Here is a 57,671-nt window from a genome sequence, read left to right on the forward strand (position 1 = left end):
TGTGATCCAAGTCATATTTCAGGAAATAGAATTTTGATCGAACCAGTGAGCCAAAAGGCATACGACCTTCAGATGAATGGTGTAATGATCGAAAGCCACATGGATCCTGACAATGCGTTGAGTGATGCAAAACAGCAGATTACTCCTAAAACATTGGAGAAAATATTGGATAGGTTGATTATCCGTAAACCGGAAACCAGTGATGTGGATTTCGAGTTGAGGTTGAAAGAACTGAGGCAAAAAATAGATAAGATTGACCATGATATATTAGAGGTAATGGGAGCCAGGATGCAGGTAGCTGAGGAGATTGCCTTGCATAAGAAAGAGCACAATATCACCATCCTTCAAAAAGGACGCTACGATCAAATTATGAATGACAGGATCGAGCAGGGTAAGAAATTTTTGCTCAAAGAAGAATTCGTGAAGGAGCTTTATGAAATGATACACGAAAACTCAATCAAGAGGCAAACAGAAGTAATGAACAAAAAGGCTGCTGAAAACGCAGGCTAATTAATTACCATTTTCATTCTATTAAAAGGAAGTATTCTACTCTTGATAAGAGTAGAATACTTCCTTTTTTTTATTGCTAAAGAATGATTCATTTATGACTGATTTTGTTTGTTTTATCTTTAACAATAAGTTCAACTGAAATAGTTGATACAAAAAAACAATATTCTTTTCCATCAAATTTTTGAATCTTTTTTAACTGAGTACTGTTTCCCTTGTTAGTTAAAATATTAATTTTGAATACTTTTAAGAATAAGCAGAATGACTATGACTCAGGAAAATGTAAAGGTTTTAATTATAGGTTCAGGGCCTGCCGGATATACAGCAGCGATATACGCTTCAAGAGCGGGATTGAACCCCGTATTATATACAGGAGGTGAGCCGGGTGGCCAACTGACCACAACCACCGATGTTGAAAACTTTCCGGGCTATGCGGAAGGCGTGAGTGGCCCTCAAATGATGATGGATTTGCAAAAACAGGCTGAAAGGTTTGGAACAGATATCCGTTTCGGGTTGGCTACTTCCGTAGATTTTTCTTCCTATCCACATAAAGTTATCATAGACGAAAAGCATGAAATCACGGCTGAGTCGGTGATTATATCCACTGGAGCCAGTGTGAAATACCTTGGTTTGGAGTCAGAGTCAAGATTGCTAAATAAGGGTGTGTCGGGATGTGCAGTATGTGATGGTTTTTTCTACAAAGGAAAGGTAGTGGCTGTAGTGGGAGGAGGAGATACAGCAGCAGAAGAGGCACTGTATCTGTCCAATATTTGTCCAAAGGTTTACCTGATTGTGCGCCGTGATGAGTTGAGAGCTTCTAAAATCATGCAAAAAAGGGTGATGGACAATGCCAACATTGAGATTCTTTGGAACAGTTCCACAGAAGAAGTGTTGGGAGTAGAAGAAGTAGAAGGGATGAGGATAGTCAACAATGTGACAGGAGAAAAAACAGAATATGATATTAATGGTTTTTTTGTGGCTATAGGACACAAACCCAATACAGATATCTTTAAGGATTATCTTGAAACAGATGAGACTGGCTATTTGATAGTTGAGCCCGGGTCTTCCAGAACAAAAATAGAAGGGGTGTTTGTAACTGGTGATGCTGCTGATAAAATCTACCGTCAGGCGGTAACTGCTGCTGGTAGTGGATGTATGGGGGCTTTGGATGCTGAAAGATTTCTCGCTGCGAAGGAAGCGGAAGCAGTATAGCTTCTTTAAAAAAAATTACTGCTTCGGGATAGGCGTGAGGGATAGAGGCATTGTTTGAGCCCGAAATAGAGATTGCGGTGGGTTGGCGTGCCGATAGCCTGGTCTCTTGAGACACGCTAAGGTCATTTTAAATAGTTTTTTTAATAGAGTATTTGATGTATTAATGCGATTAAGTAATTTTTTCATTGTCACCTTGATTTTAATGCTGACGATGACAAATGAATCTCTCAGCCAAAATAAGAAAAAACGGCTGGGAGATTTTTTTAAGTTTAAAAATAAGAAAATAGAGATTCCTGTTGTTGAACAGCAGTTATCGGTATTTGAGGTGAGTGATGATGCGTTTGCCATTGACACTTTGTACCTAGATAGTATGATGTATGCAGAAGAGGTAAACCTACAGCGTGAGCTAAGTTTGGTGCATGAAGATACCGCTCAAATACCGTTGTATTTCAATGTGCCGGTTCAGGTTTCAGAGCAATTAAAAATAGATTCTGTTTGGGTGACACTTAGGGAATATTATTCGATTTGGGATTCTAAAAAAGTGAATCCGTATGAATTAGACGGTGAAAAGTTTAAGGATACTTTAAATATTCCCCTGCATTATACCAATCCGGAATTGTCCTGGACAGTGCCTATAAGCAAAGGGCATATTACCTCACCGTTTGGGTTGCGCAGATGGCGGTGGCATTATGGCACTGATTTGAGATTGGATACTGGAGATTCCGTAAAAGTAGCATTTGATGGTATAGTGCGAGTTGCGCATTACGACCGCTATGGTTATGGTCATTACGTATTGGTGAGGCATTATAACGGACTTGAAACTCTTTACGGGCATTTTAAGAAGGGTCTGGTAAGGGTAGGTGATGAAGTGAAGGCTGGCGATGTGATTGGCTTAGGGGGGAGTACAGGTAGGAGTAGTGGGTCTCATTTGCATTTTGAGGTGCGTTATGAAGGCAATGCTATTGATCCTACTCAGGTATTCGATTTCGGAAATGACAGTATATTGGCAGATAGCCTTACAATTACCCCGGAAACATTTTCCTATCTAAAAGAAGCAAGAAAAATTCGTTACCATAAAGTACGTAGTGGCGATACACTTGGGCACATCAGCTATAGGTATGGCGTATCTATAAATCAGATTTGCCGTTTGAACGGAATAAGTCGAAATACAATTCTGAGGATAGGCCAAAGGCTCAGACTGACCTGATAAAGTAGCATGAAGAACTGTCGGTTTTTAAAGAAAGTTCTTTTATATTGAATAATTTTTTTAAGCCTTTGATTAATATTTTGTTAATATGAAATTAGATGTACTTGTATTTGCGGCACACCCTGATGATGCGGAGTTGTCTTGTGGAGGAACGATCCTTTCTTTGGTTGCTTCCGGCAAGAAAGTTGGGATTGTGGATTTGACTCGTGGAGAAATGGGCACAAGAGGAACTCCTGAAATCCGTTATCAGGAGGCTGTGACATCAGGACGAATACTAGGTCTTTCTGTAAGGGAAAATCTGGCATTTGATGACGTACATTTTACCAATGACCAAAAACATCAGTTGGAGGTGGTGAAAGCGATTCGCAAATACCAACCTGACATTATACTGTGCAATGCAATCAGAGATCGCCATCCAGATCATGCCAAAGCTTCGCAGTTGGTAGTACAAGCTAATTTTATGGCAGGATTGAAAAAGGTTGAGACAAAATCAAAAGGTGTGGTTCAGGATTTTTGGAGGGTAAAAAACTTATACCATTATATCCAGACAGATTGGATTCAACCAGATTTTGTGGTGGATGTGTCCGACCATTGGGAAAAACGTATGGAAGCTGTGCGAGCTTTTAAATCTCAGTTTTTTGATCCGGAGGGCGAACAATCAAATACTTTAATTTCTTCTCCCGAATTTATCAACATGCTGGATGCACGTGGAATAGAACTTGGCTTGTCTATCAGGGTAAAATATGGTGAGGGTTTTACAGTGGATAGAAATGTAGGGGTATCAGACTTGTCATCATTGCTATAATTGTCATCAATGATAAATGGTTGTGGACTAAAACAAAGTACAAATACTCCCAGAGAGATCCAGCCTAAAATTTTTCTTTTCAGATCAAGTGGTTCATCGTACAAAACAGGAGGGTGGTAAACTCCTAAAAACCGACCTAATACAAAGGCAAAAAGCAACCATCCACTATATCCTTCCACTTTTGGAAATATAAATACAGTTGTAAATTGGGCTGTGAAAATAATGGTAGCATACATGAGCCTGTTGCGCATATTTGGGGTGAATTTGTGAAAACAGTAATAGAGAAAGACAAAATAAAGTATCTCAGTCAATAAGTAGTCTGATAACACAAATGGATTGACAACTCCCAATCCGGCATAATAAAGGAATATAATAAACAATCCGGCTGATACTTTTTTGTGATTTTTTCCTCCAATGAGGCCATATAATATATGTCCTCCATCCAGTTGGCCTATTGGCAATAAATTGAGTGCCGTAAAAAACAACGCTAAATATCCAGCCAAAAGGTATGGATAGTGCAACATCTCATTGGGGTGAGGAATGAGTGAGGTGTCGGTTACTACAAAATTTTCGAACAGCCAGAACAGTACATTAGGCCCGAGTGTAATGCCCACCATGTCTTTATCCTGATAGGCATACAATGGGTAGTCACTACCCCATTGTTTATATTCGGGATGTATGTTGAATACATAGTCAAGAGGAGGAAGGTGGGTAAAACCATAGTGCAGGACAAGTACTGCAATCACAAATCCGGCAAGTGGGCCGGCTATTCCTATGTCAAAATATTTTTTTCGGCTATCAATGTGATCCTTGATTCGGATAACTGCACCCATTGTGCCTATAGAAGGGCCTCCGAGGAAACCCAACCAAAGTGGTATGTAGTAAGGCAGGGTCACTTTTACTTTGTGGTATTGAGCAGTGAAGTAATGTCCAAATTCATGAACTGTGAGTATTCCTAAAAACGGAATGGAAAATTGGAGTCCATTGAGGAGTTCGGCCAGGTTGATGGCAGGTGTAGTAAATATTAGTGATTTGCCGGTCATCCATTCAGCTCCGGCAATAGTGGTAGAAATTAGAGTCACTACAAACAATACCAGTTGAATGACTTTGGTCTTCTGCTCTTTATTTTTAAACATATTGTTTCAATTCTAATACCTGATCAGGACTACTGATGAGTTTTGTGTGGATGCCAACTTTTTTTGCTCCTTCTAAATTTTCTAACTTATCATCCATAAACAAAGCTTCTGAGGCTTTTGTTTTACTCTTTGTCAGTATTTCCCGATAAATTTCAATATCCGGTTTCCGCATGTTCAATTCATGAGAAAAAAACACATAGTCGGCAAAGAAAGACAATGAATCTTTACCAGATACCTTTTCAAGGATTTTATTGAATGCTTCAATGTGAATTTTGTTGGTATTGCTCAAGATGATGACCTTATATTTCTCTCTCAAAGCAGAAAGCAATTCTAGTCTTTGTGTTGTAATAGACAGCAGCATGGCATTCCAGCAGTAGTCAACCTGCTGGTTAGAGAGGTTACAATCAAATGTTTTATTGATCCCTTTTCTAAATGCTTTGTTACTTATCAACCCTTTTTCATAGTGCTGGAAAATGTCAGAATTATCAACCCTTTTCTGTATTTCTATTGGAGAGGTTGCTGTTATTTCTGAAAATGAATTAATTGTGGCTTGCTCGTCTAACCCGATGATTACTCCACCCAGATCAAAGATAAAAGTATTGATATTCAAATTAAATTTTGTTTGTGAATTTAGAGGCAAATATGTAACATTGCACTCCCAAATTCAAGGTGCTCTTAAAAGCAATTTGAAGGGCCTATAGCTCAGTTGGTTAGAGCACCTGACTCATAATCAGGTGGTCCATGGTTCGAGTCCATGTGGGCCCACATCCCAAAAAAGAGTTGCAGAAATGCAGCTCTTTTTTGTTTTCTACTTTTCGGATTTCGTTGGTGTAAGTGACCAATGCAAAGCTCACTAAATCCATTATACAATTGAAATGTTAGAAAATTTGTCCTGAGTCTGAGCAAAGGTTAATATTAGAGGATATAAATCCCGTTACATTTGCAGCTAAATCAATATGAATGGACAATACACAGAATAAAACAGATTCACCTCAGCTTACTCAGCAACAAATTGAGGACTGTATTTCTATTTTGAGCATCCTAAATGCGGACACCAATCAAATATTTGAAATTCCCAAAGAAAGGAGGTTGGCTCTTATTAGAGCAGCAGGCCAACTTTCCAGACCGAGTAGAGAGGAGTTTTCTATAAGAAAAAGAGATGCCAGAAAAGCGGCAAAAAGAAAATTGGTAGAGAGAGATAAAGGTGCTCGAAATGGCACTGGAATTCGAAGTGCCCGTGAAGCCTCTATATTCATTGCTCCAACAATGATTTCTCTTACCGGAGAAGAGTTTGAAAAGGAAGTAGAGCTGAAATCGCCAAGAAATTGCTACGTCTGCAAAGCAGTATTTAATCGACTCCATCATTTCTATGATACGATGTGCAAAGAGTGTGGAGACTTCAACTATGCCAAACGTTTTCAAACAGCTGATCTTACCAGTCAGGTTGCGTTGGTAACGGGTTCACGGCTGAAAATTGGTTACCATATTACGCTTATGATGCTGAGGGCTGGAGCAACAGTAATTGCAACAACAAGATTTCCTGTTGATGCCGCATTGCGGTACTCAAAGGAGCATGATTTTAATGAATGGGGAGAAAGATTAAAGATTCATGGACTGGATCTACGTCATATTCCCAGTGTTGAAATTTTCTGTAGCTTTATCGAGCAACAATATGATCGTCTGGATATTTTGATTAATAATGCTGCGCAAACCGTAAGGCGGCCTTCGGGATTTTACAAACACTTAATGTCCAATGAGGAGAAGGCCATAAATGATTTGCCACATTTTATGCAGCAACTTCTTGCCGATCACAATGCTTGTTTGAAGGAACTGAAATCACTCAGTGATAATTTTAACATAGTACAGGATAAAAACCTCCCGGTTAGTTGGCATGGAAAGCAATTAGGAGTTGGATTAAGTTCTTCTGCAAAATTATCACAGATTCCTTATAGCATAGACAACACACTTACAGTAGAAGAAGTGTTTCCAGATGGAAAACTGGATGCTGATTTACAACAAGTGGATTTGCGCAAGATCAACAGTTGGCGATTGAAATTGGGAGAAATACCCACTACTGAAATGCTGGAAGTTCAGCTCGTGAACTCCGTAGCTCCTTTTGTTTTGTGTAATAGATTAGTGAACCTGATGAAAAAGGAGAATACAGGAATGAAACATGTTATAAATGTATCGGCTATGGAGGGTAAGTTTCATCAGTTTCACAAAGAAGACAGACATCCCCATACCAATATGGCCAAGGCAGCCTTGAACATGATGACTTTAACTTCTGCTTCGGACTTTGCTAAATACGGTATTTACACCAATGCAGTAGATACAGGTTGGGTGACAGATGAAGACCCTGTTGAATTAGCAAGGAGGAAAGAAGAAGTTCATGACTTTCAACCTCCTTTGGATATTGTTGACGGTGCTGCCAGAGTGTTGGATCCTCTATTTGACGGAATAAATACCGGAAAACACTGGAATGGGAAGTTTTTAAAGGATTACATGCCTACTTCCTGGTAATTATATATTATGTGACTTTTGTTCAAGTTTCTCTTGAATTTTTGGATAATGAAATAAAACCCAAAGGGATGTTTTTATATAATGATTCATCACCTGATATTCATACTCATGAGAAGATTCAAGCAAATTAGCATTTGAACCAAGTTCTTGAAGCAAAATGGATTAGCTGTTATATTTGAACCTGTTAATTGATTGGTATTAAAAAAAAGCAAAAAAAAAAACCACCGTTAGGTGGCTTTTTATAAGTTGTGTTAAAGCAATAGATAATTAGTCTATTACTTTTACGTTTACTGCGTTCATACCTTTCTTACCTCTTTCCGTGTCGTACTCAACCTTGTCGTTTTCACGAATGTCATCAACAAGTCCTGATGAATGTACGAAAATGTCTTCACTTGAATCGTCTGGCTTAATGAATCCAAAACCTTTGGACTCATTAAAGAATTTTACTGTTCCTTGCATTGTAAATTTTTTAAAAAAATATTAATTATATTGTTTAAGCCCTTCGATCTAAATAATTGCCAGTAACTATTCTTTAAATTTTATTCCGGAAAGTGGAACGCAGAGTAACGAATTATCATGAAATTAAAAGGTGGGATTTTTCCCACAAAGACTTATAAACGCACAAATGTATGTAATCCATCTACGCTTTCCTAATGAAATGACAGATAGCTTTTTTGAAGTCGGTTTATTGGAACTTACAATGGTTTTTATTGAGCGTATTCTATGCCAAGATCATTGTTTCTGACTTCCAATAATTTGGATTTTAGTTTTTCTTTAAATTCATTTACTACCTTTTTATATTTTGGATTTGCTGCCAGGTTGGTATATTGTTTCGGGTCTTTTTTCATGTCAAACAATTCAATGCCTGATCCTGCATCTTCGTCATATTGGATATAAGCCCATTTGTCTGTTCTTAAAAGAAAGGTTTTTCCTCCCTGAGTAACGGAAAAGGCCATATCTCTTACTTTGTGTTTTGGGTTGTCAAGTGTTTTTGAGAGACTCTTTCCCTGTAAGTGCTCTGATGTTTTTAATCCTGCTATTTCTGCGATTGTAGGATACAAATCCAGCAACTCGGCAAATGAATGACAAACTGCTGGTTTTTTTCCTGGTATTTTTATAATCAGAGGAACTCTTGCAGATTCTTCATGCAAACTGACTTTCATCCAGAACCTGTGCTCACCCAGGTGAAATCCATGATCTGATGTAAATATCACGATGGTATTGTCAGATAAACCCTCTTCTTCCAGGGTGTTGAGTACTTTTCCTACCTGCTTATCCATATAGGCTACAGAGGCGTAATATGCTGCAACAGCTTTCTTTTCCTGTTCTTCATTCATTTTTCCATTCACACTGGTCACATAGTTGATGCCTCGTTTAGGGATGTCATCCCAGTCTCCTTCTACTTTTTCGGGTAGATTTACTTGATTATAGGGATAAGGTTCGAAATATGTTTTGGGTGCTACGAATGGTACATGAGGCCTTACGAAACCTACCGCCAGAAAGAAAGGTTCATCCTTATGCTCTCTGATCAGTTGAGAGGCTTTTTCTGCTGTTTTGCCATCAGAATGTACTAAATCATCTCCGTTGGCTTTTACTATTGTCATTACGTTTCCTCCTTTTTTAGGCAATGTGCCATCAGGGTTGCCTTGTACCAGTTCACTTTCTCCTTCCGCTTTCCATTCCGGTCCCTGGCTGTTGAAACGCTCTGTCCAAGAGGCTTCATCATCTGTGCCATTCGATCCTTTTTCAATATCTCCGGGTACGCCCATGTGAAAAATTTTACTTACCCGTGCGGTGTAGTATCCATTTTCTTTAAACAATTGAGACCATGTTTTTCTATCAGAACCAATATTTTCACGACCACTCACATAACCAAAAGTAGTTGTGGCACTTGGATAATAACCTGACATAAATGAAGCCCTGGATGGACCGCATACCGGATACTGGCAATAGGCTTTAGTGTAGCGTACACCCTCTGAAGCCAGTTTATCTATATTAGGTGTTTTACTTGCTTTATTTTCATAGGCAGATACTGCGGTGGCTGTCAGGTCGTCAGCAATGATGAACAATACATTCGGTTTTGTTTGCTGAGAATATCCGGTGGTGACAATCAATAGTAAGATGATTATTTTCAGGTATTTCATATTTCTGTGCAAATAGATTAAATAAAAAAAACAGGAACAGTGAATAGAAAGTGTAGTGAATGTGAATCTGAGTGGTGCATGTAAAAAGCTAAAGTATTGATATTTTTAGAAAATGAAAAGCATTTCTTAGGATCGATTTTGCTCTTTTACCTTAAAACCCGGGCAGTTAAGAAACCTTATACATTTAATTGTTAGATTTATCAAAATTTCGATTTACTATTCTATGTTATGATCATAAAAACATATTTTTTAAACCATACAACCATACTTCTATTTCTTGTGATTTTAATTGGTTCCTGTGCGTCACCGGAAAAGAAAAAGCCGATGAATATACTCGTGTTGCATACTGATCAGTGGAGGGCACAGGCAATGGGTTATCGGGGAGATCCCAATGTAAAAACGCCGAATATTGACCAGCTTGCCAGAGAGAGTGCCAATATAGTGAATGCGGTTTCGGGCATGCCGGTTTGCACGCCACACCGGGCATCTTTGCTGACAGGTCAGCGTCCGTTAACCCATGGTTTGTTTATGAACGATGTGCAGTTGGATACTGCTGCCGTTACCATTGCTGAAGTGCTGGCAAATGAGGGCTACCAGACAGGATACATAGGTAAATGGCATTTGGACGGCAGTGGCAGGAGTGCGTTTACTCCGCCCGGAGCACGCAGGCAGGGTTTTCAGTATTGGAAAGCACTGGAATGCTCACATGACTACAACAACTCAGCTTATTACTCAGGAGATTCTCCTGAAAAGAAATTTTGGGAAGGTTATGATGCTTTGGCACAAGCAAAGGATGCACAGGAATACATGGTAAAACACGCTAAAGATGAAAATCCATTTTTCCTCTTTCTGAGTTGGGCTACTCCTCATGCGCCATACCAAACTGCTCCTAAAGAGTACAATGACCTGTACGACCCGGAAGACATCATACTCCGTCCTAATGTACCGGAAGAAATACAAGACAAAGCGAAGAAAAGTCTGGCTGGATACTATGCCCATTGCACTGCCCTGGACGATATGGTGGCTGATATTTTGAAAACTTTGGATGATTTGGGAATTCGGGAAAATACGGTTGTTTTGTTTACCTCAGATCATGGTGATTTGCTTGGGTCTCACAATGCTTTTAAAAAGCAACAGCCGTATGAAGAATCCATTCGAATACCGATGCTAATTGATCATCCTGATATCAAATCGGGAGAATACAAAGCCCTGATTAACTCGTATGACATCATGCCCACATTGCTGGGGCTTACAGAGGTTGATATACCAAAATCAGTGGAAGGGTATGATTTTAGTAAATACCTAAAAGGACAATCTCCTTTGCCGGATACGGTGACATTAATCACTTGTGTGCAGCCGTTTGGTCAATGGAACAGGTTTGACCATAATGGCAGGGAATACCGGGGTTTAGTCAGCTTGCGCTACACCTATACCCGTGACCTCAATGGCCCATGGCAGTTGTTTGACAATATAAAAGATCCATATCAAATGAATAATTTGGTGGGTAATCCGTCATTTTCAGTTTTACAAAGTGATATGGATGTATTGTTGACTAAAAAGCTCAAAGAAACCGGAGATGAGTTTCTTCCGGGTATGGAATACGTCCGACAATGGGGTTATCCTGTCGATAAAAGGGAAACTGTGCCTTATAGGAATTAGACGATGGTGTGTGAAGGCACTAATTTATTAAAGTGTGTAAATTTGATTTGTCTGTTATATTTAACCATTAAATCGGCAGAGATAAGAAAATACAACCAATGAATTTAGATACCCAAAGTTTACAACCCATCATCAACGACAAATAGAACGACCTTATCAGCATAATTATTGGGCGCATCATGAAGGTCATAGCGCTTTAGGTAATGGGTTTCAGGAGGTTATTTATCAGCGTGCATTGGTCATTGAAATGTTGGACGAAGGATTAGCTTTAGCCGACACGAAATACCGATTTACTATAAAGAACAATACATTGTTACAAGAAGGTCTGATTTTTTGGTTGAAGGTAATGTGTCGGTAGAGTTAAAGACTTTAACTAAATTAGAAAACGTTCACCTAGGTCAGGCTATCAATTATTTAGAAGCATATGATTTGGAAGTAGGACTGTTGATTAATTTTGGCTCAAGAAGTTTAGAATTTAAAAGACTGATTAATAAACAGTTTAAGTAAAAAAATCAAGGTAATCCTGAAATCAAATAAATTAGAGTTCAAATAATAAATGAGAACAGCAGCAGCCATACAAGCGATTTTAAACTTGCTTCGTTCTCAAGGTATTGAGAATGAGGTGGTTGAATTTAAAGAGGCGAAAACGCAATATGATTTCAACAAAATTGGCAAGTACTTTTCTGCTTTGTGCAATGAAGCCAACCTCAAAAGGAAGCGTTCGGCTTGGTTGGTATTTGGTGTAAAAGACAATGACAAAAGTATTGTTGGCTCGCAATTCAGAACCAACCGTGCAGACCTTGATAGCCTCAAAGCGGAAGTAGCCAACCATACTACGGGCAGAGTCACTTTCATGGAAATCTATGAAGTCCATGAACCTGAAGGCAGAGTGGTTTTGTTTGAAATTCCTGCTGCTCCTAAAGGCATTCCTATTTCATGGAAAGGGCATTACTACGGCAGAGATGGAGAAGAACTCAACGCTTTGAATCTGGAAGAAGTAGAACGCATACGAGAACAAGCACGAGGTGAAGACTGGAGTGCTGCTATTATAGAAAGTGCTACTATCAATGATTTATCACCCGAAGCGATTCTCAAAGCACTTGAATCATTCAAAAGAAAAAATCAACATCTGCTTGAAGAAATTGACGAGTGGAGCGATGAAACCTTTTTGAACAAAGCAAAAGTTTGCATCAAAGGAAAAATAACCCGAACAGCTATTTTGCTGCTCGGTAAGTCTGAATCCGAGCATTTCATCAATCCTTCCACAGCAAAAGTATCTTGGATACTAAGAGACAAAGACAACATCGACAAGGACTATCAGCACTTCACTTGTCCGCTTTTGCTAAATACCGATGAGGTCTATAAGAAAATCAGAAACCTAAAATACCGATACATTTCAGATGGCACTTTGTTTCCCGAAGAAGTGGATCAATACGATCCTTACATCATACGAGAAGCGTTGAATAACTGCATTGCCCACCAAGACTATACATTAAGTGGAAAAATCAATGTGGTAGAGCATGAAGATGGCAAGCTGGTATTTGTCAATTCAGGTTCGTTCATCCCTTCTAGCATAGAAGAAGTGGTGATTACCGATGCTCCTGAGCCTACTTACCGAAATCCGTTTTTGGTAGAAGCCATGATCAACCTCAACATGATTGATGCTATAGGAAGTGGCATCAAGCGAATGTTTAACATTCAGTGGAAGAAATTCTTCCCCATGCCAGATTATGAATTTGTCAATGACAAGGTGAAGCTGACCATTACGGGAAAAGTGGTTGACATCAACTATGCGAGAAAAGTTGCTACAGTTCCAGACTTGAGCTTGTTAGATATTATTGCGTTGGATAAAGTCGCCAAATCGAAAAGGTTAAGTGCAGCCGAGATAAAAGATTTGAAAAGCAAAGGCTTGATTGAAGGTAGAAAACCGAATTTTCATATTTCCGTGTCTGTGGCAAAAGTAACTGGCGAACAAGCCGACTATATTAAGCAGAGAGGAATAGACGATGAATATTGCCAGAAGATTATTTTGGATTATCTAAATAAGTTTGGAAAGGGCGGACGAGAAGATTTTGAAAAAGTACTATTGGACAAACTCCCAGATGTGTTATCTGTAGATCAGAAGAAGCATAAAATCAAAAATATCCTGCAAAAAATGAAGCGGGAAAATAAGATAAGACTTGGTGATAGTAGGCAGTGGATTTTAGACGAGGTTTAGACGAGGTTTAGACGAAATACATACTTATAAATATGATTATCAATGAGTTATTGAATTTTTGTTTAGACGAGTTGAGACATTTTGAAATAGGAATATGAGCATCAACACTACTAAAAAAGGCTTGGAAAGTTATATCACCAATTATTTGGTAGATGTAAATGGTTCTGTTCAAAGGGAAAATAAAGACTACAATAGTGTAAGTTGTTTGGATGAAGAAATTCCATTTCAATTTCTGGAAGCTACACAACCTAAAGCCGTTGAGAAGCTTGATCTATTATTTTTTTCAGTCCAAATTCGCTTTTTCTTCTATCCAAAATAGCATTTAACTCTTTGGTATTTGAATTTTCAAGGATCCTATTGTCTATCTTTTGGATATCATCTTCATTGGTGCGGTTGTATTGAATGTGAGGTACACCGTCATTGCAGACAAAGATGTTGTTGCGGACAATGTTGGTGGTGGCTCTGTGAAACCGGAGAGGAGATTTGGCAATGTTGTAAACAATGTTGTTTTCCACTACTACACCAGTAACACCTTCATCCAGAAACATACCATTGCTTTCAGCCCTGCCTGCATTGACTGTTACATCGTGGATCAGGTTATTGGAAATAACACTTTCCGGTTGCAATCCCAAGGTATAAATTCCACCACCATCGCTTAGTTTATTCAATATATGGTGTATGTGGTTGCCAGTAATGGTGTTTTCACGGCATGGCGTTGGTTGGGGACTCCACATCCATCCGAGTGACACTCCGGTATAAGGCATGTTGCGTATTTCATTGCGCTCGATGGTGGTATTGGCTATGAGTCCACCCCAAATCCCGACTGCTCCATAAAACTGTTGTCCGCATTGCTCAATGAGAGAGTTCGATACCGTAAAGTTATGTGTCGCTTCTTCTGGTGTTACCTGCCACCAGAATTCTCCGTTTTTATCTGTTTTGCGTTTTTGTCCTTCACCTATATTTACACCATTGCCCGATACGTCATAAATATGGCTTTCGGTTAAAGTGCAGTTGTCAGTGTTTTCCCTAAACCAAATGGCTGATCCACCCACATGTCTGATCACGCAATTACTAAATTGACAGTTGGATGAAAGGTCTAACTCAATAGCGGCTGGTACCCAGTTCCAACTATTATTATCAGCTTGCCGGTTGTCGAACATACAAGCCTGGATGCCACAATATCCCTCCTTAGGGATTTGCCATGCTGTATATTCAAAGGTGATTCCTTGAAAAGTGATTTTGGATGCTTTTTGTCTGGTCTTGCTATTTCCGGAAATGGTCACCAATTGTGATGCAACAGGAATTACAGCTTTTATGTCTTCAGGAGCTTCATTCGGATTTGGGTAGTAAAATATTTTTCTTTCGGTCTGGTCATAATACCATTCACCGGGGGTGTCCAGAAACTCAATGGCATTTTCAAGAAAATACCTTGGTTGCTCTTCCCAATGAGTCAAATTAAAAAAATCCAGAACTTTGGTACCAATCCAATCGACAGTTGTCAGTTGATTATGATCCCAATCGATTGACTTTACAGAAATCCTGCTGATAGACCAATCATGCAATAGGATTAATTCTATACTTTCATGATTTTTTACCTTTGGAAAATCCCCTTCAGCAAAGAAGAAATTTGTTCGCTTGTCTTCTCCGGCTTTGGCTATTCTTAAATAGTTATTGTTTGGATGCCTCGCTCTAATGGCTCTTTGTTTGTTTATGAAAAGTTCTCGGATTTCATCTGGTGCATCTTTAGTGAGTTGAGCAGAATAAAGTCCGTTGGTTTCTTTAGTCCACTTGGAAATAACCATACCGCCGCTGATGACAGGTTTTTCATTGGGAACGGCACGAAAGTTCAGTAGGCTGTCAGATGTACCTAAAGTCAAGGGTTCTGTTATTCTATGGATTCCATTAGCCAGCCAGATATTAATTGGTTGATCCTTTTTTATGTTTCTGGACATTTTGATTGCCTGATGCAAACTGGCAATTGGCTTGTTGATAGAACCATCGTTGCTGTTGAGTCCACCTGAGGATACATATATATTGTAAGGATTTGGCGGGGCACTACAGCCGAAGGCTAATATCAGAAATAGTATGAAAATAAAATAGAAAGATCGAAGCATATGAGAATGGTTTTGAACGACCAATATACTAAAATGGTAACTGAATATTATAGAGAACAGATTTTACTCAGGGCATACGCATTTAAAAACAAACCCTCCTTACCGCACCTGTTGCGGTATCTTTTAAAATCACAGTCAAACCGAAGAGACCCCTGAACAGGTCAGGGGATAATAATATGTTTTAAATGTGTATGCCCTGGATTTTTACTGAGCTGATTTAAGAGTTAAAGTGAGGCTTTCTCTGTTTCTTTTTTGAGTTAAAATTGGTCTTTTATTTGACAAACAATCTGATTCTTATTCATCTTTAAAAAGTTAATGATTTTCATGAAATATAAAAGACAAATGACCCGTTTAGAAGAAATATAAAATATACTTTTGTCATTATTTTATTGGATTAATCTATTATAGTAAAAAATCTAAACATTTATTTTAAAATGAAATTAATTAACATGAAAAGTTTGTCAAGAAAGTTATTAACTGTTGTTGGAGTAGTAGGAATGCTGTTTTTGGCCAGTTGTGGTGAGGATGATCCAATAGTTGTTGATGGGCCATCTTTGGAAATTGCCTCTGATTTTTTCTCAACTACTAGTTTGCATTATGATGGCACTGTTGGTGATGAAATCAGCTTTACAATAACAGGGGATGTACCCGGGGGTTTTAACAACATAAAAGTGGAATACCTGATCGATGATGCCGATGCTGGAATTGATGATTGGACGGATCAAAGGCTATCAGGAACAACAGTGCTAACTTACACGGGAACACCTACCAGTTTTGTATTGCTTGAAGAGCATGTTGGCAAAGAAATTTCTTTTGTGATCACTGTGGTAGATGATAATAGCAAAACAGCCACCCTGACATTAACAGCAAGTGTGGCATCTGCTCCATTGGAAAGTGTAGTAGTTACATTGCTTGCGGCACCAACAGGAGACAAAACATCTAAGACTTTTTATTCAGTGCCTCTGGCAAGAAACGTAGCATCTAGCGAAGTGATCAGCAGTGAAGCAGGAACAGCTTCTTCTTCTGATATTGATTTTGGTTACTATTATACTGATTCAAAAGGAGCTTCAATTGCAGCCCCTTCCGATTATAATGCTGCAGTATATGATCTAGGTTCTAATGGACAGAATTGGTCAACATTGAATGCAACCACATTTAAGACTACTACATTGACACCTGCTCAGTTTATTGAGCAGACTACTTATGCTGATATTGAAACGGCTTATGCGGATGGTACTGATTCTGGAAATGGGGTTAATAATCTGGCTGTAGATCAGGTTATTGCTTTTGAAACTGTAACAAGAGATTCTAAAACAAGAAAAGGTCTTATTCGTATCACTGCCATTGCAGCAGGAACTGAATCTAATAAGAAAATCGATATTGAAGTTTTGGTTCAGAAGTAAATAGCGTCAGGGTAGAGTTACCTTAAAAATCCACAACCAAACGCATAGAAAAAGCCATCCAAAGTTAATTTGGGTGGCTTTTTTTGTGTTAGGATGTATTGAGTGTAAAATTCTTCTTTGTAATTTTTCTTGACTAATTGTTATATTTACAGCCAGATAAGGTTGATCTTAATGATAATTCGTTTAAAAGTTCTATCCAACCTTTGGAAGAATTTAATTAACGTAAGACGAACTGGTTTTACTTCTGATTCCAGGTTTTAATACATTGAGCGCAAAGACTTTCATGTCATTTTAGAATAAACAAGAAACGATTTTTCACTTTAATTACTGAAAAACAGAGTTTTGTTTGGAGACGGATGACGTTGGTTTTACAATTGTCAGTAATTCATATTTCGATAATTTACAACCAGAAGTGTAAAGAGTGAAGTTTTTGTTTATAAGTTTGAACCGATAGACTTTTTAATTTTTTTATAAAAATGGGTTTTACTAAAGCACATATCTCTGTTCCATCCGATAGTTCATTCAGTATTCGTAGAACTGAAATGACTCCAAATACCTATAAAATTCATTCACATGAAAATTATGAATTGAACTACATCATATCCGGATGGGGTACACGCTTTATTGGAGACAACATCCACAGTTTCTCCAGAGGAGATTTGGTTTTGATTGGTCCGGAACTTCCTCATTGTTGGGAAGTAAAAGGAGTGGCCTCCGGAAAAAAGCCTGAGTGTATCACCATTCACTTTCACGAAAATATAGATGGTGAGCAGTTTTTCCATTCACCAGAATTGCGACCCATTCTCAATTTGATGAGAGAGTCCAGGTCAGGGATTCAGTTTTACGGTAAGGAAACAAAACAAGTGAGGGACATACTGCTCAAAATGTCTGATGCAAACAGGTTGAGAAAGTTAATTTTCTTATTGGAGATATTTGAAATACTGGTAGGTACCAAGGATAGGAAAGGTTTGGTATTGGCAGGGTATTCCAAAGAAACAGATACTCCTGAAAAACAAAAACTACAAAAAGTGTATGAATACATACTTTCTAATTTTTCTGAAAAAATAGAACTGGATGATATTGCCGAAAAAAATCACATGACCAATAGTGCTTTTTGTCGTTTTTTTAAAAGAAATACTGGTAAATCGTTATTCCACTATATCAAAGAAGTAAGGATAGGCTATGCATGTAAACTCTTACAAGATTCGGATTGGCCAATTTTTGATATCGCTTTTCAGTCCGGTTACAACAATATTGCACACTTCAACAATCAGTTTAAGGAGTTTTGTGACACCACTCCTAGTAACTACCGAAATAAGTTTAAAAACCTATAATTGAACTAAATTCTTTCATTTGCTTATAAGTCAATATACAGTATTTTATGAGCAAGATATAGAAACTATTGCGTGATTTCTTCTCGTATATTTGCTGTAATTAGACTATAAAATTATGCCAACCAACCATTTTGAGATTTACCCGGTAATGTTAACTCCGTTTCTGGAAAGCAATGAAGTTGATGTAAATGCCCTTAGGGAACTTACCGAATATTACATAGCTACTGGTTCAACCGGATTGTTTACCAACTGTTTAACCGGGGAAATGTTTCAATTGACCGACGATGAAAGAATATTGGTCACAAAGACTGTTGTGGATCAGGTAGCAGGAAGACAAAACGTAGTGGCTTCCGGTACTTTTGGACTTGATCAGAACAGGAATATTGAATTCATAAAAAGAATTTATGATACCGGAATTTACGGAGTGATATTAAATACGAATCAACTTGCGACTCCTACGGAGAGTGAGGAGGTTGTAAAGAAAAATTTAACGAAAATTCTTGATGATACCGGCGATATTCCATTGGGAGTCTATGAGTGCCCTGTGCCTTACAAGCGCCTCTTGTCTCCTGAGTTATTGGGCTGGATGGGTGAAACAAAAAGATTTGTTTTTCTAAAAGATACTTGCTGCAACCTTGATCAGATAATATCCAAACTGGATGCAGTGAAAGGAACTCCACTTCAAATTTTTAATGCAAATATTTCGACAGGACTTGGCTCGATAGAAGCAGGAGCAGCTGGTTTGGGTTCTACATCGTCTAACTTTTATCCCGAATTATTAAGTTACCTTTCTGTCAACTTGCATGGTGATGCTCAGAAATTGAATAAGGTCAATACATTGATCACTATTTTTGATTCATTGATTCATGAGTGTTACCCTATGTCTGCGAAGTATTTTATGCAATTGCGTGGAATGAAAATAAACTTAGACGGCCGTATTCCTTCCGGAAGCTTCACTTTCCAGGATTACGTAAAGTTTGATCAGCTATTTAAAGCTTTAGAAAATTTAGCCAATGAATTAGAAATTGACATCTATCGTTTTTGATAGACAGGATGCACAAATATTCACTGTTAACTAACCCCACTTAGACATGAATTTTATTGATTTAGCTGTTTTCCTATGTTATATGGTAGGAGTGCTTTTGGTTGGTGGATTATTTTATAAAAAAGACAAATCATCTGCAGAGTTTACTCTTGGCAATAGCAACATTCCGGGTTGGGTAGTTACCATGTCTATTTTTGCAACATTCGTGAGTAGTATTAGTTATTTGGCACTTCCGGGGATAGCCTTTCAGAGCAACTGGAACTCTTTCGTGTTTAGTTTGTCACTGCCAATAGCTGCATTTGTAGCCATTAAGGTCTTTGTTCCGTTGTATCGCAAGGTCAACAGCCCTTCGGCATATACTTATCTGGAACAGCGTTTTGGTTCATGGGCAAGAGTGTACGCTTCTACTATGTACCTTTTGACGCAACTAATGCGGATAGGTACTATTCTGTATTTAATGGCTCTTACATTGAATGCCATATTTGGATGGGATATCGTTACGATTATCATTGTGACGGGAGTGGTAGTGATGGTTTATTCAGTATTGGGAGGAATTCAGGCGGTAGTATGGACAGACGCTATTCAGGGGATAGTATTGATTGGCGGAGCAGTGATTTGCTTATTTTTCATATTGTTTGGAATGCCGGAAGGGCCTGGTCAGGTGTTTGACATTGCCATTGAAAATCAGAAATTCAGTTTAGGAAGTTTTGATTTGGACTTATCACAGCCAACTTTTTGGGTAGTGCTGGTGTATGGCATTTTTATCAATCTTCAAAATTATGGAGTTGATCAGAATTATGTTCAACGCTATATGTTGTCCAGTACAGAAAGTGAAGCCAAGAAATCCGCTTTTTGGGGTGGGATGCTCTATTTGCCAGTCTCTATGATCTTTTTATTTATTGGTACGGCATTGTATGCTTATTTTCAGTCAGGAGCGGCAGTGCTACCGCCAGAATTGCAAGACGTGACTAAAAGTGATCGTATTTTTCCTTACTTCATAGCCAATCACCTGCCCCCCGGAATCACAGGGTTATTGATTGCATCTATTTTTGCAGCAGGTATGAGTACCATCTCAACAAGCTACAACAGTGCGGCCACTGTTTTTCTTACTGATTATTATCAAAAATACTCTAAACAGGAAGTGACAGACAAACAGAAGATGAAAGTGTTATATATGGCTTCATTGGTTATTAGCATTATTGGAATTGTGATCGGAATAGCCATGATTAATGTCAAAAGTGCGCTCGATATCTGGTGGAAACTGGCTTCTGTTTTTAGCGGAGGGATGCTTGGCCTCTTTTTGTTAGGTGCTTTTTCTAAACAAAAAAACGTAAAAGGAGCAATCATAGGAGTGATTGTGGGAATACTGGTCATCGTTTGGCTGAGCCTTTCCAATATTTTCTTAGGGCCTGAGTCCATAGGAGGGCAATTTCATACCTACTTAACCATTGTACTTGGAACATCAACTATCTTTTTGGTTGGTTTTGTAATTGGTATGATTGGAAAACAAGAAAATTATTCATCATAAATTATATGTCATGCAGCAAATACTAAAGTGCCTTAATGTTGTCTTATTGGTTTTCGTCTATGGGTCGGCAGTGGCTCAGGATCAGTCAGTGCCTGCACTTGCGAAAGTAGGAGAGGGAGGACTTTTGAAAAGTGAATTGATTTATGCTCTTGAAGGCAGACAAACTCCGGAATGTCATGCTTCTACTATTGTGGAAATTGACGGTGGTTTAGCTGCTGCCTGGTTTGGTGGTACAGAGGAGAAAGACGATGATGTAGGTATTTGGGTGTCAAGAAACACCAATGGTAAGTGGTCAACTCCGGTAGAAGTAGCCAATGGCATTCAAAACAAGAAATTGCGTTACCCATGTTGGAATCCGGTGCTTTTTCAGCCTAAACAGGGGCCGCTGATGTTGTTTTATAAAGTAGGTCCGGATCCGAGAACATGGTGGGGGATGCTGATTACTTCTAAAGACGGAGGAAAGACCTGGTCTAAACCTAAAAAGTTAGGAGAAAACCAGCATGGACATCTTTTAGGGCCAATAAAAAACAAGCCTGTACAGTTGGCAGATGGCACAATTGTATGTCCTACGAGTGTAGAATATTACGATGACAATAAAGAGCTTTTCTGGCGAGTGTATTTTGAGATGTCAAAAGACAATGGGAAAACCTGGGAATCTACAGAATACATCAATGATGGTGTTGAGTTTGATGCCATTCAGCCGAGTGTTTTGTTTTACCCAAACAACAAATTGCAAGTTTTGTGTAGAACCAGACAAAGTGTGGTTTCTCAAAGCTGGTCTGAAGATGGAGGCAAGACTTGGGGCGAAATGACTGCTACCAGTCTTCCAAATCCAAACTCAGGAACTGATGCCGTTACATTGAAGGACGGACGACAGCTTTTGATTTATAACCATACCATTAGAAAAGGAGGTTTTCCAAACGGGAGGGATATGATCAACTTGGCCATTTCTGAAGACGGCATTGACTGGAAGCCAGTGATGACCCTTGAAAGACAAAAAGGGGAATATTCCTACCCTGGAATCATTCAAGGCAAGGACGGATTGGTGTACATCACGTACACTTACGACCGACAATCAGTGAAGCACGTGGTGGTTGATCCTGATAAGCTGTAAAAATTTGTAAGAATCACTAGTGTTTCGGCATTAGTGGTTCTTATAAGTATGTTGTAGTGCATTTGTCAAATGAGCAATCAAATTATACATAGAACATTCAAATCCCCAATTGGGCAAGTTAAATGTGGGCTGACCATTGATTCTACTAACATTGAAACAGTTGAAACTGAGGATTATGAAAATGGAAAGTCTGTAACCTTCGAAACAAGCGGACATAAAATTGAATTGATTGAATTCAAAATCAGACAACCGCTAAACAATGGAGAGACCGTAGCGGATTCAAAAGGGTGGATTTGGAGAATAAATAAGATTCAGCACTCAGATGAAAAACTGCAACTAAGTTGTGTCTTAACTGACTATCAGGACAATGTAACTTTCGACATTGCAACAGGAGAACATTTAGATGCGATTGAAGCGAATAATGACGATTGGACTTTGCATATAGGGACAGAAGACGGAGAAATGCTGAATACCAGAGCAGACTCCAATGATTGGTTTCCTGCACGGCTGAAAAATAAGACTGATTTTTATCAATCAATAACAAGAATGGTGAAAGAAGGATTTGAAACGGAAATTCCTGACCTAAAAATTGGGAAAAAAATCCACATTCAATATCTGACAGCTTACGACAAGCAAAATACGGAATCAGTTAATACATGGTTGGCAGTTGACGAATTCAAAGGTAAACTCGAAAAATGGATTGGAATATGACGCACTACAACATTCTGTATAAATCATGGCTGTTAGTAGGTTATTGTTGCTTCAGCTCTTTGTAGAAAGCCCGGCAATCCGCAGGATTGCCTTATTTGTGAAGATTAATTTAATAAGCCAATCCTGCGGATTGCCTCGGTAGTTAACGCAAATTTTTATACTTTTAATCAGCCACGAATTTATACAGTGGCGTTACCAGCAATCACTTTCAAGTCTCAGAATGATAACAACTGAAATAAAGTCGAAGAAAAGCTACCTGATTATCTATTTGATGCTAACTCTGGCGACTGTGGCCGGCTCACTTTACTTTCTTTTTCTAACTGACAACTATCCTGATCAAACAACTAAAATTGCTGGAACTATAGCAGCAATCATTCTTCTCTACTTGGAGTGGATGATTCTTAACAAACTACGAGCGAACACAACCGAACTTTTGATCACGTCAGAGAAGATTGGTTTTTACGAACGGAAAAATTGGAAGGAAGTCTCATTTTCTTCTGTGAACTCCTTTAACTTCAAGAACTTCTACAACGGTTCCAAATGGGTCAGACATCTTATTCTCGAACTAACAACTGGCAAGCAGAAGGTTATCGAACTGAACGGACTGGACACTAACGAAGCTGAACTCGAACGACTACTGAACGAAAAGAAAAGCTGGTAACATGCTGTGATGAAATCATGCGTGGACAGTGCTAGGCCAAAGTTTTCTGCATTATGGAAGCTCCGCCAAATCTCCGAATCGACCTATTGATAATAGAAAAAGTAATCGATCACTTCGAAGAACTAGCTATTTTGTAAACGAAACACTATCTTCACCTTAACACACGACTTATACAGTGATGTTACCCGTCAAACAACTTGTAGTAAAATGAGCAAAACAAAACCAAATGATTTCTCCCATCATCCACTAGTTCGACTTGAATTTATACAACGAACAAAAAGAATATATCCACTTACAGAAGAAGAAATTGATGAACTTGGAAAGATCAACCAGAATTTGTCTTGGTTTATGTGGCTAAACTCATTAATGATCGGAGCATTTATCTCATTTTTAGTTTCAGTAATTGATGGAAGTAATTCGAATTTTGTTTGGCTACTGCTAGGTGGATCTGGACTTGGAATTTTAGTCTTCTCAATATTGATAATCACCAATCGAAAACAATTTAAACGAACACTTAACTACGTTAAACCAGATGATGCGAACTATCTCAAAGTGAACATGCCATCTGAACTCAAGGAAGGAGAAATTAGATTTCAGCTAACTCCTGTTGATGACAAACCATCACAAGATCAAGAATTAGAAATTCCGGAAATTTACGTACTTAATGCCTTATATGGAACTGATCGAAAAACTATTGATGTACAATCTGTAACCCAACACTTGATAAACACAAAAGGCCAATTTCAAGTTGGAAATAATCTAGTGAACGATGATGATCCAGACTATGGTAATCCTAAATTCCTTTGGTTAAGATATATAAAGAACAATAAAACTATTGAGCGAACTATCAAAGAAGACGAAAAGCTCATGATATCAGAGCTGTAATAATCGGCAGATGACATGCTATCAGTAATATGTTAAAGAGTTTCTAGCTATTTTCAGAGCAACGGTATTGTGAATCTACCGCTATGGAAAGGCTGTGCTTTCTACTAAGTTCAGCCCACATGAGTTTTCTTTTTAAACGCAGTTTCTGATTCTTTGGAAGCATAGGCTGATTTTTTTCTAATCTGTACAATTTACAACTTGAGGAAATACACCTGATAGTTAAACATTGTTGATAACAAGCTCTAAAATCAGTCAATCAATAAAAACGATAACTGAATTGATAATTTTGTATCTTTGATAAAAAGCCAAGCAAAATGAATTTAGAAGCTCGAAAAATAGAATTTATACAGGAATTCTTAAAACTTCAAAGTGAAGAAGCTGTTTCTCGTCTTGAAAAGATATTGAGAAAAGAAAAAAAATCATCAGATGAGCAAATAATTGAGCCAATGACTCAAGATGAGTTGAATAAACGAATTGATCAATCGGAATCTGACTTTCGAAACAATAAGTTTAAGACAAGTTTCGAGCTTTTGGAAAAAATTGAAGAATGAAACTGAAAGTTATTTGGTCTGAATTTGCCGAAACTCAACTTGACGAAATCTATGAATATTACAAAAAGAAAGCAAGTTTAAGGGTTGCGAAAAAAATTATGAAAGGAATTGTCAACGCACCAAACATATTGATAAAAACACCGCAAATTGGACAAGAAGAAGAGTTACTAAAGCAGAGGGAAACCGAATATAGATATTTAGTTTTCAAAAACTATAAACTGATATATTCTGTGGACACGGCAAATGGGCTTATAAAAATTGCTGATGTTTTTGATACTAGACAAAACCCACCAAAGCTGCAAAGAACAAAATAAGACATTTCAATCTCTATGGCTAAACAGAACTCAAATAGGATTCTGATTTTAAACCAGAACCTTGTTTTTTTCAAAACTACACTTTCACCTCTCTACCCATAGAAGCAGGCTTGTAACATTACAAGTCCAACTAATTTTTTCTAATCAAGTTTTATCCTTATTTAGATATAAACCCGGCACTGGTAAAGTGTGATTATTCTATAAGCACTCCGTGATTTGGCAGATAATCTAACCCTTAAATCATTATATACTTGATTTTTTTTCATAAATCATTTGTGTAAGTGTTTACTTACGCTTTTATTTGTAAGTAAATACTTACATATTGAAAAGGGAAGTTATGAGAAGAGATGTATTTCAGGCAATAGCAGATCCGACGAGAAGAGACATTATCAATCTTATCGCTCACAAATCACTCAACTTAAATACTATAGCAGAGCAGTTTGATATGAGTAGGCCAGCCATTTCACAACATATAAAAATCCTGTCGGAGTGTGGCATCATCATGATCAATCAACAGGGTAGAGAGCGTTATTGTGAGATTCAGCCTAAGAAACTGATCGAAGTTGTTGACTGGTTGGAACCATTCAAGAAGTTATGGGAGGGTCGATTTAATCAACTTGATAACTTATTATCAATAATAAAAAAACAAAAGAATGAACAGTAATCTATTATTCGATTTTTCCGTGAACAAGGAAAACAACACCATTCACATAAAACGTGAATTTGATGCCAATCTTGAACTGGTTTGGCAGGCTTGGACAACTGCCGAACTCCTAAATCAATGGTGGGCACCTAAACCATATCATATCGAAACCAAATCTTTGGATTTAAGAGTGGGCGGCATGTGGCTCTATGCAATGGTTAGCCCGAAAGACGAAAAAATGTGGTGCAAAGCAGATTATAAAGCTATTGAAACAAACACATTGCTGTCTTGGTTAGATGCTTTCTGCGATGAAAACGGAAAAGAAAATACCGTTAAGCCACGCTCTTTATGGACAAATAACTTCACTGAAAACAATGGCATCACGACCGTAAATATTGTCTTAAAGCACGACAAGCTTGAAGACATTGAAATGCTGATTGAAATGGGCTTCAAAGAAGGCCTTACAATGGCCATGGGAAATCTTGACGAATTATTATTAACCTTAAAAAAGTAAGTCGATGAAAAAACACAAAATCATCTTTTGGATTACGACCACAATCATTTTCTTAATGGAAGCAGCAATGCCCTTAGGCACGCTCCTCTTTGCTCATGAATATTTTAATGCAGGAACAAAACCATTGGGATACCCTGATTATTTCGCTTACGCACTAATTATCTGCAAAACATTGGGAGCAACTGCATTAATGATTCCAAAACTACCTGGCAAATTGAGAGAGTGGGCGTACGCAGGTTTGACATTTAATCTAATTTTTGCGATAATCAGCCACATTGTAGTTGACAAAAACATCAGTTACATAGTAATGCCGATAGTAGTGGGAGTGGTACTGGCCATATCCTATATCTATAATCAGAAATTGCAAACCAAACATTAATTCAATATTTCTAATTATGAACAAGACAACTTTTGCAGCAGACAAAAACAAACTGACCGTAACACGGATATTTGATGCCTCTATTGACTTAGTGTGGAGAACATGGACAGAACCTGAATTATTAGATCAATGGTGGGCACCTAAGCCCTGGAGATCAGTAACGAAATCAATGGACTTTAAAGAAGGCGGTAAGCGCCATTATGCTATGGTAGGGCCAAATGAGGAAGAACATTGGTGCATCACAACATATAATACGATTTCAAGGCACAATGATTTTACGGGGGAGGATGCATTTACTGACAAAGAAGGAAAGATCAATAAAGACTTTCCAGTCTCTGAATTTCATAATCGGTTTGTAGAGGAATCAGGTCAGACCGTAGTAACAATCGTGAGTGAATATGACTCAGAGGAGCATCTACAGCAAGTCATAGATATGGGTATGAAGGAAGGCCTTAGCATGGCATTTGATAATCTTGATGAATACATTAAAAATCAATTTAAACTCAGGAATGAACTTAAGAAGAACAATTATCCCAGGGTTACAACCTACCTCAATTTCCCTGGAAACACAGAAGAAGCATTTACTTTTTATAAATCTGTATTCAAAGCAGAGTTTAATGGAAAAGGTATTCAACGATTTGGCGACCTTCCCCCTGAAGCAGACCATCCTCCCGTTTCGGAATCAGTTAAAAAGATGGTTTTACATGTTGAGTTGCCAATTCTTGGCGGACATGTGCTAATGGCAACTGACGCTCCCAAAGAAATGGGATTTACTTTAAATCAGGGGAACAACATGCATATTTGCCTTGAACCAGATACAAGGGAGGAAACACAGCGACTATTTGATGAGCTTTCCAGGGATGGCAACATTACAATGCCTTTGCAAGACATGTTTTTCGGTTCATTTTTTGGTGAATGCTCAGATAAGTATGGCATCAATTGGATGTTTAATTTCAAATTAGAAAATTGAAAATTCAGACCATGAAAACAGAAATCATTGCAGAATCGGGCAAACAGGAACTTTTTATACATCGAGTATTTGATGCACCAAGAGAATTGGTCTATAAAGCATTTAGCGACCCGGATATTTTGTTAAAGTTCTTTGCTCCGAAAGGAATTTTAATGAAGTTTGACCACCATGATTACAGAACGGGTGGATCGTATCGATATACTCATTACGATGCGGAAGGGGTAGTTCTATGCATATTTAATGGAGTGATCCATGAGATGGCATCACCCGAGAGAATTGTATTGACATCCGAATTGGAAGATCAATCTATACTTGGCCGTGTGGTGTTGGAAATCTATGAGTTCACAGAACTTAATGGCAATAGAACCAAACTCACCATTCAGACTGTGTGTCGCTCTGTGGAAGACAGAGACTTAATGGCTAACAGTGGAATGGACAGTGGCGTGATCAGTATTTTCAATAATCTGGATGAGTTGTTATTAACTGAGTATGAATCTAAATAGAGTCTGTCTATAAAATACGATCCACGCTTTACTAAGCTTTTAAAGATTGGTAAAGCTGTTAAAACAGTAAGCTTTAAGGCTTCTCAAAGCACATTATAGACAGACTTTAATTAGAAAATTATTAAACATAAATGAATGACAAATGAAAATCACAACTATTATTATTCGTGTCCTACTGGGACTTCTTTTTGTATTTGCGTCTGCAACCTATTTTTTAAACTTAGTACCTCAGCCCGAATTGACTGGTGATATGAAAACGTTTAATGAAGGATTGGATGCATCAGGTTATATTATGCCATTAGTCAAAGCCATCGAGTTGATTTGTGGAATTGCTTTTGTTACAGGCCGTTTTGTTCCATTGGCTACCGTAGTTATTTTCCCAATTGTGGTCAATATTCTGGGTGTTCATGCTTTTCTCGCACCTGAAGGATTGCCTGTAGCAATATTCACTTTGCTGGCGACACTTTTTCTCGCCTATATCAATAAAGATCACTATCAGGGATTAATGACAATTAAATAAAAAGAAACCTGATTTTATAATCCGGTTGACTAGTCTGAATTGAGCGGATCAGCTAAACTTGCATATCAATTTTTAACAAGATGAATGTTGATCCGTTGCAATAGACTATGAATTTAAAAACTCCGATTGGAAGACTAAGACTTTTTGCCATTTTAGAGGGAATCAGTTTCCTGCTTTTTGCTATTACTATGCCGCTTAAATATGGACTGCAAATCCCTGAGCCTAATTTTTATGTGGGAATGGCACATGGCTGGCTGTTTATCCTTTATGTCATTCTTTGTGTCCAAAATATTTTTATACACCGTTGGAGTTTTAAAGTTTCAATTCTGTCATTGGCAGCTTCATTAATTCCTTTCGGAACATTTTATGCAGATACCAAAATATTCAAGCCAGAACAAGCGAGTCAAACAACAACCTAAATCGTGGTTATATGTTCTGTTTGTTAAAATTTGGTTTTAGTTCACCCTTGGGGTTACGATGATATTTCTGTACTCGATCGAACCATGATCACCTTGAATCATAAATGGTCCCGGTTCTCCTTCTTTGCTATCCAATGCTCCACCTGTTATGCCTGGGATGTTTTGGTCATTGATTACAGTAACTCCATTGGCAGTTACTGTAACTCTTCTGCCAATCAAAGTGATGTCATACGATTGCCACTCACCAGCCTTTTTGGCTGCCATTTCATTGGGGGTTAGAAAACCATATACTCCGCTAAATTCAACATCTGAAGGTTCTTTTTCTTTGCTGTCTGTTACTTGCACTTCGTAGCGTCCACGGAGGTAAACCCCACTATTGCTGCCTTCGGGATAGCGAAATTCTATATGCAGTTTAAAATCCATGAATTTTTCATCACTCACAAGATTGGAACCCGATTCCGGGCTTTTCAATACTCCTGATTCTACTATCCATTGATTTTCTCCCATAGCACTCCATCCTTTCAGGTTTTTACCATTAAAGAGGTTTTTGGGTTTGCCCCAAACCGGGTTTTTGGCATAGGGAAGATTTGGCGCACGGGTACCTGTCCAGTTGTATGTTTTGCCATCTGTGTAGAGCAAAGTACCTTTCAATCCATCACCTGCTATTTGACCTTCTATCACCATATTGGAGTCTCCGGGTTCCCACTGAACAGGGATGTCGAAGCTGAATTTGTCATCGTCTGTCATTTTCACTTCCGATACAGGACGAGCACTTCCAAAGGCATAGACGAACCTACCTACATAAGTGTGGTATCCTGAATGGCGAATTTCTAACCATGAAGGAAGCTCTTCTCCATCTTTAGTAATTACCAAGTCCCATTTTCCTTCCAGTGGGTTTATATCCTGACTAAATACGGTATTGGAAAATACACTTAACAACAGACACAATATTCCTGCTAATGTTTGTGATTTTAGATTCATTCTAAAGGTTTTAATGATAGGTAATTTTCATTGTAGGGTTATACAGAAAAGCTTTCTCCACAACCACAGGTTCTTGTAGCATTTGGGTTCACAAATTGGAATCCTTTTCCATTGAGTCCGTCGGAGAAATCGAGTGTAGTGCCGAGTAAGTAAAAAAGGCTTTTTTTATCGACTATGATTTTGACGCCTTTGTCTTCAAATACGTCATCTTCACCCGATATTTTATCGTCAAAAGAGAGGTCATACATCAGTCCTGAGCACCCACCTCCCTTTACAGAAACTCTTATGTGATGGTTTTCTGAAAGATCATCACCACTTCTTAAGACATCTACTCGTTTTTTTGCGCTATCAGTTACAGAAATCATATGCTATCAATTCTTTATTCAGACTTTGATTTATTTCAAATCATTATTAAAATCACAAACACTTCAACATGCGAAAAAGTTTCACGATTTTTGCAAAAATAGCTAATTGTTTAGAATAATTATAAATAAATGTCGCTGTGAGTATGAAATTGGAACATGTTGGAATTGCGGTAAGTCATCTGGGAATGTCCAATGAGCTTTTTGCCAGGTTATTGGGAAGAGAAAACTACAAAACAGAAAAAGTAGATTCGGAGCATGTAATTACTTCGTTTTTCAAGTCTGGAGCTACTAAAATCGAGTTACTTGAATCTAATGATGAAGACAGTGCCATTGCTAAATTTATCAAAAAAAAAGGAGAGGGGGTTCATCACCTGGCTTTTAATGTGGAAGATATTCATGTAGAAATGAAGAGGCTTAGTGACTTAGGGTTTGAGTTGCTCAATACTGAACCAAAAAAAGGAGCAGACAACAAATTAATTTGCTTTTTGCATCCGAAATCTACCAATGGAGTTCTGATTGAATTGTGTCAGGATCTAAAGAATTGAATAATTTTTGAGAAAAGAGAAAAAATGAGTGAAGAGAAAAGGACAGAGATTGGTGAGTTGGGAGAGTTTGGTTTGATTGACAGAATCAAAGAGAAATTCAAAGTATCGAATGAATCTACCATTATGGGCATAGGTGATGATGCTGCCGTTTTGGAAGTTACGGATAAGCTTACATTGTTGTCAACTGACATGCTTGTGGAAGGTGTGCATTTCGATCTTTCATACATGCCACTACAGCATTTGGGTTATAAAGCAGTGTCTGTCAATGTTTCCGATATAGCTGCTATGAACGGCGTACCTAAGCAAATCACCGTTAATCTTGGATTGAGCAATCGTTTTTCTGTGGAAGCGGTAGAAGCATTGTATGAAGGCATTCAGTTTGCTTGTCAGGATTACAAAATAGACCTGGTAGGTGGGGACACTACAGCTTCTTCTTCGGGACTTATCATTTCAGTTTCTATCGTAGGAGAGGTTACTAAAAACAAGGTAGTCTATAGAAATAGTGCAGAAGAAAATGATATTCTCTGTGTGACCGGAGATCTTGGGGCGGCATATTTGGGATTACAGGTGCTTGAGCGTGAAAAAGAAGTATTTAAGGCCAATCCTGAAATGCAGCCGGAGTTGGGACTGTATGAATATTTGGTAAAAAGACAGTTGAAACCCAAAGCAAGAATGGACATCATTCACGAACTGGCTGAATTGGAAATTATACCCACTTCGATGATTGATATTTCGGATGGACTGGTTTCGGAAGTGTTTCATATTTGCAAGCAATCTGACCTTGGGGTAGCCATTTTTGAGGAAAAACTACCTATCGATCAGGAGACGTACAATGCTGCTGCGGATTTCAAGGTCGATCCTACCACCTGTGCTTTAAATGGTGGAGAAGATTATGAGCTACTTTTTACGATCAGTCAGAGCGATTTTGAGAAAGTGAAGAACCATGCGGAAATTTCCATGATAGGTTACATGGATAAAAAGGAAAAGGGAAGAAATTTGGTCTCAAAAAATCAGAACGTAATAGCTTTACAGGCTCAGGGTTGGAAACACTTTTAAACCTTTTTTGTAGTTTTTTTATAAAGCAAGGTGGTTTTGATTCGGATGTAAATAAAATACACCGGGTGTTTTCTATTTGACAATATTCTTCTTTCAATTTTGGATAGAAATATATTTTTTGATAAAATTAGTTTCTAATTTTATACTTTATTTCCAGTATATGACCGAAACCCTGACCATACCGCAGAACGCTAAAATTTACCTTGACAAACCTTATGTAAAAGTATTTTGGAATCCCTCTACCAAAGTGCTGTCAAGTGTATGGAAAGGCTTTGCCACTTTTGATGAAATATCATCAATCGGGTTCCGAATTCTTGACGCAGTTATTTTTGAGAAAGCTGTCAAAGTGCTTTATGATGCCAGAGAGATGGAGATTTTGGATAACGATTCGGAAAAATACATTGGTGGGGCTTATACTAAAGAAATGGTTGGAGCAGGAGTCAAATATGCAGCGGTGGTATTGCCGGAAGATGTATTTGCCAAATATTCCATCGACAATATTCAACAAACTATTGTCAACAATAAAAAAGCCAGTGTCAATTATTTTAAGTCTCTTCCTATGGCACTCAAATGGTTAGAAAATAAGTAATCAGGCTTATTTAACCTTTTTTAACAGCTTTCCTACCAACACTATTATTTTCTGTCCGTAACTTTCAATACTTATTTTAGAATTGATTGTTTGAGACAAGATTCTCTTTCGATTCAACTTTTACATAACAAAACAGAAGAGATGAATTTAGTTAAAACCGTTGTTGTAGCATTGATAGCTGGAAGTGTCGGAGTGTTTGGTGCGTTGAGCTATGTAGATAGAAATATGGAATTGAACCAATCTAAAGAGGTTCATCAAGTGCTTTATGAAGGCAATTCTGTAGATATGGGAATTCCATCAAAGGTTAACAATACGGTGCAAAGAAAGATTGACCCCAGTGTCGAGGGAGGATTTGTAGAAGCTTCAAAACTGAGTACTCCATCAGTGGTTTTTATCAAAAACGTGAGCAATGTGAGGTATAGCTCAGGGCACTGGATGGATTGGTTTTTCGAGCCAAGAACCTCACAGCAGGTAAGCACCGGTTCGGGGGTTTTTTATTCCAAAGATGGATACATCATTACCAACAACCATGTGATAGAAGATGCTGATGAAATTGAAGTGATCCACAACAAGCGAACTTATAATGCTGAGTTGATTGGTACCGATCCATCCACGGATTTGGCTGTGATCAAGCTTGAGGGCAATGATTTCCCTTTAATTAACCTGGGTAGTTCAGAAGGTGTGCAGGTTGGAGAATGGGTTTTGGCAGTTGGAAATCCTTTCAACCTGACTTCCACGGTTACGGCCGGTATCGTTTCGGCTAAAGGAAGGAACATCAACATCCTCAGAGATAAATTTCCAATAGAATCTTTCATACAAACAGATGCGGCTATTAATCCTGGAAATAGTGGAGGGGCACTGGTCAATGTCAAAGGGGAATTGATTGGAATAAATACCGCAATACTGTCAAGAACCGGGTCTTATGCCGGCTATGGTTTTGCAATCCCAGTTGATATAGTAAAAAAAGTGGCATCAGATTTAATCAATTATGGTGAGGTTCAAAAGGTGTTTTTGGGAGCGGAGTATATTGATATAGATAGCAAAATTGCTCAGGAACTAGAGGTTGAAGGGTTGAATGGGGTGATCATTACTCATGTACAGGATAATTGGGCTTCTGATAAAGCAGGATTGAAAAAAGGGGATATTATTTTGGCTATCAATGATAAAGTGATAGAAGGGAAAAGTGATTTGGAAGAAAGATTAGGCTATTTGTACCCGGGCGATGAAATGGTTCTTAAAATTAAAAGGGGTGACAAGGCTATGGTTAAGAATGTGATCTTAACCAATAGAGAAGGTACCACTGAAGTGATCAAAAAAGTGATTTATAAGTCTGAATCGTTAAAAGTCACCTTTGAAAAGGTGTCTAAAGTAGAGCAAAATTTATTGGGTATTGAAGGAGGGGTGAAGGTCGTAGAAATTGGTGCTGGTTTCTTCAGCAAGTTGGATATTCCCCAATCATTCATCATTACTGAAATTAACAATACACCGATAGAGTCACCTGAAAAATTGGAAGATATACTGGTAAAGATCAGAGGCAGGGTAATTATTTCCGGTATCAACAGTAGAGGGAAGAAAGTGTATTACCCTTATATGTTTTAGGAATTAGCTTGGCTAGTCCGTTAAAAACGAAAAGAGGCTGTTTCAAAAGTTAAATAATTCCCATATTCCTGACTGTCGTCAGACAGGTATTCTGGAATCAGTCCTAGAAACAGCTATTGCTGCGTTTCCAAAGGGATACCGGAACAACTTGCCTAACGGCAGTCAGGAGTCCGGCAACTGCTTAACCCTTTTGAAACAGCTTCTTTTTGTTTTCTTAAAATTTGATTGAAAATCAAATAGCTTTCATACTGAATTTTTTCTTCAGTTCATTTACTGATGACCTGAATCTTGCATCTGTATCAAGCATATCACTTACAGATTGTAATGCATGTATAACAGTACTGTGATCTCTTCCTCCAAAGTGGCTTCCAATACTTTTCAATGAGTGATTGGTGTAGTCTTTGGTAAAATACATAGCCAATTGCCTCGCAATCACAATTTCCTTCTTTCTTGTTTTGGCTTTCAATTCGTCTGTGGGTACGTTGAAATATTCAGAGACTGTTTTTTGTATGTAATCTATCCCGACCTCTGATTCTATATTTTTCACTATTGACTTCAGGGTTTGCTTAGCCAATTCCAAATCAATTGGAGTTTTATTAAGTGATGAATGAGCCACAAGTGAAATCAGTACTCCTTCTAATTCCCGAATGTTGGTATCAACACTATAAGCCAAATATTCCAAAACCTTGTCTTCAATTTTCAATCCGTCATCCTGAAGCTTCTTTTGTATGATGGCAAGCCTGGTTTCAAAGTCAGGTTGTTGCAAATCTGCGGTCAGTCCCCATTTGAATCGGGAAACTAAACGCTCCTGCAAGCCTTTCAGTTCAGTAGGAGGGCAGTCAGAAGTCATCACTATTTGCTTTCCGTTTTGATGCAGGTGATTGAATATATGGAAAAATATTTCCTGAGTTTTTACTTTATCTTTAAAGAACTGCACATCGTCAATGATCAGAGTATCAGCATTGAGGTAGAAGTTTGTAAATTCCTGAAGGTTGTTGTTTTTCAAAGATTCTATAAACTGATTGGCAAACTTTTCAGAAGCCACATATAAAACAAAACTACCAGGCGTGGTTTCTTTAATCTTGTTGCCAATTGCCTGAACCAAATGTGTTTTTCCGAGACCAACACCTCCATAAATCATGAGAGGGTTGAATGATGTTACTCCGGGCTTGGTAGCTACCGCATAACCAGCCGACCTGCCCAGCCTGTTGCAGTCTCCTTCTATATAGGTATCAAATGTATATTCAATATTGAGGTTGGAGTCCTGATAGTGGTTATCTACCTCTGGAAGTGAAAAAGGGCTCTTATATGGTTCTCTGGCACCTCCGTAGTTTTGTCCAACTTTAGAATGACTGTTTTTTTGCGCCAAATTGACCGTGTATGGCTTATTGGCATGATTTCCATTGTCAACAATTACAGAATACTCTAGTTTGCCATTTGGGCCTATGGTAAGTTTAATTGATTCTTTAAGTATATTAACATAATTATCTTCTAACCACTCATAAAAGAACTGAGTAGGAACCTGTATGGTTAATACACTATTTTCAAATTTTATTGGAATAATGGGCTTAAACCACGTTTTATAGCTTTGTTCAGGAATTTTCCCCTCAATAAAAGACAAACAGGTATCCCATATTTTGTTATGCATTGGAGATTATTAAATTGGTGGTTTAAAATCTTTAACGGATGATTAATTCCATAGCGGACATCAAAATTGTAGAAAAAAAAAGTAAGAAAAAAATCATTTTCGTATTGACTTTTTATAATCCACTAAAAAGGCTTCATAGGTCATTTTTTATTTTAAAATTCTTTAAAAAATACAATTTTAAAATTTGAGTCGTATTTTTTTAATACTAATAAAATGAAACCATAGATGGAAGCATATAAAATTTGAAATGGCTATTTTTACAAGAAGAGAAGATATAATTTATGCTTAACAAGGAGTTCGGTTTCGATGAGTTTAAAGAGGTTTCTTTTTCCGAATGGAGAAAAAATATTGAGAAAGATTTGAAAGACAAACCTATTGGTACTTTGAATTGGCATATTGGAAGCGAAATTGAAATTCCTATCATACATCATAAGAATTCCCGAAGCGAATTGGTAAGCAAAAATAGCGAGTTGTTGTTTTCCTCACCGACTTGTCTGAATCTTGTTCACCAGGCCAATGATAATAAGTCTATTCTTGATGTGCTGAAAAATGGTGCTGATGGAGTAATGTTAACGGCTGACAATAGCTTTTCATTTAATGAAGTTTTGTCTGGTGTATATCCTGATTGTTGTCACCTTAGTTTTAGAACAAGTGATTTACCTGAATTTTATAAAAACTATTTTGCATGGTTGCTTCAGCATCAATTTGATCCTACTCTTGTTTCAGGATATTTATTTAGAAATTCTTACTCTCATAGTCTGAATCATAAGTTAGACATTTATGCTGATTTACTGACATCCAAGGATAAAATCCCGAAGCTTAAGTCATTTGCAATTGAGATTGATGATGCTACCATTTCCACTAGAATTTCACCAGAAGAAGAACTCGCTCAGTTATGCTCTCAAATGGTCTTGCATGTTGATGGACTGTTGCAGAGGTCTTGTGATATAGAAGATGTTGTGAGTAATTTGTTTTTTGCTATTACAATAGGAGATAGCTTCTATGTAGAAATTACAAAAATAAAGGCACTAAAATTTTTGGTAGATGTCATTCTAAGTCAATATGGATACCTGCCGGGCAAAATGGATATTCCTATTCACGTCAATACTAAGCCAAAAGCGGAAGATGATATGATTGGCAATAGTGCCCAGGTAATGGCTGCAGTCTTGGGAGGAGTGGATTCTGTTTGTGCCAATACTACTGAAACGAATAGAATGCAAAGCCGAGTTGCCAAAAACGTATTGAGCATACTCAAAGAAGAATCTTATATTACTAAAACCTCAAACCCCATTGAAGGTTCGTATTTTATTGAGGACTTAATTGAAAGAATGGTCAGAGCTGGTTGGGCCTCTTTTTTGAAAACTCAGAATTCAGTAACATTCCAAAGAGATTTTTCAATAGTCGATTTAGATTCCTTTTCATTCAATCAAAAAAAAGAAACTGTAATTGGTAAACCGTGGCTATCTCCGGAAGGAATCGCAGTTAAAAAGAAATTTAAAAAAGAAGATTTGGCTGATGCAAGGCATCTTGGTTTTGTTTCAGGTGTCCCTCCTTATGTGAGAGGGCCTTATAGTACCATGTATGCTTCCCGGCCATGGACAATTCGACAATATGCAGGTTTCTCTACAGCAGAAGAATCTAATGCATTCTATCGAAGGAATCTTGCAGGAGGACAGAAGGGGCTATCTGTCGCTTTTGATTTGCCCACTCATAGAGGTTATGATTCGGATCATCCAAGGGTTTTTGGTGATGTGGGAAAAGCTGGTGTGGCTATTGATTCTGTCTTGGATATGAAAATCCTGTTCGATCAGATTCCACTGGATCAAATGTCTGTGTCTATGACGATGAATGGTGCAGTGATACCCATTTTGGCTTTTTATATAGTAGCTGCAGAGGAACAAGGAGTAGATATCAGTAAATTGAACGGGACGATTCAAAATGACATCCTGAAGGAATTTATGGTGCGCAATACCTTTATTTATCCACCCAAACCATCCATGAGGATAATATCAGACATCTTTAAATATACCTCTGAAAAGATGCCAAAATTCAATTCTATCAGCATTAGCGGCTATCATATGCACGAAGCAGGAGCTACAGCCGATTTGGAACTGGCTTTTACTTTGGCTGACGGATTGGAATATCTGAAAACCGGAACAGATGCGGGAATAGGAGTAGATGATTTAGCCCCCAGATTGTCTTTTTTCTGGGCCATTGGTATGAATCATTTTATGGAGATAGCTAAAATGCGTGCCGGACGTTTGGTTTGGGCGAAAATTGTCAAATCGTTTGATCCTAAGAATCCAAAATCTATGGCTTTGAGGACGCATTGTCAGACGAGTGGATGGAGTTTGACTGCTCAGGATCCTTATAATAACGTTACCCGAACGACTATCGAAGCAATGGCAGCAATATTGGGAGGTACACAATCTTTGCATACCAACGCACTGGATGAAGCGATTGCCTTGCCTACCGATTACTCAGCAAAAATTGCCAGAGACACACAACTTTACCTCAAAGATAAAGCGGATTTGACTAAAATAGTCGATCCCTGGGGTGGATCATATTATCTGGAATATCTAACTGACCAGTTGGCAAGAAAAGCATGGTCAACAATTGTGGAAATAGAAAAAATGGGTGGTATGGCCAAAGCAATTGAGTCTGGAATGCCTAAGCTGAAGATTGAGGAAGCAGCTGTGAGAAAGCAGGCAAGAATAGATTCAGGGAGAGAGGTGATCGTTGGAGTGAATAAATACACAACAGATGAAGAGACGGAAATTGATCTGTTGGATGTGGATAACACCTCTGTAAAGGAAACTCAATTTGCAAGACTGAATGAATTGAAAACGAGCAGGGATAATGAAGCGGTTGAAAGTGCGTTGAATGCTCTTACCAATTGTGCTGAAAGTGGAGAAGGTAATTTATTAGAACTTGCTGTTGTGGCAGCAAGAAACAGAGCCACTTTAGGTGAAATTTCAATGGCTATGGAAAAAATATTTGGACGTCATTCTCCAATAATTAATTCCGTGAGTGGTGTTTATTCTTCTGAAACAAGTAAAAGTGAAGAGTCAATGGAAATACAGGAACTGGTAAAAAAAATAGAAGCTTTGGATGGCAGGCGTCCGAGGATTTTGGTTGCTAAAATGGGGCAGGATGGTCATGACAGAGGAGCAAAAATAGTGGCGACCAGTTTTGCTGATTTGGGTTTTGATGTGGATATAGGGCCACTATTTCAAACTCCGAAAGAAGTAGCTGTGCAGGCTGCTGAAAATGATGTTCACATTATTGGTATATCCAGTCTGGCTGCCGGACATAAAACATTGATTCCTCAAATGATGGAAGAACTGCATAAAATTGGAGCTGAGGATATAATGGTTATTGTTGGAGGGGTAATCCCTCCTAAAGATTTTGACTTTTTATATAAAAATGGTGTATCAGGTATATTTGGTCCGGGTACCCGAATTGCTGATGCAGCTAAAGATATACTTACCAAAATGGTTGAAAAATTAGAAGGCTAAAGTCAGTGTATTTAATCCAGTAGGATGTTACTGATAAAAGTGGATTTTAAAAACAACCAAAAAAGAAGCAAGACTATAGCCCATTTCAAATAAACAGGATAAAAATCAGTAGTGTCTTTAAACCTGTTTTCTTTGATTTCAGCTTTTTCATATTTATCAATCAATGCAAACACGCTTTCCAGAGCACTGTTGTCAGATACCCTATAAAATTCTCCTTCACCAATTTCAGCGATCTTTCTCAGTGTAGTTTCATTGAGTGTGTTTTCAATATATCTTGGACGGCCAAAAAAGTCTTTACCATAGGGTACTCGTCCCTCTTTTCCTATGGCGATAGTGTAAATTTTGATATTATAGGCATTCGCCAGTTCGGCAGCAGTTATTGGATCTATATTGCCGGCAGTATTGTCTCCATCGCTTATCAGTATCAATACTTTAGATTTGGATTCCGATTCTCTCATCCTGTTTGTACCCACAGCCAGTGCACTTCCAATAGCCGTACCGCCTTTTTCTATCAGATCGAATGAGATGTCGTCAATGTAGGTGTTCAATAAATCATAATCCGTTGTGAGGGGAGACCTTGAATAGGCTTCTCCCGAAAAGACCACTAAGCCGATCCGATCCTGAAACCTGCCACTGATAAATTTTCTAGCTACGTCTTTAGCCGCTTCCAGTCTGTTTGGTCTGAAATCTTCAATCTTCATGGACTCAGATATGTCTATGACCATCATAATATCAATCCCCTCTGTCCACTGTTCTACTTTCTCATTGGTCTTTTGTGGCCTGGCCAGAGCTACTATTACCAATAGAATAACCAATGAAATGATAATTCTGGGAATAAACCTTAGCAATGAATATGCACTCCACTTGATGTCTTTACTCGACAGGGCTATAAATAATTTTTGTTTTGACTTAATGTAAAACAGCCACCGAAGTAAAAAAACGATTGGAATAGCAAAAATCAGGTAGAAAAAAATCTCGTTTTCCCATTGAAAATTTTGCAGGGTTACTGGTTTGAACCATTTCAACGATACCCAGTTGTCCACATTGCCAAGTTGCTCACCCATTTGTCACCTCCTTAATTCTAAGTTTATACCTTTCCAGTGTGAAATCTTCCAAAGTTTCAAAATTCTTATGGATTTGTTCATCATCAAACTGACCATAAATCGACCGGTCAATATTCCTCAACACGTCTTTCAACGTTTGATCGTATCCGGAATTTAAAATTTCTCTTGTTGTATATTTTGTGAATGGTTTGTCTTCTAATTTCTCCATGTATTTTTTCCATACAATCAGAACTTCTTCCAGCAGACCTGTATTGTGGTCTTTCTTCACCCGGCCAATGCCTTTTTCAAATGATCTGGAAAATTTTTCATATTCTTTTCGCAATCGGTATAGTCTGATTTTTCTCTTGATGGTTTTTCCAAAAGAAAAATAACCGATGATCATTAATACTACAAAAATTCCTATTCCAATCCCTAGATATGGGTAATTGAATGCCAAGGGTACTTTATGAAAAGCTGTATTTTCTTTGAATACCAAAGAGTCAGGGACTTGCGTAACCATTTCTACAAGAAAAATGGAATCTTTTGCTGGTAGCACGGGAATGCTGTCCTTACCATGCAACATAAATACGGGAAGTTGCAGGTACTGAACTTTGTCTATTTCGAATGACGACAAGGAATAGATTACACTGTCATACGAATAGGTACTGTCTTCTCTTGTTGGAAAATATCTTTTGGAATAAAACTCAAAAGGGGCATAGTTGTAAGAAGAATCCGGAAATATTACTTCCGAATTTTTCGGATATTGAATGGATAAAGAATATTCAGATTCTTCACCGATCTTCATACTATCAGCAAGGAAATAACCTCTTGGAGTAATTTCCTGAGCTGAACTGATAAAATAAAATAATAGGAATGAAATACTTAAAAATGATTTTTTACCCACTTTTCCTCGATTTGTTTCTCACTTTAAATAATCTAATCAATTTGGAGACATAGTCTTCGTCTGTCCTCACATGCAAATAATTGGCACCATTTTTCAGGCAAAATTTCTTCAACTCGTCCTTATTGTCTTTGTAGGTACGGTCAACCATTTTTCTAAAAGCCGGAGAAGATGTATTCATCCAAAGCGTTTTGTTCGACTCTTTGTCTTCTAATGGGATAATGCCTAATTTGGGGAATGTAGTTTCACGAACATCCGAAATGTGAATGACCACCAAATCATGCAGTTTGGCCAGGGCTTTCATATCATGTTGGTAATCCTCATCTATAAAATCCGATACTACTATGATTATACTTTTTCGTTTTAGCAGGTTTAGGGTGTAGCGGAAAGCCATAGAAAGGTTGGTCCCCGTGGAGGAAGGAACAAGGCTAAAGATGTTAGAAACTATTTGGTAAGACTGTTTAATGCCTTTTCCCGGTTTTATATATTTTTCTTTCTCATCCGAAAAACAAATCAATCCGGACTGACTGCCTTCTTTTATAGCCGACATGGCCAGTAGCGCACAAATTTCTTTACCAATATCAATTTTCTGACTTCCCTTAGCACCTATTTCCTGAGAGGCACTCACATCTAAGATAAAAAACACATTTTGTTCTTTCTCTTCCTTAAAAGTCTTAACGAACGTTCCATGTCCCTTAGCGGTCACGTTCCAGTCGATTGCCCTTACGTCATCACCGTATTGATACCCTCGTACATCGTCAAACTCTAAGCCCGATCCTTTAAAAATAGAATGGTAATCTCCCTGCATTTGAGAATTCAATGCTTTGCGGATGCGTATTTCGTATTTTCTAAGTTTTTTGAGAATCTCCTTCATTCCACCTAATTTTGAGGTACATTGATCCGTTGGTAATTTATGCCAATTATGCTACCCCTTTTTATTTTGGGGCTTAAAATTAATTCATTCTTAAGCAATTTTCATTTGTGAAAAACATTTTTTTGGTAATACTTATATTAATGGCTACCTCATGTACTAAATCAGATAAAAAGCCTGAAAATCTGCTTTCGAGAGAGAAAATGGTAAGCATTCTGATTGATGTTCATATTTTGGAAAGTGAAATACAGACACTTCGGCTGAGTAAGGATTCTTCTCAATTGTTGTTCAATACATTTGAAAGAGAACTTTTTGAAAAACATCAGGTTAAAAAAGAAGTATATAAGAAAAGTTTTGAATACTATCTTGAAGGTGTGAAAGAAATGGAGAAGATATATGAAGTAGTAATTGACAGTTTGAATTACAGAGAAAAGTCTGCTGACGCCAAACCTAAGTCTGATAGTTTGAAGACAAACAATATACTTCACTAAGCTAATATCAAATGTTGTTTAAACTCCCATCTGTTGACTATCTGATTACACAATCCAAAGCATCTTTGCAGCGGTTTCCTTTGATTATCGTTTCAGCGGTGGTTGCTTCAGTGTTGTCGATTTTTCTGGTCGAAATTCAGGATGATGTGGTCAATAGAATGCCATACATCAATTCTTTGTTGTCAACTGCTCTGGGTATTCCTTTATTCTATTGTTTGAAAACAGTTATAGAAAGAAAAGAGATAACCGGAATAAAGCTGGCAGGAGTAAATATGATAGGGGTGTTGGCACTTGTCCTGGTGTATTTTTCACTTCCGGGAACGGATTCTACTACCAATATTTCATTGCCTTACATTCGCTATGCTGTTTTTAATATCAGTATTCATCTTATGGTTTCATTTGCACCATTTTTATCTCATGGTGAGCTCAATGGATTTTGGCAATACAACAAAAATCTGTTTTTAAGATTTTGTCAATCGGTGTTATACTCAGGGTTTCTCTATTTAGGATTGGTGCTTGCATTGAGTTCTTTGCATTTATTGTTTGATGTAAAAATCAAAGGAGAATTGTATTTTGAACTTTTTATAGTTGTTATTGGTATTTTCAATACATGGTTTTTTGTTTCTGGGGTACCGAAAAACACTTCTGAATTGGATGGTATTGAGGATTATCCAAAAGGGCTGAAAATATTCACTCAATATGTATTGATTCCACTGCTGGTGTTGTATTTGGTCATTTTGTTTAGCTACGTAGTAAAAATATTGGTGCTATGGGATTGGCCAAGGGGCATAGTGTCTTACTTGATTTTATGTGTAGCCATGTTGGGTATTTTCACCCTACTTCTCATTCATCCTTTTGGAAGCCAACAGGAGAGTACATGGATTAAAAATATATCAAGATTTTACTACTATCTTTTACTTCCTCTGATCATTTTGCTCTTCATAGCCATAGGGATGCGTATTGAGGATTATGGTGTTACTGTCAATCGATACATCATAGTTATGATGGGAATTTGGTTGGCTTTTATTTGCTTGTATTTCATTGCCGGGAGAAAAAATATAAAAGCCATTCCGGTTTCACTGTCTCTGATTATTTTGCTCTGCTCTTTTGGTCCATGGTCTATGTTTTCAGTAAGTGAAAAGAGCCAGGTGAATCGATTGGAGGAAATTTTGAAAGATGGAGGTTTGCTGAATTCCGGAAAAATTAAAAATGAAGCATTGTGTGAAGTAGATACAGCAGGTAAGTATTCCTTTAAAAACAAAGAGATGAATGAAGGGGTGCTGTCTGATTCTTTACACAATGAGGTGAAATCGATTCTTGATTATTTAGATCGTCATCATGGGTTTGATGACATTGACTCTTGGCATACACAGAATGTTGATTCATTAATTCAGGCCATATTCAAAGAGAAGGGACGGTGGACAAATATTAATGAATCTGAATTATACATGAATATTTTAGGATTGAGGTACCATCATATTTATGATAAAGGAGACAATAAGCACTTTAATTTCACCTCTAAAAATCAAAATGAAGCTCAATCCGTTGGAAAATACAGCTATTTCATCCCATTAAACATATACCGCAACAATCAGGAACAGTATGTTAAATCATATCAGTTTGATTCTAAAGAATTAGAATTGACCTATACTAGCAATACATTGTCTTTGTCTGTTGGTGGTTATGGAGATCTGAGTTTTGATATCGGAGATTTGTACGGGTTGGTACAAAATGCTTCGAATAAGACTTTAGTAGAAGAATCTTTTATGACGATTGAGGCTTCTAATGGCATGTTGGAAGCAAAATTAAAAGTAAATCATTTTTCAGGAAGTGAAGAGCAAGGTTCAGCGAAAGTCAATTCAATTAACGGATATTTGTTTTTGAGATTACTGGATCAGCAATAAAAGAAAAACTTATTGAAATCATACCCGCAAAATATAGAAGTCAAGCTTGGTTTTGACAAAATAAAAGAAGAGCTTAAATCACTTTGTCTTAGTACATTAGGTGAGAAATATGTCAATGTATTGTCGCCTCAATACAAGGTTTATGCTATCCAAAAGCTACTTACACAAACCAATGAGTTTAGAAAAATAATATCTGCTGGTTATTCTTTTCCTCAAAACAACTACATAGATATAAGGGCTGCCCTCAAAAAATCTGAAGTCAGAGGTACATTTCTAGAGGAAGAAGAATTATTTGAAATCAAGCTTTCTTTGAACACCATTTTAGGGATTCTGATTTTCTTAAAAGACAAGGAAGAAGAATATCCTGAGTTGGCGGCTTTATGCCTAAATATAGAATTGGATGAATCTCTTGCTAAAGAATTGGAAGCTAAAATAGATGACAAGGGAGTTCTCAGAGACAATGCAAGTCGGGAATTGGTAAGGGTAAGAACTGATATAGCTAAAAGTCAGGTCAGGGCAAGAACTACCATAAATAAAGTAATGAAACAGGCAGGGGCTAATGGCTATTGCCCCGAAGGCGCCAGTATCACAGTGAGAGAAGGCAGGATGGTAATCCCGGTTTTGGCTGAGCACAAGAGGCATCTCAATGGTTTTGTACATGATGAGTCTTCTACAGGGCAAACTGTGTATATGGAACCTGCCGAAGTGTTGGAAATCAACAATGAACTTCGTGAATTGAAATATGCAGAACGAAGGGAAATTATCAGAATCCTGACTGAATTAACTGATCGGGTTAGAGGGAGTTTAGTGCCTCTTGAGTCGGCTGTTCACTTTTTGGGAATTATAGATTTTATCAGGGCAAAGGCTGGGTTTGCTATAAAATATGAAGGGATTTGTCCTGAACTTTCTTCTAAACCTGTATTAAACTGGATCAACGCAAGGCATCCGGTACTAGAAATGGCTTTGAAGGAGCAGGGCAAAAGTATTGTCCCGTTAAATATACAAATTAATCATCAACAAAGAATACTACTGATTTCAGGGCCCAATGCGGGAGGTAAATCTGTTTGCCTCAAAACCATAGGCATATTGCAATATATGGTGCAGTGTGGATTGCCTGTGCCTGTCGCTGAAAACTCTAAGTTTGGAGTATTTAGCAGTCTGTATATGGATATTGGAGATGAGCAGTCTATTGAAAACGACCTAAGTACCTACAGTTCGCATCTTAAGAACATGAAGTTCTTTTTGGACAACTCAGATAAAAACACCTTGTTTCTGATAGATGAATTTGGTACGGGAACAGAACCTCAGTTTGGTGGTGCCATAGCTGAAGTCATTCTCCATGAACTAAACAGGAAAGGAGCTTTTGGAGCCATTACCACTCATTATGGTAATTTGAAGAAGGCGGCAGATAAATTGGATGGCGTAGTGAATGGTGCTATGAAATATGACATCAAAAAGCTGGAACCATTATATGCTCTTGAAATTGGTAATCCTGGTAGCTCATTTGCACTGGAGATAGCAGGTAAGATTGGGTTGAACCGGGAAATGCTCGGTAGAGCTAAAAAACTTGCAGGCGTATCGCATGTTCAGTTTGATCGTATGATCAACGAACTGGAAGTGGAAAAGGCAGAGATCAAAAAAATGCGCAAAGAGATTGAGCAGAAAGACAGGCGGTTGAGTGATGCAATCAAAGATTATGAGGAGTTGAAATCTTTCATGGAAGAGGAAAAACCTAAGATTATACAACAGGCCAGATCGGAAGCAGCAAGAATAATAAAAGAATCCAATAAGCAGGTAGAAGAAACAATCAGGGAAATAAAGAAATCGGATGCGGACAAAAGAAGAACGCAGGAAGCTCGTCAGCGGTTAAAAGAAATGGAATCTAAGGTGGCTGAGCCAGATAAATGGCCTACCAAAACAACAGAGCCTAAAGTAGAAATTTATGCTATAGGAGATAAAGTGAGGATTAAGGATGGAGAGACTATTGGAGAGATTCTCTCTATTCGAGGTAAAAAAGCCGAATTGGCCATTGGGTCAATCAAAAGTCTGGTTGCTTTGAAAGATTTGTCCAAACTTTCTAATACACAATACAAGAGCCTTTCCAATGAAAGGGTTAGAAAAATATCAGGTATTGATGTAAATGCTAAAATGACATCTTTTAGCCCTAATCTTGATATCAGAGGGGTAAGAGCCGAAGAAGCCATGGTCAAAGTGGAGTCATTTTTAGATGAGGCACTGTTGCTGGGTTATGAAGAAATCAAAGTACTGCATGGAAAAGGGCATGGTGTGCTCAGGGACATAGTAAGAACTGTTTTGAGAGGAAACCACAGGGTAGGGGTAGTAAAGGATGAACATATCGAATTTGGCGGAAGTGGGATTACGGTAGTAGAATTAAAATAGGTGGAGTTGAATACATATACCCGCCAGCAATTGGCATTGAGAAACGGACAAGACAAACCTGAGATTTGGGTGGCATATCAGGGTAAAATATACGATGTATCTGATTCCAGGCTCTGGAGAAACGGCAAACATTACGAACACTGGGCAGGGCAGGATTTGACGGGCGAACTACCGGACGCACCACATACGGAAAAGGTATTTGATAAGTTTAAGGTAATTGGGGAGTTGCATTGACGCCTGTAAACATTTATATGTTTTGAAAAATGTAAAAAAATGATCAATCACACTATAAATCGTTGATTGCTTCTTAAAAGCCTCATAACAATTTGTTAATTGTGATATATCATTACTAGTCAAATTAGTTTTAGCAAAAAGTCATATTATTGCACAATAAGATGCCAGTATTTTGATCGTCAAGAAAAAAGTAGTCCGAAATTTGTTAACTCGAATGAGTGAATCATCCGATCAAGGTGCTTTTGAAGAATTGTTCAATCTCTATTATACATGGCTGCATTCAGTGGCTGTTTCCATTGTAAGAAAGAAGGAAGATGCCGAAGAAATCGTTGGAGATGTATTTCTGAAGCTTTGGGAAATCAGAGATGGTTTTACCAGGATCAAAAATCTGGAAACCTTTTTATATACCGCTACTAAAAACAAATCTTACGATTATTATAGAAAGGATTCTAAAATGCATTTGGTAGAGTTTGAAAAGGATTGGAAAGAAAAAGAATACATCATTTCTCCGGAGGATGCCTTTTTGTTTGAAGAATTACAAACTAAGTATCAGGAGGCCGTCCACAATCTGACTCCAAAATGCAAAGAAGTTTTTTTATTGGTGCGGGAAGAAGGATATTCCTATAAAAAAGCTGCAGAAACGCTTAATGTCTCACACAAAACCATTGAAAATCATTTGAGGGTCGCCATTCAAAAAATCAGGGAAGAAATGATCGTTTACATTGCCTCTTCTTCTTCTGACAAAAAAGCCAGTTTTATATTGTTTTTCTTGTTTTGAGGGTGGGGATTTTTATAGATACTAATTCGGGATCAAACATATTTAACATCAGGCTAACTAAATTGTTTTATAGTTTCATTTTGCACCTTACGGGTATAGTTTAGCAGGGAATTATACCAGAGAACCAAGGTTTGGTAGTACCCACATACACTATAGCTAACTGTACTGCTTGAAAATGATAATAAATCGTTACTTTGTAGAAAAGTATTTTAATATGAGTACTACACAAGCTTTAAAACTGGAATTGTTGGAATGGTTGGCTACAGTTCATGACCAAAAATTGATCAAGGAACTTTCCAAGTGGAAAGAAGAACATCAGCGCATCAGTGTAGAACAATACAACCGAGAATTGGACGAAGCAGATGCTGAAATTGACCGAGGCGAATTTATTACTCATCAGCAGGCAGTCAGTGAAATAAGTGAATGGAGAGAAAAATAGTATGGAACAAACTACCTTCCAAAAACTTCGCTAGTGAGCTTATGCGGATAAGCGAGCAATCTTTCCAAAATGCTGAAATTGTTGAGAATGCCGTTTTATCCACTATTGAAAAGATAAAATCACAACCCGAGCGGTATCCTACAGATAAACACAAAACAAACAACAATGGTAATTTTAGAGCATTTGAAACCCACACTACAGGGTAGCTTATCGTATTACTGACACTGAGATAAGAATACTCAGAATTCGTCATGTAAAGCAAGAACCGAAAACGTATTGAAGGAGTCACGCATTACGCTATCGCTAAATGCGCGCCAGTGGAGTTGCCTCTCGTTTTCTGAGTAATTGATCTTTTTACTTACCCATGTAATGTGTTTAGCCATTTTGACCAAGTGCATGATTGAATCTCAAATAAAGGCATAAGTTTTTTTCGACTTGTCACTTAGATGTTAATAATCAAAACCTAAATAAAAAATTGTTAATTGCAACTAAATACAGTTACTTTGAGTTATGTCTAAAAAGGAAAAGCTGATCAAAAGGTTTTTGAGTGTGCCATCTGATTTTCACTACGATGAGCTGGTGAAACTTTTAGGATATTTTTAGTTTAATGAAGTGAAAAAAGGAAAGACATCAGGATCAAGAGTGAAGTTTGAAAATAAAGAAGGGATTCCAATCATTCTTCACAAACCGCATCCGAGTGGGATTATGAAAAAGTATCAAATGAAGCAAATTCTGGAAATGTTAGAGCTATGAAACATTTAGAATACAAAGGTTATACAGGCAGTATAGAGTATAGTGCGGAAGATAATTTACTCTATGGGAAAGTATTAGGATTAAGAGGACTGATCTCTTTTGAAGGAGAAACAGGTAAGCTGCTAGAAGAAGATTTTAAGGAAGCTATTGACACTTATTTGGCTGATTGTAAAGAAGAAGGGAAGACGCCAGAGAAGCCTTTTAAAGGCAGTTTCAATGTTAGAATACCTGCTCAACTTCACCAGAGAGCAGCACTTTTAGCGATGGAAACTAAAACTTCTTTAAACAATTTCGTAGCGGAAGCTATTCGACTTAGGGTACAGAAGTCATGAAAAAATACAGGCTTCCTCGAAAAGAAAAAAAGTCATTGAACCGAGGCTTTTGGTTGTATCCTGCGGATGAAAAGGGCAACTCTTTGATGGATCAAAGTAAGATTTGTTGGGTAGAATGAGTCTCGCATTACGCTATCGTAAAAATTTACGTTAATAGGGTATAATTTTTAAATTGCAATCATGAAACAAACAGAAAAGAAAGACCTCATACTACGGTATCTCTATGAGAAAAAGGATGACAATAAGGAATACAATTTAAGGTCTATATTGGATGAAAATCAAGTAGAGACAAGTGTTATGGAAGTGTCTAGAATAGCTGATGACCTTGGAATGGATAAGTTTATTTACCTAAATAACCTGAGTACCAAGCTTAAAAAGGGGAAAATTACATCAAAAGGAATAGATTATTGTGAAGCGGATTCTTATACAAATAAGGGACAGAGTATTATAAATAATTATAATATTATTAATAGTCCTCAATCCAATATTATTGCAAATTCAAATCAGGTGACAATAAATCAAACTACACATGATAAGGCGGCATCAATCATAAATGATATAAAGGAAGAATTAATAAAAGGTGAGAGTTTTGAGTTAGAATTTAAACGAGAGGTTTTAGAATGCTTATCCGAAATCCAGAATGGAATAGCCAACAAGAAAGCTCCAAAATTTGCACTGAGAAGCCTTTTGTCAATGGTAGGTGATACTTCTTCGATATCAGGCTTGGTACTTAGTTTGGTACAGTTACTTGGAGGCGGTTAAGGTAAAATGTTTTTGTACTTGAATGGTCTATGAGGCACAAATGGCTTAAGTGTATTCTGATGAAAAGAATGAGATTGATATGTTCCATTGCCATCAATCCATTCACATGTAACATCTTCGCCATCTTCGGGCTCATACCCACTTACAACCATTTTTGTAGAACTTGATTTATGTACTACTTCATCTCCTATTTTAAATTTTTGTTCTGCCATAATATTAATAATACTTATCGCATGACCTCCTTGATGTAGAAGTACTAATCGAGAAGGGTTTATATAATTCTAGTAAATCCTCTGGAAAAGCCCTCTCTTCTGGTTTTTTGTCCACGAACCAAGTACAAATCACCTCATTACCACCTTCTGGTTCATAGTTTTTAACTGTCATTTTTGGGCCACCAGACTTAAGGTACACCACATCGCCAGATTTAAATTTTTGTCCCATATTTTGATAAATTAATACTTATATCAATTGAAGTTCAAAGATACAAAATTTCAAATAACATAAATAGGAGGGGTGTCAAAAGAAAACAACTCATGGCACACATTTAACCATTTCGGAATAATACCTGACTATAGATTTTTATTTGTAACGTCTAAATACAATTCACCATAGAAATCATTTCACACCAAATAAAACTATCTGCATCTATCCTTTAAAATCATTCATTTTACAATAGATTTGTGAAAAGAGCTGCGTGTCACAACTTCGATTAAATAGCGATTCTGAGGAGATTTTTGAAGAGAGAAAAACCTGGTTTGCGGATGTCATTGTCCCCATACCACTGCCGGGTGCATATACCTATCGCATTCCGCAGAAATTCGAAAATGAAGCCGCAAAGGGCTGTAGGGTAATAGTCCAGTTTGGCAGGAGAAAAGTCTATACCGGTATTATAGCTAGGTTGCACAACGACCCACCTGCCAGCTATGAAGCTAAGTCCATTCTTGATTTACTGGACCATGTACCTTCTATCAACGACATCCAATTGGATTTTTTCCGATGGATCGCTCAATACTACATGTGTACCAGCGGCGAGGTACTCAATGCCGCCTTGCCCAGTGGACTTAAGTTGACCAGTCAGTCTTTCATACAACTTAATCCTCAATTCAATGGAGAAGAAGCTGACCTTACGGACAAAGAATTCATTTTACTCGAATCGCTGAAGAGCAACGACAAGTTGAGCTATGAAGAGGTGTCGGAATTGTTGGGTGTAAAGCAAATTCACCCCATTCTCAAATCGTTGATTCAAAAGGACAGCATTTTTTTATTCGAACAGGTAAAAGACAAATACCAGCCTAAGAAACTAAAGAAGATCAGGCTGAATGGCAAATATTTTGAAAACCAAAATGAGCTCTCACTTCTTTTCGAAACATTAGAGAAAAAGCTAAAACAGCAGGAAGTATTGTTGAAATACCTCACTTTGGTACCAATCGAAAAAGGATCTGACAGAAACAACAACGGCATAGAGAAATCCGAAATCCTAAAAAGTGGCATTTCTGAATCGTCACTGAAAACGCTTGTGAAAAATGGCGTGTTTGATGAGTATGAGGAATATGTTTCCCGATTCCCTGATTTGGAGCGATCAAATTTGGTAGAAATTACTTTGTCAGAAAGTCAGGAAGAAAAGAAAAAGGAGCTGTTAGCTGCTTTTGAAAACCATGGCACGGTGCTACTTCATGGTATTACCGGAAGTGGTAAAACCGAGATGTATATTTCACTGATTCAGGATGCTTTGGCAGGTGGAGGTCAGGTGTTGTATTTACTCCCTGAAATTGCCCTGACCACTCAGATTGTAAGCCGTCTGATGCGTGTATTTGGAAACAAAATGGGTATTTATCATTCCAAATACTCTGATAACGAAAGGGTAGAAGTCTGGCAGGGAGTTTTGTCCGGGAGGTTTTCATTTGTGGTGGGTGTAAGGTCAGCGATATTCCTTCCTTTTGATTCATTGGGACTGGTTATAGTAGACGAAGAGCACGAATCGTCCTACAAACAATACGATCCTGCTCCAAGGTACAATGCCAGAGACCTGGCCGTAGTTTTAGGTAATTTGCATCGGGCAAAAGTATTGCTGGGTACGGCTACTCCATCATTAGAAAGTTATGAAAATGCCCTTGCAGGAAAATACGGTTTGGTAGAAATCCACGAGCGTTATGGAAATGCTGTGTTACCGGAATTTGTTTTAGCCAATCTGCAAGTAGAGAGAAAAAGGAAAACCATCAAAGGAGATTTTACTTCTGTCTTATTAGAAGAACTTGAAAGGGTGTTGGAAAGGGGAGAGCAGGCCATTCTTTTTCAAAACAGAAGAGGCTATTCACCTTTTATTACTTGCAATGATTGTGCGCACGTCCCCAAGTGTGACAATTGTTCTGTGAGCCTCACTTATCACATGTATTCCAATACCTTGAAGTGCCACTACTGTGGACATCAGGAGGCAGTGCCTCAGGTATGTACCGCTTGTGGTTCTACAGGTATTCGTACGGTTGGTTTCGGGACTGAAAAACTGGAAGAAGACCTGAAGCTGCTATTTCCGCAAGCCAATATCCAGCGGATGGATCAGGATACCACCAGAAGCAAGTATTCTTATCAGACGATCATTGATCGTTTTGAAAATAAGGAAACAGATATTCTGATCGGTACACAGATGGTGAGCAAGGGACTGGACTTTGACAATGTTTCGCTCGTTGGTGTTTTTGATTTTGACAGGATGATTCATTTTCCGGATTTCAGGTCATTTGAGCGTGCCTTTCAACTGGTGACACAAGTAAGCGGGCGTTCCGGCCGAAAGGACAAAAAAGGCAAAGTCATTATACAGGCAAGTGATGTGGACAGTCCTATATTAGATCAAATTGTAAGGCATGATTATCTTGGGTTTTACCAAAGAGAAATACTGGAAAGGCAAAGTTTTTCGTATCCTCCTTTTTTCAGGTTGATAAAAATTGTTTTCCGCCACAAGGAGAAGGAGCTGGCTGAAAGTGCTGCAAACGCTTATGTTAAATTGATTTTACCTGAGTTGGGAAAGAGAAGAATATTGGGCCCGCAAGAACCTGTTATTTCCCGTATCAGAAATTTATACCTGAGGGAAGTATATATTAAAGTAGAAAAACAGGGAGTGAATATCAACAAAGTAAAAGAGATACTGTATTTGAAATCAAATGAAGTATTGAAGCTTAAAAAACTGGGTGGTTTAAGAATAACTTTTGATGTCGATCCTGTTTAAAAATAGTTTGTTAATTGAAAGCTAAATCTAATAACTGACCATTATGAAGGCAATTTTGAAAAAAACATTTTCCATACTATCAATATTATTCCTGTTAATTTCTTGTGTTTCAACAGAAAACAGAGATACTGGTCATAGCCAGAGCATAAAAAATCTGGCGGCTTTAGCCACAAAAAAAGATAGTGAATCGTGGAAAAAACGCCATCAGGAGATTGTAGGGAGACTCGATAAAAATCCACAATTGATCTTAGTTGGTAATTCTATATTTCATACGCTGGACAATGAAGACCGCAAGGAAGTTTGGGAGAAACACCTCGATCAATATCAGACCGTCAACATGGGGATTTCCGGAGACAGAACAGAAAATGTGATTTGGAGGCTTCAAAATGGCACCATTGAAAATATTAATCCCAAGGTTGCCATTGTATTGATTGGTACCAATAATACCGATGGAAATCACTACCTAAGCATTAGTACTCCTGAAGAATTGGAAGGAGGAATATGGAAGATTTGTGAAATATTGAGGCAGAAGTTACCAGATACCAAGATTGTTTTGCTTGGTATTTTGCCTTATGGATACAAACCCAATCACCGGGATAACATCAACAAAGCCACGAACGAACGAATTGCTAAATTTCCTGAAAGAGATGCCAATATCTATTACCGCAATATTGGAGGAGTCTATTTGAATGAAGATGGCAAAGTGAAAAAAGAACTCATGCCTGATTACCTTCATCCAAATGCCGAGGGGCATTTGCTAATGTTTGATGCCTTGGAAAAGGAAATAGCTGAACTGATGAATGAGTAGGGTTTTTGAGGCTGCTTAAGCCAGTTCTTTCAAATCCACCGGAACTACTCTGGATACACCTTGCTCTACCATGGTAATGCCATAGATGATGTCTGTGGATGCCATCGTACGTTTGTTGTGCGTTACAATAATGAATTGAGATTCGCCTGAGAAGTTGCGGATGATGTTGTTGAACTTGTCGATGTTGGCATCATCCAAAGGAGCATCTACTTCATCAAAAATACAGAATGGAGCAGGCTTGAGCAGGTAGATCGCAAACAGCAGGGCTGTAGCCGTCAATGTTTTCTCACCACCGGAAAGTTGATTGATGGATAGCGGTCTTTTGCCTTTTGGCCGGGCAATAATATCAATAGCGGAATCAAGAGGTGCATCAGGATTAGTAAGTGTGAGATCGCATTGATCCTCGTCAGTAAACAATGATCTGAATACTTTGATAAAGTTTACTTTTATTTTATCAAAGGCATCCAGAAAAGTGTCTTTTGCTACAACGTCAATTTCAGCTATGGTGGTAAGCAATGATTCTTTGGCTTTGACTAAATCATCTTTTTGAGTGGTGATAAAATCATGCCTTTCTTTTATTTCTTCATAAGCCTCCATCGCCATAGGATTGATAGGCCCTATGTTTTCCATTCGATTTTTGATTCTATCTACCTTTTCTCTCAGTTCTTCTTCAGAAAGAGCTTGAGCTTCAGCAACAGCTTTGTTGTCAGTGTCGTCTTCTTTGTCTTCCAATAGTGAATCAATATTGACATTGAACTCAACAGACAGCCTTTCTTTTACCGAACTGAGCTGAAGCTTTGTTTCATTCAATTGTCCTTGCAGTTCCATGATAATGGTATCGGTTGATTCACGCTCACGTTGTATTTCTCTGGCTGTTTTTTCGTTCTTTTCGATAACCTCTCTACAGGAATAATATTCTTTTTCAGCTTCGTTTACTCCTTTTTCAATAGATTCTTTCTCATCATACATTTTGATAAGCTCATCATCGTTTGATTCAGTTTTGGAGATAAGTTGTTTTATTTCCTCGTCTGTTATTTTCAAATCAGACTGGTTTTTTTCAATCCTTTCCTTCGAAGCTTCCAGGTTATTTTCTTTATATGAAATTTCCTGTGCTATGCTAGATACTTTGTTTTTTTGCTGATGAAAAATAATATTTTCCTGATTGTAAGCTGTAGATTTTTCATTCAGCAGTTCGTTGAAGGAGGATACTTCCTCTCTTATAGTTGCATATTTAGCTTCTATTTCATCCAATTCCTGTTGGTACTTTTCCTCTTTTGGCCTTAATTCCTCTAGTTCTTCTTCCAGCACAGTAATGCGATCAAGGATGTCCTCTTTTTTGTCTGTGTTGGCAGTGAGCATTTCCGAAAACTGCTCTTGTTTGGTCTTGAAAGAAACATACTCTTCGTTTACCCTCTGCAATTCCGTCTGTACCACTTCCAATTCCTCTTCATGGTTGTGTTCTTTGAGGCGATGGAGGTCAGATACTTTTTCTTCCTGATTTTGATTTACTTCATGCAACTTGGCTTTAAGTTTTTTGATAGTAGCAGCAAGTTTTTCAAGATTTTTTGCCCTTCCTATTTTTTTTCCTTCAAACAGCCCTACTGACCCGCCTGAAATACTAAATTGGCGGTTTATCACTTTGCCACTTTTAGTTATCAGAACACAGTTCTTGCTATTCTCCCGGGTAGGTTGATTACCTTCTGTGATATACACATTGTCAAGTATGAATGAAATCAATTTCTTGTATTTCGACTCAAATTCCATCACTTCCGTGGCAGGTTTTGCATTTTCTACAAATTCTGTTTGGGTTGATTTGAAAGTGTCAAACCTATCCAAAATAAAGAAATGAGCCTTGCCTCTGGATGCATCGCTAAGTAAGTTGATTGCTTTGTATGCCTCCGCCTCTGTATCTACTATGTAGTAGTTCATATAAGGTTCGAGGTAGTTTTCTACCGTTACCCTGTATTCTTCAGGACAAGTTAGTATGTCAGAGAGGAGTGGAGCATCCTTGCTCCAGGACTTGTCTTTTTTTAGAAATTTAATTGCCTCTGGAAATCCTTCCAGATTGTCCACAAGAGACTTGGTGAGGTTGTATTCATTTTGGGAGGCATCCAGTTTTCTATTCACCTGAGAGTGTTCGTCTCTGATTACTTCTATGGTTTTTTCCAAAGAAGAAATCCTCTTTTTTAGCTCTTCATCTTTAGATTTCAGGTAGTCGTACTGTTGTTGCTTCTCAGTTCTCAGTTCGTTTATTTCTTTGAGCCGCTGTTCAAATGAATGGATGCTTTCTGTCTGGACATTGCTGTCTGAAGATGCTTTTTCCAGTTCCTGCTTTAAGGCACTGAGTTGAAAAGTTTTCAATTCAAGTGATTTGGTAGATTGATAAGACTCCTCTTTTTTGTTTGAAAGTGTAGTGTTTAATATTTCTGCCTGAGTCCTGAGTTCTTCTGTTTTGTTTTTTTCATCTTCATAGTCTTTTTGCAGGATATTCAACTTTGCTTCTACCTCTGCTAAAATCTTTTCGGATGTTAATTTTTCATTTCCCAGACTACTAATGGAAAAAGATGCCCGCTCGCTACTTTTCCTGTCTTGCTCTATGACTTCTTTCAGGTTGTCGCTTTTGTCATTTAAAAACCTCAACCTTTCGTTTTTTATTTTCTTGTCACTTTCGTATTGACGAATGCGATTGACATGTTCATTTAAAGTTTTTTGTCTCGACCCTAAGAGTTTTTCCCTGCCAACCAGCTCTGCTTTTGTTTTTTCAACTTCGGCTTCTTTTTCAGCGAGTTGTTTGTTTAAGCTGATTTTTTTATCGTTTACCTCTTCAGACTGCTTGTTTAGACTATTGAATTTATCTTTTTGTTGTTGTACCGTTTTTTTTGCCAGTTCAACACTCAGTATTTTGTAGTCTTCTTTGATCTGATAATACCTCTGGGCTTGTCTTGCCTGTTTTTCCAGCGATTTAAGGTTTTTTTCTATTTCAAACAAAAGGTCATCTACTCGATCCAAATCAGCGTCTGTATCATCGAGTTTTTTCAATGTCTCTTTTTTTCTGATCTTGAATTTGGAAATTCCGGCGGCTTCTTCAAACAGCCCTCTTCTTGAGTTGTCCTTGTCGTTCAGTATGTTATCCACCATACCAAGCTCAATAATGGCATAGCTGTTTGATGCAATACCTGTATCCAAAAACAGGTTGGTGATGTCTTTTAACCTACAGGTGATACCATTGAGTTGGTACTCACTTTCTCCTGAACGATAGTATCTTCGGGTAATTGTGATGTTAGAATATTCAGTAGGAAGGAGGTTTTTTGTGTTGTTGAATGACAGTGAAACCTCAGCCAGTTGTGTTGGTTTTCTGTTTTTCGTGCCATTGAAGATGATGTTTTCCATCTTCTCAGATCTGAGTGATTTTATTTTTTGC

General features: G+C 37.8%; 54 protein-coding genes, 1 tRNA gene and 3 pseudogenes (2 of these 58 running past the window's edge). 44 read left to right on the forward strand and 14 right to left on the reverse strand.

Features of this window, described 5'->3' with window-relative positions; all coding sequences use genetic code 11:
- From AAOP42_RS15520 to bshB1, 4 genes are all read left to right on the forward strand, one after another.
- Positions 1-510: the end of a chorismate mutase gene (locus AAOP42_RS15520; RefSeq protein WP_349529459.1), read on the forward strand. The gene continues 600 nt to the left of window position 1, outside the view; the window shows 510 of its 1,110 coding nt (coding positions 601-1,110); the start codon falls outside the window, past its left edge; it ends in the stop codon at positions 508-510.
- Between the two features lie 264 nt (positions 511-774).
- Positions 775-1,719, forward strand: coding sequence for a thioredoxin-disulfide reductase (gene trxB, locus AAOP42_RS15525; RefSeq protein WP_349529576.1), 945 nt, complete (start codon positions 775-777; stop codon positions 1,717-1,719).
- A 211-nt stretch (positions 1,720-1,930) separates the two neighbouring features.
- Positions 1,931-2,926 carry a peptidoglycan DD-metalloendopeptidase family protein gene (locus tag AAOP42_RS15530; protein ID WP_349529460.1) on the forward strand — a complete coding sequence of 332 codons (996 nt, stop codon included), beginning with the start codon at positions 1,931-1,933 and terminating at the stop codon, positions 2,924-2,926.
- A gap of 88 nt (positions 2,927-3,014) precedes the next feature.
- Complete coding sequence (gene bshB1 / locus AAOP42_RS15535) at positions 3,015-3,731, forward strand: bacillithiol biosynthesis deacetylase BshB1 (protein ID WP_349529461.1); 717 nt, start codon at positions 3,015-3,017, stop codon at positions 3,729-3,731.
- 395 nt (positions 3,732-4,126) lie between these two features.
- On the opposite strand, the pseudogene AAOP42_RS15540 reads toward bshB1, so the two are convergent.
- Together AAOP42_RS15540 and AAOP42_RS15545 are read right to left on the reverse strand one after the other, a co-directional pair.
- A pseudogene (locus AAOP42_RS15540) lies at positions 4,127-4,867 on the reverse strand (site-2 protease family protein); the annotation flags it as partial.
- Positions 4,860-5,477: an HAD family hydrolase gene (locus AAOP42_RS15545; RefSeq protein ID WP_349529462.1), complete on the reverse strand. Its 618-nt coding sequence runs from the start codon at positions 5,475-5,477 to the stop codon at positions 4,860-4,862. The gene AAOP42_RS15545 and the pseudogene AAOP42_RS15540, both read right to left, overlap by 8 nt.
- Positions 5,478-5,558: 81 nt before the next feature.
- Here AAOP42_RS15545 and AAOP42_RS15550 point away from each other — a divergent pair.
- Together AAOP42_RS15550 and AAOP42_RS15555 are read left to right on the forward strand one after the other, a co-directional pair.
- Positions 5,559-5,632, forward strand: a tRNA-Ile gene (locus tag AAOP42_RS15550).
- A 195-nt stretch (positions 5,633-5,827) separates the two neighbouring features.
- Positions 5,828-7,387 (forward strand): SDR family NAD(P)-dependent oxidoreductase, encoded by a 1,560-nt coding sequence (locus tag AAOP42_RS15555; protein WP_349529463.1) that lies wholly within the window; start codon positions 5,828-5,830, stop codon positions 7,385-7,387.
- Positions 7,388-7,654: 267 nt separating this feature from the next.
- Here AAOP42_RS15555 and AAOP42_RS15560 read toward each other — a convergent pair whose 3' ends face one another.
- Together AAOP42_RS15560 and AAOP42_RS15565 are read right to left on the reverse strand one after the other, a co-directional pair.
- Positions 7,655-7,846: a cold-shock protein gene (locus AAOP42_RS15560; protein ID WP_349529464.1), complete on the reverse strand. Its 192-nt coding sequence runs from the start codon at positions 7,844-7,846 to the stop codon at positions 7,655-7,657.
- Between the two features lie 248 nt (positions 7,847-8,094).
- Entirely contained in the window at positions 8,095-9,531 is a 1,437-nt protein-coding gene (locus AAOP42_RS15565; RefSeq protein ID WP_349529465.1) for a sulfatase, read from the reverse strand.
- A 228-nt stretch (positions 9,532-9,759) separates the two neighbouring features.
- Here AAOP42_RS15565 and AAOP42_RS15570 point away from each other — a divergent pair, with 228 nt between their 5' ends.
- The 3 genes and pseudogenes from AAOP42_RS15570 to AAOP42_RS15580 all read left to right on the forward strand — a co-directional run bounded on the left by AAOP42_RS15570 (position 9,760) and on the right by AAOP42_RS15580 (position 13,408).
- Positions 9,760-11,190 carry a sulfatase family protein gene (locus tag AAOP42_RS15570; protein ID WP_349529466.1) on the forward strand — a complete coding sequence of 477 codons (1,431 nt, stop codon included), beginning with the start codon at positions 9,760-9,762 and terminating at the stop codon, positions 11,188-11,190.
- Positions 11,191-11,425: 235 nt separating this feature from the next.
- A pseudogene (locus AAOP42_RS15575) lies at positions 11,426-11,697 on the forward strand (GxxExxY protein).
- A 49-nt stretch (positions 11,698-11,746) separates the two neighbouring features.
- Positions 11,747-13,408, forward strand: coding sequence for an RNA-binding domain-containing protein (locus AAOP42_RS15580; RefSeq protein WP_349529467.1), 1,662 nt, complete (start codon positions 11,747-11,749; stop codon positions 13,406-13,408).
- 248 nt (positions 13,409-13,656) lie between these two features.
- Here the strand turns inward: AAOP42_RS15580 and AAOP42_RS15585 are convergent, their stop codons facing one another.
- On the reverse strand, positions 13,657-15,522 hold the full coding sequence (locus AAOP42_RS15585) for a right-handed parallel beta-helix repeat-containing protein (RefSeq protein WP_349529468.1): 1,866 nt from the start codon (positions 15,520-15,522) through the stop codon (positions 13,657-13,659).
- A gap of 434 nt (positions 15,523-15,956) precedes the next feature.
- Here AAOP42_RS15585 and AAOP42_RS15590 point away from each other — a divergent pair, with 434 nt between their 5' ends.
- The 17 genes from AAOP42_RS15590 (at position 15,957) to AAOP42_RS15670 (ending at position 29,016) form a co-directional block, all read left to right on the forward strand.
- The gene (locus tag AAOP42_RS15590; protein WP_349529469.1) at positions 15,957-16,925 is read left to right on the forward strand and encodes a hypothetical protein; all 969 of its coding nucleotides are present in this window, start codon (positions 15,957-15,959) and stop codon (positions 16,923-16,925) included.
- Between the two features lie 476 nt (positions 16,926-17,401).
- Entirely contained in the window at positions 17,402-18,259 is an 858-nt protein-coding gene (locus AAOP42_RS15595; RefSeq protein ID WP_349529470.1) for an AraC family transcriptional regulator, read from the forward strand.
- 115 nt (positions 18,260-18,374) lie between these two features.
- On the forward strand, positions 18,375-19,304 hold the full coding sequence (locus tag AAOP42_RS15600) for a dihydrodipicolinate synthase family protein (RefSeq protein WP_349529471.1): 930 nt from the start codon (positions 18,375-18,377) through the stop codon (positions 19,302-19,304).
- A gap of 46 nt (positions 19,305-19,350) precedes the next feature.
- Entirely contained in the window at positions 19,351-20,832 is a 1,482-nt protein-coding gene (locus AAOP42_RS15605) for a sodium:solute symporter family protein (RefSeq protein WP_349529472.1), read from the forward strand.
- A 10-nt stretch (positions 20,833-20,842) separates the two neighbouring features.
- Complete coding sequence (locus tag AAOP42_RS15610) at positions 20,843-21,946, forward strand: sialidase family protein (RefSeq protein WP_349529473.1); 1,104 nt, start codon at positions 20,843-20,845, stop codon at positions 21,944-21,946.
- A 69-nt stretch (positions 21,947-22,015) separates the two neighbouring features.
- Entirely contained in the window at positions 22,016-22,657 is a 642-nt protein-coding gene (locus AAOP42_RS15615) for a hypothetical protein (RefSeq protein ID WP_349529474.1), read from the forward strand.
- Between the two features lie 220 nt (positions 22,658-22,877).
- Positions 22,878-23,318 (forward strand): hypothetical protein, encoded by a 441-nt coding sequence (locus AAOP42_RS15620; RefSeq protein WP_349529475.1) that lies wholly within the window; start codon positions 22,878-22,880, stop codon positions 23,316-23,318.
- A 207-nt stretch (positions 23,319-23,525) separates the two neighbouring features.
- Positions 23,526-24,203, forward strand: coding sequence for a hypothetical protein (locus AAOP42_RS15625; RefSeq protein ID WP_349529476.1), 678 nt, complete (start codon positions 23,526-23,528; stop codon positions 24,201-24,203).
- Between the two features lie 314 nt (positions 24,204-24,517).
- Entirely contained in the window at positions 24,518-24,754 is a 237-nt protein-coding gene (locus tag AAOP42_RS15630) for a hypothetical protein (RefSeq protein ID WP_349529477.1), read from the forward strand.
- Positions 24,751-25,068, forward strand: a complete 318-nt coding sequence (locus AAOP42_RS15635; protein ID WP_349529478.1) for a type II toxin-antitoxin system RelE/ParE family toxin — start codon at positions 24,751-24,753, stop codon at positions 25,066-25,068. Before AAOP42_RS15630 ends, AAOP42_RS15635 begins: the two co-directional genes overlap by 4 nt.
- 337 nt (positions 25,069-25,405) lie before the next feature.
- Positions 25,406-25,732: an ArsR/SmtB family transcription factor gene (locus AAOP42_RS15640; RefSeq protein ID WP_349529479.1), complete on the forward strand. Its 327-nt coding sequence runs from the start codon at positions 25,406-25,408 to the stop codon at positions 25,730-25,732.
- Entirely contained in the window at positions 25,722-26,225 is a 504-nt protein-coding gene (locus AAOP42_RS15645) for an SRPBCC family protein (RefSeq protein ID WP_349529480.1), read from the forward strand. Before AAOP42_RS15640 ends, AAOP42_RS15645 begins: the two co-directional genes overlap by 11 nt.
- Before the next feature lie 4 nt (positions 26,226-26,229).
- The gene (locus AAOP42_RS15650) at positions 26,230-26,604 is read left to right on the forward strand and encodes a DoxX family protein (protein WP_349529481.1); all 375 of its coding nucleotides are present in this window, start codon (positions 26,230-26,232) and stop codon (positions 26,602-26,604) included.
- A gap of 16 nt (positions 26,605-26,620) precedes the next feature.
- A complete protein-coding gene (locus AAOP42_RS15655) occupies positions 26,621-27,574 on the forward strand; it encodes an SRPBCC domain-containing protein (protein WP_349529482.1) in 954 nt (317 codons plus the stop codon).
- Positions 27,575-27,585: 11 nt separating this feature from the next.
- Positions 27,586-28,077, forward strand: coding sequence for an SRPBCC domain-containing protein (locus AAOP42_RS15660; RefSeq protein WP_349529483.1), 492 nt, complete (start codon positions 27,586-27,588; stop codon positions 28,075-28,077).
- 142 nt (positions 28,078-28,219) lie between these two features.
- On the forward strand, positions 28,220-28,597 hold the full coding sequence (locus AAOP42_RS15665) for a DoxX family membrane protein (RefSeq protein WP_349529484.1): 378 nt from the start codon (positions 28,220-28,222) through the stop codon (positions 28,595-28,597).
- 107 nt (positions 28,598-28,704) lie between these two features.
- The gene (locus AAOP42_RS15670) at positions 28,705-29,016 is read left to right on the forward strand and encodes a DUF3817 domain-containing protein (RefSeq protein ID WP_349529485.1); all 312 of its coding nucleotides are present in this window, start codon (positions 28,705-28,707) and stop codon (positions 29,014-29,016) included.
- Between the two features lie 36 nt (positions 29,017-29,052).
- On the opposite strand, the gene AAOP42_RS15675 is transcribed toward AAOP42_RS15670, so the two are convergent.
- Positions 29,053-29,997: a 3-keto-disaccharide hydrolase gene (locus AAOP42_RS15675; RefSeq protein ID WP_349529486.1), complete on the reverse strand. Its 945-nt coding sequence runs from the start codon at positions 29,995-29,997 to the stop codon at positions 29,053-29,055.
- Between the two features lie 38 nt (positions 29,998-30,035).
- Positions 30,036-30,362 carry a HesB/IscA family protein gene (locus AAOP42_RS15680; protein WP_349529487.1) on the reverse strand — a complete coding sequence of 109 codons (327 nt, stop codon included), beginning with the start codon at positions 30,360-30,362 and terminating at the stop codon, positions 30,036-30,038.
- Positions 30,363-30,505: 143 nt separating this feature from the next.
- Between AAOP42_RS15680 and mce the strand changes: the two genes are divergently transcribed.
- The 4 genes from mce (at position 30,506) to AAOP42_RS15700 (ending at position 34,151) form a co-directional block, all read left to right on the forward strand.
- Positions 30,506-30,907, forward strand: coding sequence for a methylmalonyl-CoA epimerase (gene mce, locus AAOP42_RS15685; protein WP_349529488.1), 402 nt, complete (start codon positions 30,506-30,508; stop codon positions 30,905-30,907).
- A gap of 24 nt (positions 30,908-30,931) precedes the next feature.
- Entirely contained in the window at positions 30,932-31,963 is a 1,032-nt protein-coding gene (gene thiL, locus AAOP42_RS15690) for a thiamine-phosphate kinase (protein WP_349529489.1), read from the forward strand.
- Between the two features lie 160 nt (positions 31,964-32,123).
- Positions 32,124-32,552, forward strand: a complete 429-nt coding sequence (locus AAOP42_RS15695; RefSeq protein WP_349529490.1) for a hypothetical protein — start codon at positions 32,124-32,126, stop codon at positions 32,550-32,552.
- Between the two features lie 141 nt (positions 32,553-32,693).
- Positions 32,694-34,151 carry a S1C family serine protease gene (locus AAOP42_RS15700; protein ID WP_349529491.1) on the forward strand — a complete coding sequence of 486 codons (1,458 nt, stop codon included), beginning with the start codon at positions 32,694-32,696 and terminating at the stop codon, positions 34,149-34,151.
- Positions 34,152-34,383: 232 nt separating this feature from the next.
- Here AAOP42_RS15700 and dnaA read toward each other — a convergent pair whose 3' ends face one another.
- Positions 34,384-35,799, reverse strand: coding sequence for a chromosomal replication initiator protein DnaA (dnaA, locus tag AAOP42_RS15705; protein ID WP_349529492.1), 1,416 nt, complete (start codon positions 35,797-35,799; stop codon positions 34,384-34,386).
- Between the two features lie 566 nt (positions 35,800-36,365).
- On the opposite strand from dnaA, the pseudogene AAOP42_RS15710 reads away from it, so the two are divergent.
- Positions 36,366-37,148 (forward strand): annotated as a pseudogene (locus tag AAOP42_RS15710) (methylmalonyl-CoA mutase family protein); the annotation flags it as partial.
- Entirely contained in the window at positions 37,128-39,317 is a 2,190-nt protein-coding gene (gene scpA / locus AAOP42_RS15715; protein WP_502947669.1) for a methylmalonyl-CoA mutase, read from the forward strand. The pseudogene AAOP42_RS15710 and the gene scpA, both read left to right, overlap by 21 nt.
- Before the next feature lie 11 nt (positions 39,318-39,328).
- Here the strand turns inward: scpA and AAOP42_RS15720 are convergent, their stop codons facing one another.
- From AAOP42_RS15720 to AAOP42_RS15730, 3 genes are read right to left on the reverse strand one after another with little or no spacing between them, the layout of a single operon-like run.
- A complete protein-coding gene (locus AAOP42_RS15720; protein WP_349529493.1) occupies positions 39,329-40,381 on the reverse strand; it encodes a vWA domain-containing protein in 1,053 nt (350 codons plus the stop codon).
- Positions 40,374-41,264: a hypothetical protein gene (locus AAOP42_RS15725; protein ID WP_349529494.1), complete on the reverse strand. Its 891-nt coding sequence runs from the start codon at positions 41,262-41,264 to the stop codon at positions 40,374-40,376. Before AAOP42_RS15725 ends, AAOP42_RS15720 begins: the two co-directional genes overlap by 8 nt.
- Positions 41,257-42,135, reverse strand: coding sequence for a DUF58 domain-containing protein (locus tag AAOP42_RS15730; RefSeq protein WP_349529495.1), 879 nt, complete (start codon positions 42,133-42,135; stop codon positions 41,257-41,259). Before AAOP42_RS15730 ends, AAOP42_RS15725 begins: the two co-directional genes overlap by 8 nt.
- Before the next feature lie 107 nt (positions 42,136-42,242).
- On the opposite strand from AAOP42_RS15730, the gene AAOP42_RS15735 reads away from it, so the two are divergent.
- The 10 genes from AAOP42_RS15735 (at position 42,243) to AAOP42_RS15780 (ending at position 50,225) form a co-directional block, all read left to right on the forward strand.
- Entirely contained in the window at positions 42,243-42,623 is a 381-nt protein-coding gene (locus tag AAOP42_RS15735) for a DUF4296 domain-containing protein (protein ID WP_349529496.1), read from the forward strand.
- Positions 42,624-42,634: 11 nt separating this feature from the next.
- Positions 42,635-44,527, forward strand: a complete 1,893-nt coding sequence (locus AAOP42_RS15740; protein ID WP_349529497.1) for a DUF4153 domain-containing protein — start codon at positions 42,635-42,637, stop codon at positions 44,525-44,527.
- A 12-nt stretch (positions 44,528-44,539) separates the two neighbouring features.
- Positions 44,540-46,927 carry an endonuclease MutS2 gene (locus tag AAOP42_RS15745; RefSeq protein WP_349529498.1) on the forward strand — a complete coding sequence of 796 codons (2,388 nt, stop codon included), beginning with the start codon at positions 44,540-44,542 and terminating at the stop codon, positions 46,925-46,927.
- 6 nt (positions 46,928-46,933) lie between these two features.
- Positions 46,934-47,161 carry a cytochrome b5 domain-containing protein gene (locus AAOP42_RS15750; RefSeq protein WP_349529499.1) on the forward strand — a complete coding sequence of 76 codons (228 nt, stop codon included), beginning with the start codon at positions 46,934-46,936 and terminating at the stop codon, positions 47,159-47,161.
- Between the two features lie 214 nt (positions 47,162-47,375).
- Entirely contained in the window at positions 47,376-47,939 is a 564-nt protein-coding gene (locus tag AAOP42_RS15755; protein ID WP_349529500.1) for an RNA polymerase sigma factor, read from the forward strand.
- A 214-nt stretch (positions 47,940-48,153) separates the two neighbouring features.
- Positions 48,154-48,378 (forward strand): hypothetical protein, encoded by a 225-nt coding sequence (locus tag AAOP42_RS15760; protein WP_349529501.1) that lies wholly within the window; start codon positions 48,154-48,156, stop codon positions 48,376-48,378.
- Entirely contained in the window at positions 48,363-48,584 is a 222-nt protein-coding gene (locus tag AAOP42_RS15765) for a hypothetical protein (protein WP_349529502.1), read from the forward strand. Before AAOP42_RS15760 ends, AAOP42_RS15765 begins: the two co-directional genes overlap by 16 nt.
- A 406-nt stretch (positions 48,585-48,990) precedes the next feature.
- The gene (locus AAOP42_RS15770) at positions 48,991-49,131 is read left to right on the forward strand and encodes a type II toxin-antitoxin system HicA family toxin (RefSeq protein ID WP_349529503.1); all 141 of its coding nucleotides are present in this window, start codon (positions 48,991-48,993) and stop codon (positions 49,129-49,131) included.
- The gene (locus tag AAOP42_RS15775; RefSeq protein WP_349529504.1) at positions 49,128-49,463 is read left to right on the forward strand and encodes a type II toxin-antitoxin system HicB family antitoxin; all 336 of its coding nucleotides are present in this window, start codon (positions 49,128-49,130) and stop codon (positions 49,461-49,463) included. The genes AAOP42_RS15770 and AAOP42_RS15775 overlap by 4 nt, the downstream gene beginning before the upstream one ends.
- A 180-nt stretch (positions 49,464-49,643) precedes the next feature.
- Positions 49,644-50,225 carry a hypothetical protein gene (locus AAOP42_RS15780; protein ID WP_349529505.1) on the forward strand — a complete coding sequence of 194 codons (582 nt, stop codon included), beginning with the start codon at positions 49,644-49,646 and terminating at the stop codon, positions 50,223-50,225.
- On the opposite strand, the gene AAOP42_RS15785 is transcribed toward AAOP42_RS15780, so the two are convergent.
- Together AAOP42_RS15785 and AAOP42_RS15790 are read right to left on the reverse strand one after the other, a co-directional pair.
- Complete coding sequence (locus AAOP42_RS15785) at positions 50,222-50,437, reverse strand: YodC family protein (protein WP_349529506.1); 216 nt, start codon at positions 50,435-50,437, stop codon at positions 50,222-50,224. The genes AAOP42_RS15780 and AAOP42_RS15785 overlap by 4 nt on opposite strands.
- A gap of 4 nt (positions 50,438-50,441) precedes the next feature.
- Positions 50,442-50,666: a YodC family protein gene (locus AAOP42_RS15790; RefSeq protein WP_349529507.1), complete on the reverse strand. Its 225-nt coding sequence runs from the start codon at positions 50,664-50,666 to the stop codon at positions 50,442-50,444.
- 253 nt (positions 50,667-50,919) lie between these two features.
- On the opposite strand from AAOP42_RS15790, the gene priA reads away from it, so the two are divergent.
- Together priA and AAOP42_RS15800 are read left to right on the forward strand one after the other, a co-directional pair.
- A complete protein-coding gene (gene priA / locus AAOP42_RS15795; RefSeq protein ID WP_349529508.1) occupies positions 50,920-53,442 on the forward strand; it encodes a replication restart helicase PriA in 2,523 nt (840 codons plus the stop codon).
- Between the two features lie 43 nt (positions 53,443-53,485).
- Positions 53,486-54,250, forward strand: coding sequence for a GDSL-type esterase/lipase family protein (locus AAOP42_RS15800; RefSeq protein WP_349529509.1), 765 nt, complete (start codon positions 53,486-53,488; stop codon positions 54,248-54,250).
- A 15-nt stretch (positions 54,251-54,265) separates the two neighbouring features.
- Here AAOP42_RS15800 and smc read toward each other — a convergent pair whose 3' ends face one another.
- Positions 54,266-57,671 carry the 3' portion of a chromosome segregation protein SMC gene (smc, locus tag AAOP42_RS15805; RefSeq protein WP_349529510.1) on the reverse strand. 149 nt of this gene lie beyond the right edge of the window, so the window shows 3,406 of its 3,555 coding nt (coding positions 150-3,555); its start codon lies off the right edge, out of view; the stop codon is at positions 54,266-54,268.

The organism is Reichenbachiella sp. MALMAid0571, from assembly GCF_040151475.1.
Taxonomy (GTDB): Bacteria; Bacteroidota; Bacteroidia; order Cytophagales; family Cyclobacteriaceae; genus CAXBNB01.

Coding starts and splice junctions, on each gene's coding strand:
- trxB (WP_349529576.1), top strand. CDS start 775: ATGACTCAGGAAAATGTAAAGGTTTTAATTATAGGTTCAGGGCCTGCC.
- AAOP42_RS15530 (WP_349529460.1), top strand. CDS start 1,931: ATGACAAATGAATCTCTCAGCCAAAATAAGAAAAAACGGCTGGGAGAT.
- bshB1 (WP_349529461.1), top strand. CDS start 3,015: ATGAAATTAGATGTACTTGTATTTGCGGCACACCCTGATGATGCGGAG.
- AAOP42_RS15555 (WP_349529463.1), top strand. CDS start 5,828: ATGGACAATACACAGAATAAAACAGATTCACCTCAGCTTACTCAGCAA.
- AAOP42_RS15560 (WP_349529464.1), bottom strand. CDS start 7,846: ATGCAAGGAACAGTAAAATTCTTTAATGAGTCCAAAGGTTTTGGATTC.
- AAOP42_RS15565 (WP_349529465.1), bottom strand. CDS start 9,531: ATGAAATACCTGAAAATAATCATCTTACTATTGATTGTCACCACCGGA.
- AAOP42_RS15570 (WP_349529466.1), top strand. CDS start 9,760: ATGATCATAAAAACATATTTTTTAAACCATACAACCATACTTCTATTT.
- AAOP42_RS15580 (WP_349529467.1), top strand. CDS start 11,747: ATGAGAACAGCAGCAGCCATACAAGCGATTTTAAACTTGCTTCGTTCT.
- AAOP42_RS15585 (WP_349529468.1), bottom strand. CDS start 15,522: ATGCTTCGATCTTTCTATTTTATTTTCATACTATTTCTGATATTAGCC.
- AAOP42_RS15590 (WP_349529469.1), top strand. CDS start 15,957: ATGAAATTAATTAACATGAAAAGTTTGTCAAGAAAGTTATTAACTGTT.
- AAOP42_RS15595 (WP_349529470.1), top strand. CDS start 17,402: ATGGGTTTTACTAAAGCACATATCTCTGTTCCATCCGATAGTTCATTC.
- AAOP42_RS15600 (WP_349529471.1), top strand. CDS start 18,375: ATGCCAACCAACCATTTTGAGATTTACCCGGTAATGTTAACTCCGTTT.
- AAOP42_RS15605 (WP_349529472.1), top strand. CDS start 19,351: ATGAATTTTATTGATTTAGCTGTTTTCCTATGTTATATGGTAGGAGTG.
- AAOP42_RS15610 (WP_349529473.1), top strand. CDS start 20,843: ATGCAGCAAATACTAAAGTGCCTTAATGTTGTCTTATTGGTTTTCGTC.
- AAOP42_RS15615 (WP_349529474.1), top strand. CDS start 22,016: ATGAGCAATCAAATTATACATAGAACATTCAAATCCCCAATTGGGCAA.
- AAOP42_RS15620 (WP_349529475.1), top strand. CDS start 22,878: ATGATAACAACTGAAATAAAGTCGAAGAAAAGCTACCTGATTATCTAT.
- AAOP42_RS15625 (WP_349529476.1), top strand. CDS start 23,526: ATGAGCAAAACAAAACCAAATGATTTCTCCCATCATCCACTAGTTCGA.
- AAOP42_RS15630 (WP_349529477.1), top strand. CDS start 24,518: ATGAATTTAGAAGCTCGAAAAATAGAATTTATACAGGAATTCTTAAAA.
- AAOP42_RS15635 (WP_349529478.1), top strand. CDS start 24,751: ATGAAACTGAAAGTTATTTGGTCTGAATTTGCCGAAACTCAACTTGAC.
- AAOP42_RS15640 (WP_349529479.1), top strand. CDS start 25,406: ATGAGAAGAGATGTATTTCAGGCAATAGCAGATCCGACGAGAAGAGAC.
- AAOP42_RS15645 (WP_349529480.1), top strand. CDS start 25,722: ATGAACAGTAATCTATTATTCGATTTTTCCGTGAACAAGGAAAACAAC.
- AAOP42_RS15650 (WP_349529481.1), top strand. CDS start 26,230: ATGAAAAAACACAAAATCATCTTTTGGATTACGACCACAATCATTTTC.
- AAOP42_RS15655 (WP_349529482.1), top strand. CDS start 26,621: ATGAACAAGACAACTTTTGCAGCAGACAAAAACAAACTGACCGTAACA.
- AAOP42_RS15660 (WP_349529483.1), top strand. CDS start 27,586: ATGAAAACAGAAATCATTGCAGAATCGGGCAAACAGGAACTTTTTATA.
- AAOP42_RS15665 (WP_349529484.1), top strand. CDS start 28,220: ATGAAAATCACAACTATTATTATTCGTGTCCTACTGGGACTTCTTTTT.
- AAOP42_RS15670 (WP_349529485.1), top strand. CDS start 28,705: ATGAATTTAAAAACTCCGATTGGAAGACTAAGACTTTTTGCCATTTTA.
- AAOP42_RS15675 (WP_349529486.1), bottom strand. CDS start 29,997: ATGAATCTAAAATCACAAACATTAGCAGGAATATTGTGTCTGTTGTTA.
- AAOP42_RS15680 (WP_349529487.1), bottom strand. CDS start 30,362: ATGATTTCTGTAACTGATAGCGCAAAAAAACGAGTAGATGTCTTAAGA.
- mce (WP_349529488.1), top strand. CDS start 30,506: ATGAAATTGGAACATGTTGGAATTGCGGTAAGTCATCTGGGAATGTCC.
- thiL (WP_349529489.1), top strand. CDS start 30,932: ATGAGTGAAGAGAAAAGGACAGAGATTGGTGAGTTGGGAGAGTTTGGT.
- AAOP42_RS15695 (WP_349529490.1), top strand. CDS start 32,124: ATGACCGAAACCCTGACCATACCGCAGAACGCTAAAATTTACCTTGAC.
- AAOP42_RS15700 (WP_349529491.1), top strand. CDS start 32,694: ATGAATTTAGTTAAAACCGTTGTTGTAGCATTGATAGCTGGAAGTGTC.
- dnaA (WP_349529492.1), bottom strand. CDS start 35,799: ATGCATAACAAAATATGGGATACCTGTTTGTCTTTTATTGAGGGGAAA.
- scpA (WP_502947669.1), top strand. CDS start 37,128: ATGGTCAGAGCTGGTTGGGCCTCTTTTTTGAAAACTCAGAATTCAGTA.
- AAOP42_RS15720 (WP_349529493.1), bottom strand. CDS start 40,381: ATGGGTGAGCAACTTGGCAATGTGGACAACTGGGTATCGTTGAAATGG.
- AAOP42_RS15730 (WP_349529495.1), bottom strand. CDS start 42,135: ATGAAGGAGATTCTCAAAAAACTTAGAAAATACGAAATACGCATCCGC.
- AAOP42_RS15740 (WP_349529497.1), top strand. CDS start 42,635: ATGTTGTTTAAACTCCCATCTGTTGACTATCTGATTACACAATCCAAA.
- AAOP42_RS15755 (WP_349529500.1), top strand. CDS start 47,376: ATGAGTGAATCATCCGATCAAGGTGCTTTTGAAGAATTGTTCAATCTC.
- AAOP42_RS15760 (WP_349529501.1), top strand. CDS start 48,154: ATGAGTACTACACAAGCTTTAAAACTGGAATTGTTGGAATGGTTGGCT.
- AAOP42_RS15765 (WP_349529502.1), top strand. CDS start 48,363: ATGGAGAGAAAAATAGTATGGAACAAACTACCTTCCAAAAACTTCGCT.
- AAOP42_RS15775 (WP_349529504.1), top strand. CDS start 49,128: ATGAAACATTTAGAATACAAAGGTTATACAGGCAGTATAGAGTATAGT.
- AAOP42_RS15780 (WP_349529505.1), top strand. CDS start 49,644: ATGAAACAAACAGAAAAGAAAGACCTCATACTACGGTATCTCTATGAG.
- AAOP42_RS15785 (WP_349529506.1), bottom strand. CDS start 50,437: ATGGCAGAACAAAAATTTAAAATAGGAGATGAAGTAGTACATAAATCA.
- AAOP42_RS15790 (WP_349529507.1), bottom strand. CDS start 50,666: ATGGGACAAAAATTTAAATCTGGCGATGTGGTGTACCTTAAGTCTGGT.
- AAOP42_RS15800 (WP_349529509.1), top strand. CDS start 53,486: ATGAAGGCAATTTTGAAAAAAACATTTTCCATACTATCAATATTATTC.